This is a genomic window from Streptomyces sp. NPDC001732 (genome assembly GCF_053596315.1).
In genome coordinates this window covers 57672-113908 of the sequence record NZ_JBSFFY010000014.1, presented here as the reverse complement: position 1 = coordinate 113908, position 56237 = coordinate 57672, and the positions used below count along the sequence as shown (strand labels likewise).

Here is a 56237-nt window from a genome sequence, read left to right as displayed (position 1 = left end):
CAAGTTGTACGGGGCGATCTTCGGTGACAACACGGGGTGGGCCTGGGGCCTGTCCATCGTGTCCCTGGTGGTGTTGATCCGGATCTGCCTGATCCCGCTTTTCGTCAAGCAGATCAAGTCGACCCGCAACATGCAGGTGCTCCAGCCGAAGATGAAGGCGATCCAGGAGCGCTACAAGAGCGACAAGCAGCGTCAGTCCGAAGAGATGATGAAGCTGTACAAGGAGACGGGTACCAACCCACTCTCCTCGTGCCTTCCCATCCTGGCCCAGTCGCCGTTCTTCTTCGCCCTGTACCACGTGCTCTCGTCGATCGCCTCGAACAAGAAGATCGGCGTCATCGACCAGTCGCTGCTCGACAGCGCCCGTCAGGCCCACATCTTCGGTGCTCCGCTCGCTGCCAAGTTCATGGACAGCGAGGAGAAGGTCCAGGCTCTCGGTGCCTCGCTGACCGATGTCAGGGTCGTCACCGCGATCATGATCGTGCTGATGTCGGCCTCGCAGTTCTTCACCCAGCGCCAGCTGATGACGAAGAACGTCGACCTGACGGTCAAGACGCCGTACATGCAGCAGCAGAAGATGCTGATGTACATCTTCCCGGTGATCTTCGCCGTGATGGGCATCAACTTCCCCGTCGGTGTCCTCGTCTACTGGCTGACCACCAACGTCTGGACCATGGGTCAGCAGATGTACGTGATCAACCAGAACCCGACCCCGGGCAGCAAGGCGCAGGACCAGTACCTGGGACGTCTGCTGAAGAGCGTCACCGCGCACGGCGAGGTCCGCGGCAGGACCCGTCGCAACACCGTCAAGCGGATCGTGGCCAAGGGCCCGGACCGCAACGACATCGAGCGGAAGTTCATCACGGGGCTGGCGAAGCTGGGGCTCGCCGCCCAGGAGGACGGCACGGTCGCCAAGAGCGAGACGGCCGTCGCCGACGCCGAGGGCGCGACCGCTCAGCGTCGTCAGCAGCCCAAGCGCCAGACCAAGGCCCAGCGTCAGACCGGTGCCGCGGCGGCCAAGAGCGCCGATTCCACCGAGTCGGGCTCCAAGACCTCCCTGCAGAAGGGGAAGGCACCGCAGGACGAGAAGCCCACGTCCGGCTCCTCACGCCAAGCCAAGTCCGGGCAGCGCAAGGGTCCGCAGCGGCCCAAGCACCCGTCCAAGAAGTAAGAAGGAGTCCATCCGTGACGGAAGGCACCACCTCCACGGCCGCTGAGGGCAGCGACACCTTGACCCGCCTTGAGCAGGAGGGCGAGATCGCAGCGGACTACCTCGAAGGTCTGCTCGACATCGCCGATCTCGACGGCGACATCGACATGGATGTCGAGGCGGACCGGGCCGCGGTCTCGATCATCAGCGACTCGGCACGTGATCTGCAGAAGCTCGTGGGCCGCGACGGTGAGGTGCTGGAGGCGCTCCAGGAGCTGACGCGGCTCGCCGTGCACCGGGAGACCGGGGACCGCAGTCGGCTGATGCTGGACATCGCGGGCTTCCGGGCCAAGAAGCGGGCGGAGCTCGCCGAGCTGGGCGCCAAGGCCGCGGACGAGGTCAAGAGCACCGGCGAGCCGGTGAAGCTGGACCCGATGACGCCGTTCGAGCGCAAGGTCGTGCACGACGCGGTCGCGGCCGCCGGTCTGCGCAGCGAGTCCGAGGGCGAGGAGCCGCAGCGCTTCGTCGTTGTTCTCCCGGCCTGACCGGACACTTTGCTCCACCGGCCCCGTCTGTGCGCAGGCGGGGCCGATCTTTGTCAGCCTGATAGTCAGCCACCACAGTGCGGTAGTGCGGTATGGAAGGACGGTTCCCGTGACGGCGGAAGTAGAGCTTCCCGAGGCGCCCGAAGGGGCACGCGCGGTTTTCGGCGAGTTCTTCCCGGAGGCTGTTCGGTACGGGGAACTGCTGGCGGACGCCGGAGTGAAGCGGGGGCTGATCGGGCCGCGCGAGGTGCCCAGGCTGTGGGAGCGGCACCTGCTGAACTGCGCGGTGCTCTCCGAGGTCGTGCCCGAGGGAGTCACGGTCTGCGATGTGGGCTCGGGTGCGGGGCTTCCGGGCATCCCGTTGGCTCTGGTGCGGCCGGATCTCAAGATCACTCTGCTGGAACCCCTGCTTCGGCGGACGAATTTTCTCCAGGAAGTCGTCGAGCTGCTGGGTCTGGACCATGTGACGGTCGTGCGTGGCCGCGCCGAGGAGGTCCTGGGGACGCTTCAGCCGGTTCATGTCGTGACGGCCCGTGCGGTGGCCCCACTGGACCGGCTGGCCGGCTGGGGCGTTCCGCTGCTGCGTCCGTACGGCGAGATGCTGGCACTGAAGGGGGACACCGCCGAGGAGGAGATCGTCGGGGCACGTGCGGCCCTGAGCAAGCTCGGCGTGGAGGAGACCGAGGTGCTGCACGTCGGTGAGGGCATTGTCGACCCGATGTCCACGGTGGTGCGTGTGGTGGTCGGAGAGAGCCCGGGGGGTGTGAGGTTCGCCGCAAAGCGGGCCAAGGCCGCGCGGACGAGCCGCACGCGACGCCGTCGCTGACGGCTCCGATCGGCAGCTCCGGTTGTGCGGCGAGACCAGCCGCGATGGGTGATTCCTACCAATTAATGATGTTTCTCCAGGTGTGTGGCCATACGTGCCCATGCGGAGTGTCGTGCCCCTGCGGCTGGGCCGCAGGGGCATCGTGTTTCACGTGAAACGTCGCTCTCTGCTGCAGGAGATCATCAGGCGCGGTCGCGCGGCTGCCGCGCCACGGCATCGCAAGCCCGTGAGGGCTACGGAGTTGTCCACAGAAGAGGATTCATCCACAGAAGAACGGACCTCGCTGGTTCACGACCCCGAAAGCATGGCAGGCTCTGTTCATTGCGAGCCTGAAGTCGAGGAGAGTGAATCCTTGCGGTCCGACGCCAACTTCGCGGGACCGATGACCGATCCGGTCCCCGGTCCCCGAACCGAATCGGCGGGGGAGGGTGTTTCACGTGAAACACCACCGCCGATGGACGACACACCCATCGGTCGTGCGGCCCAGCTGGCGGTCGAGGCCCTTGGCCGCGCCGGCGAAGGCATGCCCCGGCCTGACCGTACGCGCGTCATGGTGGTGGCCAACCAGAAGGGTGGGGTGGGCAAGACGACCACGACGGTCAACCTTGCCGCCTCGCTCGCGCTTCACGGCGCGCGCGTTCTGGTGGTCGACCTCGACCCGCAGGGGAACGCCTCCACGGCTCTGGGTATCGATCACCACGCCGAAGTCCCCTCCATCTACGACGTCCTGGTGGACAGCAGGCCGCTCTCCGAAGTGGTCCAGCCCGTTCGGGACGTCGAAGGTCTCTTCTGTGCCCCCGCCACCATCGATCTCGCCGGTGCGGAGATCGAGCTGGTGTCGCTGGTGGCACGGGAGAGCCGATTGCAGCGTGCGCTCCAAGCCTACGAGCAGCCGCTGGACTACATCCTCATCGACTGTCCGCCCTCGCTCGGTCTGCTGACGGTCAACGCCCTGGTCGCCGGTGCCGAGGTACTGATCCCCATCCAGTGCGAGTACTACGCGCTCGAAGGACTGGGACAGCTACTGCGCAACGTGGACCTGGTGCGGGGACACCTCAACCCCGATCTTCATGTGTCGACGATCCTGCTCACCATGTACGACGGCAGGACCCGGCTCGCGTCACAGGTTGCGGAGGAGGTGCGCACCCACTTCGGCAAGGAGGTGCTGCGGACGAGCATTCCGCGATCGGTGAGGATCTCGGAGGCGCCGAGCTACGGGCAGACGGTGCTGACCTACGATCCGGGTTCCAGCGGGTCGCTGTCGTACCTCGAAGCAGCACGTGAGATTGCCCTGCGGGGTGTCGGGGTCCAGTACGAGGCCCAGCATGCCCACTCGGGCACTGGGAACAGCCAGCAGAGCATTTCGGAGGGTATTCAGTGAGCGAGCGTCGAAGAGGGTTGGGGCGTGGGCTGGGTGCTCTGATCCCCGCCGCTCCGCAGGAGAAGCAGATGCCGTCCGCGGGGATGGGCTCGGCCTCCTCCGGGGCGGGCCCCGTGATGACGACGGAACGAGGAGTGGCCGCCGCGAAGGTGGCCACCCTCGCGAGCACTCCGGCGGTGCCGGAGCCGAGCATGCCGGTCCTGGAGAACGATGTGGCCCCTGGGCCGGCAGCGGTATCCGGGGCGTATTTCGCCGAGGTGCCCCTCGACTCCATCACCCCGAACCCTCGTCAGCCCCGTGAGGTGTTCGACGAGGACGCGCTCGCGGAGTTGGTGACCTCCATCAAGGAGGTGGGCCTGCTCCAGCCCGTCGTGGTGCGGAAGGTGGGGCCGGAGCGCTTTGAGCTCATCATGGGTGAGCGGCGCTGGAGGGCTTGTCGCGAGGCGGGTCTGGAGCGGATCCCGGCCATCGTCCGGGCCACGGAGGACGAGAAGCTTCTCCTGGACGCGCTCCTGGAGAACCTTCACCGGGCTCAGCTGAACCCGCTGGAGGAGGCAGCCGCGTACGACCAGCTGCTCAAGGACTTCAAGTGCACGCATGACCAGCTGGCCGACCGGATCGGGCGCTCGCGGCCGCAGGTGTCGAACACGCTGCGCCTGCTGAGGCTGTCGGCTCCGGTGCAGCGGAGGGTCGCGGCCGGGGTGCTGTCGGCGGGGCACGCACGGGCGCTGCTGTCCGTGGAGGACTCGGAGGAGCAGGACAGGCTCGCTCACCGCATTGTGGCCGAGGGGCTGTCGGTGCGTGCGGTCGAGGAGATCGTGACCCTCATGGGCTCCAGTCCCACGAGCTCAGTCAAGCCCAAGGGCCCGCGGGCCGGCGGCCGGCTCTCGCCCGCGCTGTCCGATCTCGCCTCCCGGCTGTCGGACCGCTTCGAGACCAGGGTGAAGGTCGACCTCGGGCAGAAGAAGGGGAAGATCGTCGTCGAGTTCGCGTCGATGGAGGATCTCGACCGGATTCTCAGTAGCCTGGCGCCGGGCGAGGAGCGCGTGCTGGACCGGGCGCCCTCCGAGGAGTCCGAGAAGGGCGACGAGGACTGACCCCGACCCGACGGGATGGTGGGCGGGCTGTGCTCCGGGGGTTGCCGGAACACAGCCCGCCCTTTGCTTTCTCTCGGTGTCGGCTTCATCTCCGGGTGGATACGATGCGTTCTGGTGTGGCACATCCGGCTTGAGTCGTCTCGGTGGGGAGGGCCATGCGATCAGTGAGCCGCAGTCGATCGATGACGGTGGGACCGGGCCCGGGAGCCGACGGAAGCTTTGCCGGTGGCCCGCCTCTCGAACGGGGTGCACTGGCCGTCGTACGCGATGCGACGGGTGAAGGAAGCGAGGAACAGCCTTCATGGGGCGTCGGCTCGTACCACTCACACTGGACAACCTTTCCGATATCCCCAGACGCTGCCGGTCGTGTGTCTTCTGGGAGCTCGATCCGGTCAGTGGGGAAGCCGCGGTAAAGGCGGGAACGCCCGGCCTGGAGAAGGAGGCGTGGATCTCGGCCGTCCTCCTGGAGTGGGGGTCGTGCGGGCGCGTGGTCTACGTCGACGATGTGCCGGTGGGCTTCGTCCTCTACGCGCCACCGGCCTATGTGCCGCGGTCGACGGCGTTTCCCACCAGCCCGGTCTCCCCCGATGCCGTGCAGCTGATGACTTCCTGGATCGTGCCCGGCTATCAGGGGCAGGGGCTCGGCCGGGTCATGGTGCAGACCGTCGCCAAGGATCTGCTGCGTCGTGGTTTCAAGGCGATCGAGGCGTTCGGTGACGCCCGGTGGAAGGAGCCCGCCTGTGTGCTCCCCGCGGATCATCTGCTGGCGGTCGGCTTCAAGACCGTACGGCCGCATCCGGTTCACCCGCGGTTGAGGCTGGAGCTGCGGACGACGCTTTCCTGGAAGGAAGACGTCGAGATGGCGTTGGACCGGTTGTTGGGCGCGGTGCAGAAGGAGCCCGCTCTCAGGCCGCTGTGATCCATGTGCCGATGGAAAAGTGAAACGGGTCCGTCCCCGAGGGACGGACCCGTTTCACGTGAAACAGCGCGCTGCGGTCCTACGCGCCGATGAAGTCTTCGAGGTCACGGAGGATCGCGGCCTTCGGCTTGGCACCGACGATGGTCTTGGCGACCTCGCCGCCCCGGTAGACGTTCAGGGTCGGGATGGACATGACGCCGTACTTGGCGGCCGTGTCCGGGTTCTCGTCGATGTTGAGCTTGACGACCTCGATCTGGTCACCGTGCTCGGCGGCGATGGCCTCCAGGGAGGGGGCGATCTGACGGCACGGACCGCACCAGGCAGCCCAGAAGTCCACCAGTACGGGCTTCTCGCTCTTCAGGACGACCTCGTCGAAGGAGTCGTCGGTCACGTTCTTCAGGGCGCCGGCCACGGCGACCTCCTTAACTTCTTGGGGGTGTGGAGTGAGAGGCGTGGATCAGACGGCGGCCGCGGCGGCCTTCTCGTCGTCGGCGAGCGCGGCAAGGAAGCGCTCGGCGTCGAGAGCCGCCGAGCAGCCGGTGCCGGCAGCGGTGATGGCCTGCCGGTAGGTGTGGTCGACGACGTCACCGGCGCCGAAGACGCCAGTGAGGCTGGTGCGGGTCGAGGGGGCCTCGACCTTGAGGTAGCCCTCTTCGTCGAGGTCGAGCTGGCCCTTGAAGAGCTCGGTGCGCGGGTCGTGCCCCACCGCGATGAACAGGCCGGTCACCGCGAGCTCGGAGGTCTCGCCGGTCTTGGTGTTCCGAAGGGTCAGGCCGGACAGCTTCTGCTCGCCGTGGACCTCGGCGACCTCGCTGTCCCAGGCGAACTTGATCTTCGGGTCGGCGAAGGCGCGTTCCTGCATGGTCTTGGAGGCGCGCAGGGTGTCCCGGCGGTGGACGATGGTGACCGAGTTGGCGAAGCGGGAGAGGAAGGTCGCCTCCTCCATCGCGGTGTCGCCGCCGCCCACCACGGCGATGTCCTGGTCCTTGAAGAAGAACCCGTCGCAGGTGGCGCACCAGGAGACACCGCGTCCGGAGAGGGCGTCCTCGTTGGGCAGACCGAGCTTGCGGTGCTGGGAGCCGGTCGTCACGATGACGGCCTTGGCACGGTGGACCGTGCCTGCCGTGTCGGTGACCGTCTTGACGTCCCCGGTGAGATCCACGGAGACGACGTCGTCCGGAACGAGCTCGGCGCCGAAGCGCTCGGCCTGGGCACGCATGTTGTCCATGAGCTCGGGGCCCATGATCCCGTCCTGGAAGCCCGGGAAGTTCTCCACGTCGGTGGTGTTCATCAGCGCGCCGCCGGCGGTGACGGCGCCCTCGAACACCAGCGGCTTCAGCGAGGCACGTGCGGTGTAAAGGGCGGCCGTGTAGCCCGCGGGGCCGGAGCCGATGATGATCACGTTACGGACGTCGCTCACGGGTTTCTTCCTCGTCTCTGCAGACTGCCTACTGTCCACGCCTACTGGGGCCGGTGCACCGACTCTCACCCCACCCAACGGATCCTACGGGGGATGCATTCCCCGACGTGTCGGGGCGGCGCCCGGGGCGTTTCTCAGGGACGCGCGTAGGTGCGGGTCAGCAGGAGCTTCCCCTTGTCCGCGGAGTTCTGGACGCAGGTGGCATCGACGACGTACGCCTGCACACGGCTCGTGTCGGAAGGGTGCGGAAGGACGACGAGGAAGGCATCAGTGCCTTCGTAGGTCCCGGCTTCCGCGGCGAGGGCCGGCGTCCTGCGGCCGATGCCCTGCTCCACACAGGCCGGGACGGACACGGTGGGCGCTTGCAACGGAGCTTGAGGCGGCACGGTCGAATCGTTCTCGGGGGCCGACCGGGCTCCGGCGGACGGGGCCTGCCTCTCGGTGTGGAAACCGTCCGTGTCCGACGGCTTCGTGCCGGCGCCTTGGAGAAGGGTGCGCACCCGGCTTTCGAGCATGGAGTCCGAGAAGGCGCCCTCGCCGCTCCCCGTGGAGCCGGACCGGCGGTCCGCAGCTTTGACGCTCGCGGAATTGTGGGTCGGCTGGAGTCCCTGGAGCATGAAGACGCCCACCCCGATCACAGCTGCGCCGAGGGCGGCGCCGAGCACGACAGCGCGGCGGCGACGCCGGACCGGCTGTCGGCCGGGGCCTGTGGCCGCGTGCGGGCGACCCGCCGGGCGGATCGAAGGACTGCCTGGACCCGGGGCGGACTTCTGTGTCGGCAGAAGCTTCGTTTCACGTGAAACATGCGCCGAGTCGTGGGGCCTTCCGGATTCTGCGAGGGCTGCTTCGGCGGCGAGCGCGGCGTCGATGCGGTCCGCGACGTCGTCGGGCATGCGCTGGGGTGCGGGTACGGAGCCGAGCAGCGCCCGGATCTCCTTGAGGGCGGAATGGACCTCGGCGCAGGGTTCGCACCCCTCCACATGCCGGTGGACCTCTGCCGCACGCGGCGGCGGGAGCAGTCCCTCCGTGAGATCGGAGATCTCTGTGGGATCCGGATGCCGGGTCGTGTCGGCCGTTGATGTCATGCGTGTCCACCTCCGCCCTTCACTACTGCAGCGGGATCGCCTGTGCCGGTGTTACTCGGCCCCGATGCAGGTGGGACGGATGTGCGTCCCGTCCGGTTCCTTTCCGTTCCCGGCCCGCCGGTTTCCGCGTCCTCGTTGCGGAGGTGGGCGAGGAGCGGGGCCAGCCGGGCCCGCCCCCGTGCGCAGCGGCTCTTCACGGTGCCTGCCGGTACGTCGAGGATGCGTGCCGCCTCGGCCACGGGATAGCCCTGCATGTCCACGAGGACGAGCGCGGCCCGTTGCTCGGCGGGGAGGGTGGCGAGTGCAGCCAGGAGTTCGCGGTGGAGGTCCTGGCGTTCTGCCGGTGCCTCCGCGGACTCGTGGGGTTCGAGGAGTTGCTCGAACCGTTCGGTGTCGTTGACGGGGGCGGTTTTGCGGGTGGCTGCCTTGCGGACCCGGTCGAGACAGGCGTTGACGGTGATGCGGTGCAGCCAGGTGGTGACGGCGGACTGGCCGCGGAAGGTGTGGGCGGCCCGGAACGCGGAGACGAGGGCGTCCTGGACGGCGTCGGCGGCTTCCTCGCGGTCGCCCAGGGTGCGCAGTGCCACGGCCCACAGCCGGTCGCGGTGGCGTCGTACGAGCTCGCCGAAGGCCTCGGGGTCACCGGCCACGTGGCGAGCGAGGAGGTCTGAGTCGCTGAGTGGTTCTGACGGCTCGGCGGCCACCTCCCCCTCCCTCCCTTTCTCCATGTCGCGGTGCGTCTGTCTATCACGATTCGAGTGGGCAGGGCAGGGGGCGCAAGGAGACACCGTCCGACGAGGCGTCGGTCGTGCGGGAGGCCGGTGGGAAGCCCCACCGGCCTCTTCGTCAGCCCAGTACGGAGATCTCCGAGATTCCGCCCCGGTAACCGCCTGTTCCGTCCGCCGGGAGCTCGGTGACGTGGACCAGGACGTAGCGGGTCCGTACGGGCTTGTCCAAGGTCTGCTTCAGCTCGTTCCCCGTGGTTTCGAGCTTCGTGAGGCGCTGCGGGAAGTCCGGGAGCGAGGACGGGGCGGAGGCGTCGGCACCGGCCGCGAGCACCTCGATCTTCTGTCCGCTGCGGTACATGCCGATCTCGATGCCGGAGACGTCCTGGACGCTGCCCAGATCGATGACTATGCCGCTGCCGTCCCTGCGGGGGGCGAGGTTGCCGAAGTTCGCGTACCCCTGGTAGCGGGGGGTGACCCAGGAGGTGCTCGCATCGCCGTCGATGGTCTTCGGCACGTCCTCCTGCTTGATGCCCGAGCCGCTGGGCATGAACTCCGTCGCGCCGGTGATCCGCAGGGGCTTGAGCGGGGTCGGCACCTTTTCGTCGCCGTCCTTCGGGGTGGTCTGCGTGGTCTCGTCGGGCCCCGAGCCCTTGATGCGGTCGATGAGCGTCTCGGCGAGCTGCCAGCTGCCGAGGCCCAGCGCGGCGATGAGCAACGCGGACACGGCCCACTTGAGGACCTTGCCGGTACGGCTCTGGAGCGGAGCCGGCGGTACGGGGACCACGGGCTGGGTGGGGACGGTCCCGTTCGGTGGACGGCCGTAGGAGCCCTGCTGATAGGTCGTGCGCTGGTACTCGGGCGGCGCCGTGAAGGCGGGCTCCGGCGGACGGATGCGGGGCATCGCGGCAACGGCCTTGGCCAGCTCGTCCGGCGTGGTGCACGGCTGTTCCTGACGGGAGGCGGTGGCGCCGTCGTTGGCCAGCGCGCGCATGGCGATCTCGGAGAGGCCGCGGTGGACCCCGGCACGCACCTGGTCGGGGGCGATCAGGCCCACTCCCTTGGGAAGTCCCGTCAGGCCGTACGCGTCGTTCTCGTACGGCCAGCGCTGGGTCAGCGCGGCGTAGAGAAGGGCGCCGATCGCCTCGGTGTCCGCACGCTGCGGGCCCTCGGAGGTGATGCCCCGAAGAGCGGCGTTCACCGCGAGGCCGCGGATCCGGTACTGCCCGGTCGAGCTGCGCAGCACTGCACCGGGGGTGAGCCGCAGATGGGCGAGCCCTTCCCGGTGCGCGGCGGCCATGGCCTGGGACACCTGGCTGACGAGCTGGTAGGCGTCGTGCGCGTCCATCGGCCCCGAGGCCAGCAGAGAGGTGAGTTCGGTGGCGTCAGGGAGCCATTCGTGGACGACGTAGACGAGGTCGTCCTCCTCCACCGCGTCGAGCACCTGCACGAAGCGTGGGTCGCCGAGCAGGGCGGAGGAGCGGGCCGCGGCCAGTACGGAACGGGCGCGGGGGTGGTCGGCGGGGAGCAGATGGACGCCCACCGCGCGGCGCAACTTCTCGTCCACGGCCCGCCAGCTGCTGAATCCGTCCAGACGGGTGACGCATTCCTCAAGCCGGTAGCGTCTGGCAAGTTTGTGGCCACTGTGCAGATCAGGGGTCGGCAGGGGGGTCCTGGAGTCGATGTGCTCGCCGTCCGTCCCCTGTGACTCCGAGCTCGTCGTGTCCTGAGCTTCTGCCGTCCCGTCGGTCGTGGCCTCGTCCGCCTTGGCGGTCAGCGGCTCGTCACCGCTGTTGTCGGCCACGTCGACGGCAGCCGTGCTACGTTCCGCCACCGTCGTTCCTGCCTCCCCATCCGTTGCGCGATGCCAGCCAGCTCTGCACAGTCACGCCAATTGTGCCCACACTCCGGCGCTATGCACGACACGCAAGGGGCGGGGATGGTTGTGCGGCTGGTGAACGTCAGCGTCCGAGACGTCCTCGGACCATGCCGACCATGCCGTTGATCTCCTCGATCCGCATGCGCTTGGCGGCTACGAAGAAGACACCCAGCAGGACGGCCCCGCCGCAGATCAGCGCGACGAGCGAACCGAAGGCACCTTCGCCCAGCCCCAGGAGCACGGCGAAGCCCACGCCTCCGCCGAGCACCGCCGCCGGGACGGCGGCCATGCACAGCCGGGCGTAGGTGCGCACGACGTGGGCGCCGTCCAGGTCCCCGCCCAGACGGTTGCGCAGCCGCCGCCAGGCGATGCCCACGCCGACGGCGTAGGCGAGTCCGTACGAGGCGGCCATGCCGACCACTGCCCACTCGGCGGGCAGCACCACGTAGCAGAGGGCCGACGCGGCTGCGTTGACCGCGGCGACGATGACCGTGTTGTAGAAGGGGGTGCGGGTGTCCTCGTACGCGTAGAAGCCGCGCAGCACCACGTACTGCACGGAGTACGGGATCAGGCCGAGGCCGAAGGCCATGAGGATGAAGCCCATCGACCGGGCCGCCTCGACGCCCGCAGAGGAGTACAGGAGGGTGCACATCGGCAGGCCGAGGGCGAGGAACATGAAGGCCACCGGCACGATCGCGACGGCCGAGTTCCGCAGCCCCTGCGAGATGTCGTCCCGGACGGCGCCCGGGTCGTCGTCGTGGGCGGCGCGGGAGATTCGGGGCAGCAGGGCCGCCATGACCGACACGGTGATGATTGCCTGCGGCATGCCCCAGATGAGCTGGGCGTTGGAGTAGCCGAGGAAGCCGGCGCCGTCCTTGCCGGACAGCTTGCCCGCCGAGGTCGCGAGCTGGGTGACGACGATCACGCCCGCCTGGTTCGCCAGGACGAACAGGACGGTCCACTTGGCCAGCTTGACCGTCTTGCCGAGCCCGTGTCCCTTCCAGTCGAAGCGCGGACGGAAACGGAACCCCGCCTCGCGCAGGTACGGGACCATGGCCAGGGCCTGCACGATGAGACCGAGCAGCGTGCCGATGCCGAGGAGCCGGACCCCCTCCGGCGGAATCGTCTCGACACCCATCCGGGATTCGGCGGACGTGCCGTAGACCCAGATGAACATGCCGAACGTGAAGATCATGACGATGTTGTTGAGGACCGGGGTCCACATCATCGCGCCGAACTTGCCGCGGGCATTGAGGATCTGGCCCATCACGACGTGCACGCCCATGAAGAAGATGGTCGGCAGGCAGTACCGGGCGAAGGTCACAGCGACGCTGTTGGCTGCCGCGTCCTGGGCGATCGTCGGCGACATCATGTGGATCAGCAACGGAGCGGCGAAGACCGCGATCGCGACGATCACGCCGAGCGCGACCATCACGAGGGTCAGCAGCCGGTTGGCGTAGGCTTCGCCGCCGTCCTCGTCGTCCTTCATGGAGCGGACGAGCTGAGGCACGAAGACCGAGTTGAGGCCACCGCCCACGGTGAGGATGTAGATCATCGTGGGCAGGGTGTACGCGATGGTGAAGCTGTCGCCGAGCAGTGCCGCACCGAGCGCGGCGGTGATCACGAGGCTGCGGACGAACCCCGTCAGGCGGGAGACGAGGGTGCCGGCCGCCATCAGCGCGCTGGACTTCAGCAGTCCGGAGACCCGGCCGCCGGACTTCGGCGGAGCGGGTACCGGAGCTGGTTCGGGCTCCGCGGGGGCGGGCGCGGCACCGGACGGGCCCTGCTGGTCCCGGAAGAGGTGCGCGAAGGCGTCCGGCTGCTCCTCGTCCCGGGATGCCTGGCTGACGAGGTCGTCCACCCCGACGAACTGGGTGGTCGCAGGGTTGTCGCCGTACGGCAGGTGCCGCGACGGGCCGTCGGGCTCGGGCGGCGGGGTCTGTGCCCAGATGCGCGGGTCGGGCGGATACTGCGCCGCGGGCGGCTGCTGGTAGAGCGGCTGGGGCTGCTGGTAGGTGCCCGGCGGCGGTGGCGGGTGCGCGGCGCGGTCGTACAGGGCCTCGGACACCGGGTCCTGGACGGTCAGGTCCTGGGCGCGGTAGGGGTCGCGGTCGTAGGCGTCCTGGAGGTACGGATCGGGCGTCGGCGGAACCTGGCCGGGGCCCTGAGGCATCGGAGGCCCGCCGGAGGACCCGGCTCCGCCCGCACCCTGACCGCGGTCACCGTCGTACGGCGCGTTCATCGAAACCCCACCTCATCGTCCCGGGCCGACCGGCCACGACAGACATCGCTCAACGTTCCACTTTCTCACCCGGGGCCGAAGGCTCCCCGCTTTCCGGACCGGTGTCCGGCGTCGGGTCACTCGGCTGCTCGGGTTCGTCGCCGTCACCGTCGGCCGGGCCGTTCGCGTTGGCGCGCTTGCGCTGGGTGTACATCCTGATGCCCGCGAGGACCAGGAGCAGCAGTCCTCCGGCAATGACCAGCAGCACGGTCGGGGTGAGCTCGGAGACCTTCACGGTGAAGGTCATCTCCCCGCCGTACGGTGTGCCGTCCTCCGTGTAGAGCTGCGCCGTCATCCGTACCTGGCCGTTGATGTTGGCCGCGGCGTCGAACTTCACGGACTGGCTGTGGCCGGGGCCGATACGGATCGGCTGTTCCGCCACGGCTCCGCCGTCGTTCAGCTTGAGGCGGGTGGCGTTCTCCGACTTCAGCCGGAGGACCAGGTGGTCCACACCCTGCAGCAGCCGGTTCTGCACGGTCACCGGGATGGTGGCGCTGCGGCCGGACAGGGTGACGTCCGACTTCGAGATGAGCTGGACCTCGTTGATGAGGCCCTGCAGATAGGTGCGGACCGAGTCCCGGTACTGCTGGGCTTCGAGCGGCTGGCCTCGCCACGACGTCGACATGGAGCGGTTGAGCGCGTTGCCGAAAGGGGTCACGACCCGCTCGGTCTGGGTGAGGATGACCTGGAAGTTGTTCAGCGAGACCTGGGTGGACTTGATGTCCTGGAAGGCCTGGGTGGGCAGCTCCTGGCTGCGGAGCTTCTTCGGGTACCGGGAGGCTCTGGGGACGCTCGTCGTGGCGTTGGCGTCGGGCTTCGCCCCGGCTGCTTCCACGAGCCCGAGCGGCTGTGTCCAGCGCTCGCCGTCGAGTCCGTGCAGGGCGCGGGCCATCGACTGAGCCTGGGCGACCGTGGGCGTCCGCTGCGGCGCGACGACGATGCTCCGCTCCGTGTCCGTGTCCTGCTCGGCCAGCGCGAGGGTCAGCGCGAGGAACTTCTGCACGGCGAGGGTGGAGGACTCCGCCTTCGACATGTCGCCCTGGAAGGCGGTGGAGAGCCGGGCGTCGGAGACGACCGCGGTGGTGCCGCCGCCGATGGGCCGGGCCGCGGTCGGTGTGTAGGCCAGACCGCCCGTCTCCTGGAGGCTGTCGCTGCGGGCGATCACCTTGTGGGCGCCGGCCGAGGTGGCGACATCGACGATCGACGGGTCGATCGCGCCGTCGACGGGCCACGCGAAGTCGGTCGACGGTTTCACGTGGAGCACGGTCTGCACCGTCGTCGCCGCCGCCTCCGTGGCGGTCTGGAGGTGGCTGAGGGTGCCCGAGACGTTCTTGCCGCGGTGCGCGATGGATGCCAGATCGGGGTCGGCGAACGGCAGCGCGACGACCTTTCCGTCCGCCACGGCGGCTTCGAGGGAGGTGAGCCACTTCTTGGCGACGGCCTGGTTCTTCCCTGCGACGGTGGTGTCACCGGATCTGACGCGGTAGTCCCCCGCCATCGCGTCGGCACTGGCCAGCAGGTCCGGGTCGATCACCCAGGTCACCGGCAGTCGGCTGCCCAGCGAGACCAACTGTTCGAGGCGTCCGCCCGGAGCCAGTTCGGCGGCCAGGCTGTCGTCCGCGAAGACGGGGGTCCGCTGGTCATCGGTGTCCGTCTCGGCGGTGACGTGGGCCGACGCGATGAGCGGCCAGAGATAGGTGATCTTGGTCCTGGAGTCGCGCTCCTCCTCCTGCCAGGGCAGGAAGGTCCGCTCGATCCCCAGCACCTGGCCGTACGGGACGCGGGAGGTCTGCCCCGACAACGAGACGCCGAGCTGGTACACGCCGTCGTCGCCGAGCCCCAGCTTGCTGACCGGGACGGACAGCGTGAAGTCCTGGCTGATGCCGGAGGGGAGCTTCGCGAACTTCACCGTGTACTTGCCGCCGAGCGGAGCGGGCTCGCTGCCGGGCACGAAGCCGGTGCGCTTGGCGGCGGCGTCGATCGCCGTCCTGCTGGGAAGCTTCGAACTCACCCGCAGATCGACCGTGGCCTGGGTGATCGTCTCCTTGCCCCGGTTGGTCACGGTGCCGGAGACGGTCAGGGTGTCTCCCTTGACCGGAGCGCTCGGGGCCACGCCGTTCAGGGACACGTCGACCGTCCGGGAGCCGGTGGGGGCCTTGCCGGGCTCGCTCGCCCGCGCCGCGGGCGCGGCCGGACCGGCCAGCAGAGCCGCGACGAGAGGTGCTCCGGCCATCAGGGCCGCGGTGCGCCGCAACCACCGGCGGGCAGGAGAGGGACCGATCCCCTGGATGTCTGCCGGCTCGGCCACGCGCTTACCCGTCCCTCGTCGTCGTCAGCTGGTGTCGATGGTTGTCGGTTGCTGCGTCCACGCATGGTAACGATGTGCGCGGGTGCTCGTGGCCGGGGAGTGCGCTACATGATCGGGAAGAGCCTCGCGGAGTGTGACGAAACCAGGACGACCGGGCCGGTCCGGGCACGTACCCTTTTCTGTTGTGCCGAATGCCAATGAAGACAGCTCCCGTGCCCTGACCCAGGTGCAGCACCGCGCAGTCAGCGAACTGCTGCGGGTCTCCCCGGTCGCCGACGACCTCGCCCGCCGTTTCCGGGACGCGGGCTTCAGCCTCGCCCTGGTCGGCGGCTCGGTCCGGGACGCGCTCCTCGGACGGCTCGGGAACGACCTGGACTTCACGACCGACGCCCGCCCCGAGGCCGTGCTGAGGATCGTCCGGCCGTGGGCCGACTCGGTGTGGGAGGTCGGGATCGCCTTCGGCACGGTGGGCGCCCAGAAGGACGGATACCAGATCGAGGTCACCACATACAGGTCGGAGGCGTACGACAGGACCTCACGCAAGCCCGAGGTGTCCTACGGCGACTCCATCGAGGCCGACCTCGTCCGCCGCGACTTCACGGTCAACGCGATGGCTGTCGCGCTCCCGGAGAAGCACTTCATCGACCCCCACGGCGGTCTGGAGGACCTGGCGGAGCGCGTCCTGCGCACCCCCGGAACGCCCGAGGAGTCGTTCTCCGACGATCCGCTGCGCATGCTGCGCGCCGCCCGTTTCGCCGCCCAGCTGGACTTCGACGTAGCCCCGGACGTCGTCACCGCGATGACGGAGATGGCCGGGCGCATCGAGATCGTCTCTGCCGAGCGGGTCAGGGAGGAGCTCAACAAGCTCCTGCTCTCCGCCCACCCCCGCAAGGGGCTGGCGCTGCTCGTCGGCACGGGACTGGCACAGCAGGTGCTGCCGGAGCTCCCCGCGCTGCGTCTGGAGAGTGACGAGCATCACCGTCACAAGGATGTCTACGAGCACTCGCTGACCGTCCTGGAGCAGGCGATGGACCTGGAGAAGGAGGGCCCCGACCTGACTCTGCGCCTGGCCGCTCTCCTGCACGACATCGGCAAGCCGAAGACGCGACGCTTCGAGAAGGACGGCCGCGTCTCGTTCCACCACCACGAGGTGGTGGGCGCCAAGATGGTCAAGAAGCGGATGACGGCGCTCAAGTACTCCAACGACATGGTCAAGGACGTCTCGAAGCTGGTGGAGCTCCATCTGCGCTTCCACGGCTACGGCGACGGTGAATGGACCGACTCCGCGGTCCGGCGGTACGTGCGTGACGCCGGACCGCTGCTGGAACGGTTGCACAAGCTGACCCGCTCGGACTGCACCACGCGGAACAAGCGCAAGGCCGCCGCCCTCTCGCGGACCTACGACGGCCTCGAGGAGCGCATTGCCCAGTTGCAGGAACAGGAGGAGCTGGATGCCATCCGCCCCGACCTGGACGGCAACGAGATCATGAAGATTCTGGGCGTCGGCCCCGGGCCGGTGATCGGCAAGGCGTACGCGTTCCTGCTGGAGCTGCGACTGGAGCACGGGCCGATGGAGCGCGAGGCGGCGGTCGGGAAGCTCAAGGAGTGGTGGGCCGCGCAGGGCTGAGGACCCTGGGCCTCTTAGGGGCGGAGGAACGGTGTGTGTTCATGTTTCACGTGAAACATGACCACACACTTGGTTCCGTACTCCTGATCCCGTGATCCGGGTGCCGTCTGCCCGGCCCCGCGCTCCCGTTCGGTGAGGGCGCTGTTTCACGTGAAACATCACCCCGCCTTCTCCTGTCCCGGAGACCGGGGCGTCGCGCCGTCGGTGCGACTCCAGCGGAACATCATCACGGCGACGATCGCGTAGAGGACGGCCACCCCGATCACCACCGCGGGCGACCTCCCGTCGGGCGGCAGCACCACGGCGGCGACTGCGGCGGCTCCCACGAAGGCGACGTTGAAGAGCACGTCGTAGAGGGAGAAGATCCGGCCGCGGTAGGAGTCGTCCACCGAGGTCTGCACCACCGTGTCCGTCGCGATCTTCGCCCCCTGAGTGATCAGCCCGAGGACGAACGCTGCGGCCAGTATCGGAGCGGGGACGAACCACAGCCCCAGCGCGGGTTCGAGGACGGCGGCCACCGCCGCGCACACCGCTGTCCAGCCGAACCGCCCGAATCGGCCCACCGCCCAGGGCGTCAGCACCGCCGCCGCGAAGAACCCCGCACCGGAGACCCCCACCGCCAGCCCGAGAAGGGCCAGCCCCTCGGAATCGGTACCGGTCCAGGCGTACCGGCAGAGCATCAGCACCGTCACGGTCAGCGCTCCGTAGCAGAAGCGGATCACGGTCATGGCGGCCAAGGCCCGGCCGGCCGGCTTCCGCTCCGCCAGATGACGCAGACCGTCGACGAGCCCCCGTGCGGTGGCTGCCAGGGCCGCCCCCAGGCGGGCACGGTGGCCGTCCCGGTCCGGCCCGAGCAAGCTGACGGCGAGAGTCAGGGAGGCCAGCGCCGACGCGAGGTAGAGCAGCGCGCCCAGCAGTACCACCGCGGCGTCGGAGTCCGAGATCAGCAGCCGTACGACGAAGGCGAGGCCGCCACCGGCCGTAGCGGCGAGCGTACCGGCGGTCGGCGAGAGCGAGTTGGCCAGCACGAGCCGGTCTTTGTCGACCACGCGCGGCAGCGCCGCCGAGAGGCCGGCCAGCACGAAGCGGTTCACCGCGGTGACGCACAGGGCCGAGGCGTAGAAGAGCCATTCGGGTGCGGAGCCGAGGGCCAGGAGCGCAGTGCAGCAGGCGAGTGCGGCGCGCAGCAGGTTCCCGTACAGAAAGACCTGACGGCGTGACCAGCGGTCCAGCAGGACGCCGGTGAAGGGGCCGACGAGGGAGTAGGGCAGCAGCAGAACGGCCATTGCCGAGGCGATGGCACCGGCCGAAGCCTGTTTCTCCGGTGAGAAGACGACGTGTGCCGCCAGCGCTACCTGGTAGACACCGTCGGCAGACTGGGAGAGAAGCCGTACGGCGAGCAGACGACGGAAGTTCCGAAGGCGCAGAAGAACGCGCAGATCACCGACGACGGCCATGTGATCAAGAGTCACATACGCCGAGGGCCCCCGGGCGGATTGCCCGGGGGCCCTCGGCGATGCGGAGAGGCGGGAGCGTTGCCGCTCCTCACCGGGCCGCGCCGACGTACCGTGTCCGGTCGCGTCAGTTGGAGACCTCGCCCCGGATGAACTTCTCGACGTTCTCGCGGGCCTCGTCGTCGAAGTACTGGACCGGCGGGGACTTCATGAAGTACGAGGACGCGGAGAGAATCGGGCCACCGATGCCGCGGTCCTTGGCGATCTTCGCGGCGCGGAGGGCGTCGATGATGACACCGGCGGAGTTCGGGGAGTCCCAGACCTCGAGCTTGTACTCCAGGTTCAGCGGGACGTCACCGAAGGCGCGGCCCTCCAGACGCACGTAGGCCCACTTGCGGTCGTCCAGCCAGGCGACGTAGTCCGACGGGCCGATGTGGACGTTGTTCTCGCCGAGCTCACGGTCCCGGATCTGGGAGGTGACGGCCTGCGTCTTGGAGATCTTCTTGGACTCCAGGCGCTCGCGCTCGAGCATGTTCTTGAAGTCCATGTTGCCGCCGACGTTCAGCTGCATCGTGCGGTCCAGGATGACGCCCCGGTCCTCGAAGAGCTTCGCCATCACACGGTGCGTGATGGTGGCGCCGACCTGCGACTTGATGTCGTCACCGACGATCGGGACACCGGCCTCGGTGAACTTGTCCGCCCACTCCTTGGTGCCGGCAATGAAGACCGGGAGGGCGTTGACGAACGCGACCTTGGCGTCGATGGCGCACTGCGCGTAGAACTTCGCAGCGACCTCGGAGCCGACCGGCAGGTAGCAGACGAGGACGTCGACCTTGCGGTCCTTGAGGACCTGGACGATGTCGACCGGGGCCTCGGAGGACTCCTCGATCGTCTGGCGGTAGTACTTGCCGAGACCGTCGTGGGTGTGGCCGCGCTGGACGGTGACGCCGGAGGTCGGCACGTCGCAGAGCTTGATGGTGTTGTTCTCGCTGGCACCGATGGCGTCCGCGAGGTCGAGGCCGACCTTCTTCGCGTCGACGTCGAAGGCGGCGACGAACTCGACGTCCCGTACGTGGTAGTCGCCGAACTGGACGTGCATCAGACCGGGCACCTTGCCGGCCGGATCGGCGTCCTTGTAGTACTCGACGCCCTGGACCAGCGAGGCGGCGCAGTTGCCCACGCCGACGATGGCTACGCGAACCGAACCCATTCCGGTTGCTCCCTGTGTGTTTTGGATGTTCCCTATGAAGCCCCGCGGATCTGCGGGGGCCTCACTTTGCGGTGTCGTCGGACGGATCCGGCGGGGAGTCACCCCGGCGCCGGGGCAGGCCGCCCGTCTCTCCTGCTGTGTTCCGCCGAGCTTCGCTCCCGGGCGAGGACCGTCGCTGATCCCGTCCCGACCGCTCGCTCTCGATGAGCTCGTTCAGCCAGCGCACTTCGCGCTCCACGGACTCCATGCCGTGTCGCTGCAGTTCGAGCGTGTAGTCGTCGAGGCGCTCGCGCGTACGGGCCAAGGAGGCCCGCATCTTCTCCAGGCGCTCCTCCAGCCGACTGCGCCGGCCCTCCAGCACACGCATCCGCACTTCGTGCTCCGTCTGCCCGAAGAAGGCGAAGCGGGCCGCGAAGTGCTCGTCCTCCCAGGAGTCGGGACCGGTGTGCGAGAGCAGCTCCTCGAAGTGCTCCTTACCTTCCGCCGTCAGCCGGTAGACGATCTTCGCGCGGCGCCCGGCCAGTGAGGAGGCTGGAGCGACCGCACGGCCGGTGGTGGGCGGAAGGTCGGCGGGAGCGGTACCCGGTTCCTCGATCAACCAGCCGTGGGCGACCAGCGTCTTGAGGCAGGGGTAGAGAGTGCCGTAGCTGAAGGCGCGAAAGATTCCCAACGAGGTGTTGAGGCGTTTGCGCAGTTCGTACCCGTGCATCGGGGACTCGCGGAGCAGACCGAGGACGGCGAATTCGAGGATGCCGGAGCGTCTGCTCAACTTCGCCTCCTCCTTCTCCGAGTGCTCCTGGGGAACTTCCGAAGCGGTCCTCCGGAACCCTGTGCCGGGCTGATGTACCGAGCTGATGTATCGACTCGATACATCACGACGATAGATCGGTGGCAGCGTTGCGACAAGAGGGGTCATCGTGAACGGCGTCACATCGCGAATTCGTAGGCACCGACTTGCGTTGTTTGAGGTGAAGTTCGGCCCTAGGTGGGTTTTGACCGTGCGTAGTCTGTGCGGCATGCAGACCACCGGGAACCGCGTGACGCCTACGCGCGTCAGTCTTCGCGGACTAGCCGGACGCACTGCGGACGGGCTCGCCACAGGGCTGGTCCGTCATTCGGGGGGACCGGATCTCAACTGCCGCTTCCAGGCGCTCTCGCCTGCCCGAGGAGTAGTCGTTCGATGAGCGAGCACCGTCGCAAAACGCCGCAGCCACAGGGTGGCGGGCGTGCAGCGGCCAGACGAGCTGCCCAGCGTTCCTCAGGACGCCGCGCCGCTCCGTCACGTGGAGTAACTTCGGAATCACCTTCCGATTCGTACGGTGGACGTGCCGAGGCCAGACGCGCCGCCCAGCGGGGCGGCGGGAGCCGTGGAGGCGGTGGCGGCCGTCGCCGCGGCGGTGGCAACGGCGGGCCCGAGGGGCCGGGCCGGGGACAGGGCCGTGGTGCCCGGAGGCCGGGCAAGAAACGCTTCATCGACTACCCGCGCGCCGACAAGGACGGCCTCCGGCGCTGGGTTCCGTCGTGGAAGCTGGTCTCCGGCCTCTGCATCGGCTTCCTCGGTCTGCTCATGGGCTTCGCCGGCATCGCGTACGCGATGGTCGACAAGCCCAAGGTGAACGAGGCCGCGAAGGCGCAGAACAACGTCTACTACTGGGACGACGGCAAGCAGATGGTCGCCACGGGCGGTGAGGTCAACCGTCAGATCATCGGCTACGAGCAGATCCCCGAGGCGATGCGGAACGCCGTCATCTCGGCCGAGAACAAGTCCTTCGAGCACGACCGGGGCATCGACCCCATGGGCATCGCCCGCGCCCTGTTCAACATGGCGACCGGGGGTGAGACGCAGGGTGGTTCGACGATCACCCAGCAGTACGTGAAGAACTCGCGTCTGTCCCAGGAGCAGACCCTGAGCCGGAAGTTCCAGGAACTCTTCATCACGCTCAAGGTCAGCAACGACATGAAGAAGAACGAAATCATGGCGGGCTACCTCAACGTCTCGTACTACGGACGAGGTGCTTCGGGGCTCCAGGCGGCGGCCCGTACGTACTACGACAAGGACGCGGTCGATCTGGACCCGAGCGAGTGCGCGTTCCTGGCCACCCTGCTCAAGGGCGCGTCCTACTACGACCCGGCGGGCGCCCCCGAGGTCGACCCCAAGCAGGCGACCAAGGAGCTGAACACCGCGCGGGCCAAGAAGCGCTGGAAGTGGATCCTCGACGAAGAGGTGAAGGACGGCCGCCTCTCGAAGGCGGAACGCGCCAAGTACACCGAGTTCCCGATGCCCAAGCCGCCGCGGAAGAACGCCCAGCTGAGCGGTCAGATCGGTTACATGGTCGACCTCGCCAAGAAGTCCTTCCTCAACAACAACGACCAGGGCGTCACGGCGGACATGCTGGCCCAGGGCGGCTACGAGATCCACACCACCTTCAACAGGAAGAAGGTCAAGGATCTCGAAAAAGCGGTCAAGAAGGTCTACGACAGCAAGATAAAGCCGAAGCAGCGCCCCAAGACGGACACCCACGTCCAGTTCGGCGGCGGGTCGGTGAATCCCAGGACCGGGGCCATCGTGGCGATCTACGGCGGCCAGGACGCGACCAAGCACTTCACCAACAACGCCGATCCGACCGGTGCGCAGGTCGGTTCGACCTTCAAGCCGTTCGTGCTCGCGGCGGCGATGCAGTACGGCAAGCGCGACCCCTCGCTAGGTGAGGAGCAGGACGAGTCGCAGCGCACGAAGGTGTCGCCGCTCAGCATCTACAACGCCGACGACCTGCTGAAGATCAAGAAGTACAACGGCGAGATCTGGACCGACGAGAAGGGCAAGGAGTGGCTGCAGGCCAACGACGGCCATGAGTCGAGGGGCAACATCACCCTTCGCGAGGCCATGCAGTGGTCCGCCAACTCCCCGTACGTACAGCTCGGCATGGACGTCGGCACCGACAAGGTGAAGGACGTCGCCATGGCCGCAGGGCTCAGGGACGACGAGCAGATGGCGGATTCGCACGTGCCGTCGTTCTCCATCGGTACGTCCTCACCCAGCGCGATCCGCATGGCCGGCGCGTACGCGACCTTCGCGGCCAGCGGCAAACAGCGCGAGCCCTACTCGGTCTCCGAGGTGAAGCACGAGGGCAGGTTGATCTACCGGCACAAGGAAGTCGTCAAGAGCGCCTTCGACCCCGCGATCGCCGACAACGTCACCGACGTCCTGAAGAACGTCGTGGACAAGGGGACGGGTACCCCCGCGCAGATCCCCGGGCGGGACGTGGCGGGCAAGACGGGTACGACGGACGACAACAAGTCCGCCTGGTTCGTCGGTTACACGCCGCAGCTGTCCACGGCCATCAGCATGTACCGACTCGACGACGACGCGAACAACAAGAACCGCGGGTTCGAGAAGATGTACGGCACGGGTGGCGAGCGGACGATTCACGGTGCCTCGTTCCCGGCGCAGATCTGGCACGACTACATGGTCGGTGCGCTGGAGGGCGCGAAGGTCATTCCCTTCCCGGAGCCGGGACCGATCGGTGACAAGGTCTACGGCGGCGGCGCGCAGAGCCCGAAGCCGACGCCCACGAAGGAGGAAGTGACGCCCGAGCCGACCGAGACGGTCACCGAGAGGCCTCCGGCGAGCACGAGCCCGTCGCCGCCCGACCCCACCGGGACCTGCGGAACGTGGGACTGGGACTGCCAGCACAACAACGGCGGCACCAGCAACGGTGCGAACGGCGGTGACTCGGGCGGGACCGGCGGCCTCCCGTCCACGTCTCCCACACCATCGACCGGTGGCAGTGCCAACAACGGCGGCGGAAACGGCAACGGAAACGGGGGGAACGGCGGATTCTTCGGCGGACCGACCGGCTAGCGTCCGCCGGGTCCGCAGGGCCGACCGGCAGTGAGGGCCGCCGCACCCCGTGGTGCGGCGGCCCTCGTCGTTTCCACGGGCCCGTACGGCAGTATGAGCGGCATGCCGAGCACAGAAGACACGAGTGTGCACCAGCCGCAGGAACAGCCTGTCGTACGGCCCACGCACCAGGACGGGATCGCCGGGGTCGGCAGCGAACTGATCGGTGGACGGTCCGGGCGCCGGGCGAGACTCGGCGGCACGACGCTCACGCCCGTGGCCGTCGTCGCGCTGGTGGCCCTCGGGATGTTCGCGCTGGGCATGGTGCAGAAGCTGCCCTGCTACAACTGGGCCTGGTTCAGGGGCGCGGGCTCGCAGTACACCCACGCCTGCTACTCGGACATTCCGCACCTCTACGTGGCCCGCGGGTTCTCCGACGGCCTCGTGCCGTACTTCGACCGGCTGCCCGGCGACATGCAGTACCTGGAGTACCCCGTGCTGACGGGGGTGTTCATGCAGGTCGCGTCCTGGCTGACGCCGGGCGGGTCGATCCAGCACCGCGAGCAGCTGTACTGGATGGTCAACGCGGGCATGCTGATGATCTGTGCCGTGATCATCGCCGTCTGTGTCGCCCGTACACACCGGCGCCGCCCCTGGGACGCGCTGCTGGTCGCCCTCGCTCCGGCCTTCGCGCTCACCGCCACGATCAACTGGGACCTGCTGGCCATCGCACTGACGGCCGCGGGAATGCTCATGTGGTCCCGGGGCCGGGCCCTGGCGTTCGGGGTCCTCATCGGGCTCGCCACGGCCGCCAAGCTCTATCCCGTGTTTCTGCTGGGGCCGGTGTTCCTCCTGTGCTGGCGGGCGGGCAAATGGCGGGAGTTCGGCACGGCCACGCTCGGGGCGGCGGTGTCCTGGCTGGTGGTGAACCTGCCGGTGATGGCCTTCGCGCCCGAGGGGTGGAAGAAGTTCTACACGTTCAGCGAGGAACGGGGCATCGACTTCGGCTCCTTCTGGCTGATCATCACGCAGCGCACCGGCGAGAGCATCGAGACAACGACCGTCAACCAAATCTCCGAGCTGCTGATGGTCCTGCTGTGCGCGGGCATCGCCGCGCTGACCCTGATGGCGCCGCGCAGGCCGCGCTTCGCGCAGCTCGCCTTCCTCGTGGTCGCCGCGTTCATCCTCGTCAACAAGGTCTACTCGCCGCAGTACGTGCTGTGGCTGATCCCCCTGGCCGCCCTGGCCAGGCCGCGCTGGCGCGATTTCCTGATCTGGCAGGCGTGCGAGGTGATGTACTTCCTGGGGATCTGGATGTACCTCGCGTACACGACGAGCGGCGACAAGCACCAGGGCCTGCCCACGGAGGGGTACCAGCTGGCGATCGCCCTGCACCTGCTGGGCACGCTGTACCTCTGTGCCGTCGTCGTACGGGACGTCCTCGTGCCGGAGCGGGACGTCGTACGGCTCGACGGGTCGGACGATCCGTCCGGCGGGGTCCTCGACGGGGCCCCGGACGTGTTCGTACTGGGGCGGGCGGCCCGTCCGTCGCGGCACGCCCCTCCCGCCGTCGAAGGGCCGCGGGTGGAGTGGGGCGCGGCGCAGGGGCCGGCCGCCGACTGAGGCCGGACCGGCCCCGGGGGGTTCGTCCGCCCCCGGGGCCCGGCGCCCTCGCTAGCGGTCGACCAGGCGGTCGAACTGGGTGGTGGTGTGGCGCAGATGGGCCACCAGCTCGTCGCCGACCTTCGGCTCCTGCGCGTCCGAGGGGACGAACAGGATCGAGACCTGCATGTGCGGCGGCTCGGCGAACCAGCGCTGCTTGCCCGCCCAGACGAACGGCGACAGGTTGCGGTTGACGGTGGCCAGGCCCGCGCGGGCGACGCCCTTGGCCCGCGGCATCACACCGTGCAGGGCCTTCGGGGCCTCCAGGCCCACCCCGTGCGACGTGCCGCCGGCGACGACCACCAGCCAGCCGTCCGAGGCGGCCTTCTGCTGGCGGTAGCCGAAGCGGTCTCCCTTGGCGACGCGCGTGACGTCCAGGACGGAGCCCCGGTACTCCGTCGCCTCGTGGTCGCCGAGCCACAGCCGGGTACCGATGCGGGCGCGGAAACGGGTCTGCGGGAACTGCTGCTGGAGCCGGCCCAGCTCCTCGGCGCGCAGATGGCTGACGAACATGGTGTGCAGCGGCAGCCGGGCCGCGCGCAGCCGGTCCATCCAGGCGATGACCTCCTCGACCGCGTCCGAGCCGTCCGTGCGGTCCAGCGGGAGGTGCAGGGCGAAGCCTTCGAGCCGCACGTCCTCGATGGCGGCGTGCAGCTGCCCGAGCTCCTCCTCCTTGACACCGTGGCGCTTCATCGAGCTCATGCACTCGATGACGACCCGTGCGCCCACCAGGGCGTGCACACCGTCCACGGAGGAGACGGACCGGATGACGCGGTCGGGCAGCGGCACCGGCTCCTCGCCCCGGCGGAACGGGGTGAGGACCAGGAGGTCGCCGCTGAACCAGTCCTTGACGCGGGCGGCCTCGTAGGTGGTGCCGACGGCGAGCATGTCGGAGCCGAAGCGGATGGCCTCGTCGGCCAGCCGTTCGTGACCGAAGCCGTATCCGTTGCCCTTGCAGACCGGGACGAGGCCGGGGAACTGGTCGAGGACGGATTTCTGGTGCGCCCGCCAGCGCGCGGTGTCGACGTAGAGGGAGAGCGCCATGGCCGGTCCGGAACCTTTCTGGTGGCTGCGGTGTGCCAGCGGTGCGCGGAGCCTGCCCGGAGGGCCGCTCGCGGTAGCCGCTGGAGGGTCTGTCGGTGGAAGGGCTGTCGCGATGCCTATTGAAACGAACGAAACCGGTTTCGTCAGCGGGGCGACGGGGTCAGCGGCGGGACATGTAGATGTCGAGCGCCTTGTGGAGCAGCTTGTTGAGCGGGAAGTCCCACTCGCCGAGGTACTCGGCGGCCTGCCCGCCGGTGCCGACCTTGAACTGGATGAGGCCGAAGAGGTGGTCGGTCTCGTCCAGCGAGTCGGAGATGCCGCGCAGGTCGTAGACGGTGGCGCCCATGGCGTACGCGTCGCGCAGCATCCGCCACTGCATCGCGTTCGAGGGCCGGACCTCGCGCTTGTGGTTGGCGGACGCCCCGTAGGAGTACCAGACGTGTCCGCCGACGATCAGCATCGTCGCGGCGGCGACGTTCTCGCCCTCGTGGCGGGCGAAGTACAGCCGCATCCGGTTGGGGTCCTCGTTGTTGAGGGTCGTCCACATGCGCTGGAAGTAGGCCAGCGGACGCGGCCGGAACCGGTCGCGCTCCGCCGTGATCTCGTAGAGCCGCTGCCACTCGGCGAGCTCCCCGTAACCGCCCTGGACGACCTCGACGCCGGCCTTCTCGGCCTTCTTGATGTTGCGTCGCCACAGCTGGTTGAAGCCCTTGTGGACGTCTTCGAGCGACCGGTTCGCCAGCGGCACCTGGAAGACGTAACGGGGCTGTACGTCGCCGAATCCGGCGCCGCCGTCCTCGCCCTGCTGCCAGCCCATCTTCCGCAGCCTGTCCGCCACTTCGAAGGCCTGGGGCTCGATGTGGGTGGCCTTGACGTCGCGCAGCCGCTTCACTTCCGGGTCCTGGATGCCCGACTTGATGGCGGCCGCGTCCCAGCGGCGGATGACGACGGGCGGGCCCATCTTCACGGAGAAGGCGCCCTGCTGCTTGAGGTGCGCCAGCATCGGGCGGAGCCAGTCGTCCAGGTTCGGGGCGAACCAGTCGATGACCGGGCCCTCGGGCAGGTAGGCGAGGTACCGTTTGATCTTGGGCAGCTGCCGGTAGAGCACCAGGCCGGCGCCGACCAGCTGCCCCTCCTTGCTGAACCAGCCGAGGCTCTCCGAGCGCCACTCGGCCTTCACGTCCGCCCACGCCGGGACCTGCATGTGACTCGCCGCGGGCAGGCTCTGGATGTATGCCAGATGCTGCTCTCGGCTGATGGTCCTCAGGGTCAGGCTCATGCGGGGCGCTCCTCGGCAGGTGTGTCCCCATGGGTCAGGGGCTCCGGCTCTCGCGCCGAAGCCTACTGTGACCGGGCAGCGCGCCGTCCGGCCCTATGGGGCCTTTTCGCTCCGCCGCCGACGGGGCACGGGACGCCGGGACCCGCGCAGGGAGCGGTGCGGGGGCCCGGAGAGGGCCCCCGCACCGGCAGGTGTCGGGTTGTGGCTCCCGCGGCTGCCGTGACGGACCCGACCGCGTCCGTCACGGCCCGTCGCCCGTCAGCCCACCACGCCGCCGAAGAGGCCGCCGTGGGCCATGCCCAGGAAGAAGCCGATGGCGGAGGCGCCGATACCGATGATCAGCGGGAACCTCTCGCGCGTGGTCACCGAGATGTACTGGCCGTACGCACCCGTGAGGATGCCGATGAGTCCCGCCCACGAACTGATCAGATGCAGGTGGTGGAACATCGCCGTCACGAAGGCGAGCGCCCCCAGGACCAGGGTCACGACGACCAGGGTGTTCTGGAGGGGATGGGGTTTGCCGTCGGTGGCGAAGAGCGAGACGGCGGGGCGGGGTCGTACTGCCTGTGCCATGGAGCACCTCCTGGCCGAAAGGCGGCGCTTCGTGGCGCCGCTCACACCCGATGTGTCCAGATTGCGTCTCCTGACCACCGGATTTCAACCGGAAGCGGTTGTGCGGGTACTCTGTACGGTCTGCACCGGTGTCTGCCCAGGCCAGCACGTCGACTTCCTCGTGATCGAGGGCGCTGTCAGTGGCGGCTGTTCTGCTCGGAGACACTGTTGCTCACGCATCACGACCCTCCTGCCACGGAACGACCGTGGCCGCTGAGTCCAAAGGAGGTGGGTTCCACATGCGTCACTACGAGGTGATGGTCATCCTCGACCCCGATCTCGAGGAGCGCGCTGTCTCCCCGCTGATCGAGAACTTCCTCTCCGTCGTCCGTGAGGGCAACGGAAAGGTCGAGAAGGTCGACACCTGGGGCCGTCGTCGTCTCGCTTACGAGATCAAGAAGAAGCCCGAGGGCATCTACTCGGTCATCGACCTGCAGGCCGAGCCTGCGGTCGTCAAGGAGCTCGACCGCCAGATGAACCTGAACGAGTCGGTCCTCCGGACCAAGGTCCTCCGTCCCGAGATCCACTGAGCATCTAGCTCAGAGGTCATCGGGTTCGAGTAGCAAGCAGCCAGAAGCAATCCCCGCCGAGAGGTTCATCCATGGCAGGCGAGACCGTCATCACGGTCGTCGGCAATCTCGTCGACGACCCCGAGCTGCGCTTCACCCCGTCCGGTGCGGCGGTCGCGAAGTTCCGCGTCGCGTCCACTCCTCGCATCTTCGACCGGCAGACCAATGAGTGGAAGGACGGCGAAGGCCTGTTCCTCACCTGCTCGGTCTGGCGGCAGGCGGCGGAGAACGTCGCCGAGTCGCTCCAGCGAGGCATGCGCGTCGTCGTGCAGGGCCGGCTGAAGCAGCGGTCGTACGAGGACCGCGAGGGCGTCAAGCGCACGGTCTACGAGCTGGATGTCGAGGAAGTCGGCCCCAGCCTCAAGAACGCCACGGCCAAGGTCACCAAGACCACCGGTCGCGGTGGCCAGGGTGGATACGGCGGCCAGCAGGGCGGCGGCAACTGGGGCGGCGGTCCCGGTGGCGGTGGCCAGCAGGGTGGTGGCGGCGCTCCCGCCGACGACCCGTGGGCCACGGGCGCGCCGTCCGGCGGTCAGCAGGGCGGGGGCCAGCAGGGTGGCGGCTGGGGCGGAAGCTCCGGCGGCTCCGGCGGCGGCTACTCGGACGAGCCTCCCTTCTAGGGCAGCTCGTACCCCCACTTCTTGATCACACAGGAGAAACATCATGGCGAAGCCGCCTGTGCGCAAGCCTAAGAAGAAGGTCTGCGCGTTCTGCAAGGACAAGACCCAGTACGTGGACTACAAGGACACGAACATGCTGCGGAAGTTCATTTCCGACCGCGGCAAGATCCGTGCCCGCCGCGTGACCGGCAACTGCACGCAGCACCAGCGTGACGTCGCCACGGCCGTCAAGAACAGCCGTGAGATGGCGCTGCTGCCCTACACGTCCACCGCGCGATAAGGGAAGGGTGACCGAATCATGAAGATCATCCTCACCCACGAGGTCTCCGGCCTCGGTGCTGCGGGCGACGTCGTCGACGTCAAGGACGGGTACGCCCGTAACTACCTGGTTCCGCGTGGCTTCGCCATCCGCTGGACCAAGGGTGGCGAGAAGGACGTGGCGCAGATCCGCCGCGCCCGCAAGATCCACGAGATCGCCACGATCGAGCAGGCCAACGAGATCAAGGCCAAGCTCGAGGCCGTGAAGGTCCGTCTGGCTGTTCGCTCCGGCGACGCCGGCCGCCTCTTCGGCTCCGTGACCCCGGCCGACATCGCCTCGGCGATCAAGGACGCCGGTGGCCCCGACGTCGACAAGCGTCGCGTCGAGCTCGGCTCGCCGATCAAGACGCTCGGCGGACACCAGGTGTCCGTGCGTCTGCACCCCGAGGTCGCTGCGAACCTCGGCATCGAGGTCGTTGCCGCCTAAGGCATGGCTCCTCGGAGCAGATGAAGGGCCGCACCCCTCGGGGTGCGGCCCTTCAGCGTTTCCACTGTGCCGGCGCGGTGCCAGTGTTCCGCTCTCGCGGCAGCCAAGGGGCGCCGGGGCTCAGGGCTCGGGAGGGGTAAATGGGGTGCGGGGCGCGACCAGCCCATGAGGCCGTGTTTCACGTGAAACCGTCGTTTCACGTGAAACACGGACATGGAGCCGGGGTCAGCGGATGGCCCCGGTGACGAGCCACCGGCCCGAGCGGGCGCGCAGCCAGAGCGTCACGAGGCGGACGGTCATCATGAGGGTCATGGCCCACCACAGCGCCGTCAGACCGCCGCCGATCACCGGCACCAGCAGCGCGACCGGGGCGAAGACCGCAAGTGTGACGAGCATGGCCCAGGCCAGGTACGGCCCGTCCCCGGCCCCCATCAGTACTCCGTCCAGGACGAACACCACACCGGCGATCGGCTGGGACAGCGCCACCACGAGAAGCGCGGGGACCAGGGTGTCCTGTACGGACCGGTCGGCGGTGAACAGAGGCATGAACAGGGGGCGCGCAAGGACGATCAGGACCCCGAACACGACTCCGGAGGCGATGCCCCACTGCACCATCCGGCGGCACGCCTCGCGGGCGCCCTTGGCGTCGCCGGCTCCCAGATAGCGGCCGATGATGGCCTGCCCCGCGATGGCGATGGCGTCGAGAGCGAAGGCCATCAGGCTCCAGAGGGAGAGAATGATCTGGTGCGCGGCGATCTCGGTGTCGCCTAGGCGGGCGGCGACGGCCGTGGCGATCATCAGGACGGCGCGGAGCGACAGCGTGCGGACCAGCAGAGGAACGCCTGCCTGGGCGCTGGCCCTGATGCCCGCGGCGTCGGGACGCAGTGAGGCGCCGTGCTTCCGCGCCCCTCGCACCACCACGATCAGGTAGGCGACGGCCATCGAAACCTGGGCGATCACAGTGCCCCAGGCCGATCCGGCGATCCCGAGCCCGGCGCCGTAGACCAGTGCCGCGTTGAGCGCTCCGTTGGCGGCGAAGCCTCCGATGGCTACGTACAGCGGGGTCCTGGTGTCCTGGAGGCCACGGAGTACGCCGGTCGCGGCCATCACGACGAGCATGGCCGGGATGCCGAGGCTGGAGATCCTCAGATACGTGGTGGCGTAGGGCGCCGCCGTGTCGGAGGCGCCGAAGACGTCCACAAGCCAGGGGGCCGTCGGGAGCACGGCGGCGATGACGGCGATGCCCAGCAGCAGCGCCAGCCAGATGCCGTCCATACCCTGCCGGATGGCGGCGGCCGGATCACCCGCGCCGATCCGCCGTGCCACGGCCGCGGTGGTGGCGTACGCGAGGAAGACGAAGACGCTGACGGCGGTGGTCAGCAGGGCGGCGGCGACGGCCAGGCCGGCCAGTTGCGGGGTGCCGAGGTGGCCGACGATGGCGCTGTCGACCATCACGAAGAGCGGCTCGGCGACAAGCGCGCCGAAGGCGGGGACGGCGAGGGCGATGATCTCGCGGTCGTGCCGTCGACGACTGGACGGTGGTGATGCCGGGGCCTGGGTCATGAGGGTCAATCTAATCTTCCACAGGTAATGGATGCAATGCTCTAGTGATCCTTACTTTTGTTGAGGCTGGGCGTTCTCCTGTGTGCTGTTTGTCGTGATCTTGCGCTGACGCGTGAAGTTTTTCTCCCCCACAGTCGGTGGATGAGAAAAGCCCAGGTCAGCGTGGTGGTGGCGTAGGGGTTATGAGTTTGTCCACAGTGCTGTCCCCCGTTCCGTGCACAGGTTCTGCAGAGTTCTCCACAGCATCTGGTCGGTCGTCCACATGCCCTGTGGATAACCAGATTGGCTGACGGTGCGGAGCGGCCTACCGTGGTCCGGCGCCCGCACCCTGTTCCGGCCCTGGAACCACGCATAACTCGACGCGCCGGAACCGGAGTCGGGCGTCTTGTTTGTCGGTGCTGTGCCGTAAGAAAGAGTGGCGTGGCGAGGTCCGCTGAGCGGACGGGAGGAGGTGGCCCGGTGAGCATTCCCGAGCCTTTGGACGACCCCTGGGCCGACACCGGTCCCAGTGATCGTCTGCCCGCTTCCCGTCGGCGCCGCGGTGAGGGCAGGGACCGCGGCGAGCAGCACGACCGCGGGGCGCGGGGCGATGCCTGGGAGGACGGTTCCCCCGGTTTCGAGCGAGTGCCGCCCCAGGACCTCGACGCCGAGCAGTCGGTCCTCGGCGGCATGCTCCTGTCCAAGGACGCCATCGCCGATGTCGTGGAGATCATCAAGGGGCACGACTTCTACCGCCCCGCGCACGAGACCGTCTACCAGGCGATCCTCGACCTCTACGCCAAGGGCGAGCCGGCCGACCCGATCACGGTGGCGGCCGAGCTGGTCAAGCGCGGCGAGATCACCAAGGTGGGTGGGGCACCGTACCTCCACACCCTCGTCCAGTCCGTGCCGACCGCGGCCAACGCCTCGTACTACGCGGAGATCGTCCACGAGCGGGCGGTGCTGAGGCGGCTCGTCGAGGCCGGCACGAAGATCACGCAGATGGGATATGCGGCCGACGGCGATGTCGACGACATCGTGAACTCCGCGCAGGCCGAGATCTACGCCGTCACCGAACAGCGCACCAGCGAGGACTACCTGCCGCTCGGCGACATCATGGAGGGCGCGCTCGACGAGATCGAGGCGATCGGTTCCCGCAGTGGAGAGATGACCGGTGTGCCCACGGGTTTCACCGACCTCGATTCTCTCACCAACGGTCTGCACCCGGGCCAGATGATCGTCATCGCGGCCCGTCCGGCCATGGGAAAGTCCACGCTCGCCCTGGACTTCGCGCGGGCCGCGTCGATCAAGAACAACCTGCCGAGCGTCATCTTCTCCCTCGAAATGGGCCGCAACGAGATCGCCATGCGCCTGCTGTCCGCCGAGGCCCGGGTCGCCCTGCACCACATGCGGTCCGGCACGATGACGGACGAGGACTGGACGCGGCTGGCCCGTCGGATGCCGGAGGTGTCGACCGCGCCGCTCTACATCGACGACTCCCCCAACCTGTCGATGATGGAGATCCGGGCGAAGTGCCGTCGGCTCAAGCAGCGCAACGGCATCAAGCTTGTGATCATCGACTACCTCCAGCTGATGCAGGCCGGTGGCTCCAAGCGTTCCGAGAGCCGCCAGCAGGAAGTCTCGGACATGTCCCGAAACCTCAAGCTCCTGGCCAAGGAGCTGGAGGTCCCGGTGATCGCACTCTCGCAGCTGAACCGTGGCCCCGAGCAGCGCACCGACAAGAAGCCGATGGTGTCCGACCTGCGTGAGTCCGGCTCCATCGAGCAGGACGCCGACATGGTGATCCTGCTGCACCGCGAGGACGCGTACGAGAAGGAATCCCCGCGGGCCGGCGAGGCGGACATCATCGTCGGCAAGCACCGAAACGGTCCCACGGCCACCATCACCGTCGCCTTCCAGGGCCACTACTCCCGCTTCGTCGACATGGCACAGACCTGACGGGTGGGTGCAGGGTCTCGGGTTTCGTGGCCAAATCTCACGGGCGATGGCCAAGCGATGGCATGTCTGACACGAATCTGAGACTGGCAGGTCAAGCCGCCCGCTCGTATGGGTGATTGGGCTCTGATGCTGGTGCCCTGGTAGAAGCCCGCTGACACCGGGGGCTCACGGGGCATCGCTCGTGGGCTTGCGGGTGCGGGGTGGGGAGATCGCCGCGACGGTGAGGGGAAACACCCATCCAAGCCGTGAGACAGCGGGAATCTGCTCAGCGCCTCGTCTCGTACCTGGTCAGGATCACGCCGCAGGGAAGCGTCCGCGTCTCCACCAGGTTCAGGTTCACCCAGCTGTCCAGCGCGGTGAAGAACGGCGTGCCGCCGCCCACCAGGACCGGCGCGGTGGCCAGCACGTACTCGTCGATCAGCCCGGCCCGCATGGCCGCCCCGGCGAGCGTCGCGCCGCCGATGTCCATCGGGCCGCCGTCCTCGGCCTTGAGCCGGGTGATCTCGGCAACCGCGTCGCCGGTGACCAGGCGGGTGTTCCAGTCGACCTTGTCGATCGTCGAGGAGAACACCACCTTCGACATGTCCCGCCAGCGGCGCGCGAACTCGATCTCCGCCGGGGTGGCGTTGGGCTGCTGGTCACCGGTCGGCCAGTAGGAGCTCATCGTCTGCCACAGCTTGCGTCCGTACAGCGTCAGGTCGGTCGCCTGCAACTGGTCGGACCAGAACTGGAACAGCTCGTCGCTCGGCACGCTCCAGCCGATGTCGTCACCGGGCGCGGCGATGTAGCCGTCCAGGGTCAGGTTCATGCCGTAGATCAGTTTCCGCATGGCGCCAGCCTTCCGTGAGTCGGTCTCACGCGTACAGACCGGCGCGGTGCGGGAAACTCATCGGTGCGCGATCTGGGCTCGCCGGTAGCCCTCGTGCTCGGGGCTCAGCGTGGTGTACTCGGCCGACACGGGCAAGCCGCCTGATCTCGGCCTCGCCCTCGCGAGGAAATGCCACGGATTTGAGACTGATCACGGGTGACAAGGCCGTGAGACAGCCAAGAACGCCCAGGTCACGCAAGATCGACATGTGACGAGCGGCGAGACCCTGCAGTGGGCTCGTGGGCTCGTGGGCGCCGCGTCGTGTTCTCCGCTGCGTAGTCTCCTTGCGCCGGGGGAACTGTTCTGTGCGGCCCGATCGTCGGTTACAGGTGTGACTGAAGTGACGCCTGCTCTGACCGACGACCACAGCGAACTGATCTCCGACCTGTCCGGAATCGTCAGTGACTACCCCTATGTGGATCCGGAGACGACTCTTGCCGTTCTCGCCGACGACGCGGCGGACGCGCTCGGCCGCAGTGGTTCCCCGGAAGGCCGTCGGGAGCGGACCGGATACACGATCCTCCTGTACGCCACTTGCTGGTACGTCGCGGCGCGCGTCTTCAACAAGTCCCTGTTCGCGGCGTACACGGAGGCCCTGGAAGGGTTCCGGGCCACGATGGACCCGGCCACCTGTGCCTGCCCGGCCGACGGCCATCCCTCGGACCTGGACTCGGAGTACGGGGTCGGGGCCGGGGTGAGCCTGCTGACCGAGGCCGGCCGGGCCGTGTTCGCCGAGGACTACGGCCTCGAGGACGAGGAGCTGGCGGCGTTCGACTGCGAGAGGTTCCTCGCGGACCTCGCCGACCATGCCGCGGCCCACGTGCGCGAGGCGCACCAAAGCATCTTCGGCGGTGTCGACGTCTCCCATCTCGACGCGCAGTTCGTCCGGGACGACGGCGGCATCGACATCGTCGCCATGCAGGAGGAGATCAGCCGCTCCTGGGAGAACAACACGGGCCCGGTCGCATTGTGGTCTGCCCGTCGCCTGCTCTCCGGACAGGTGCGGGACGAGGAACGGCTCGGCCTGTTCCTGTGCATGTGGATGGGCATCGCCCAGACGTACGAGGGGCTGCCGCCCTCCTACGCCCGCGACCTGGCCGCCGCTCTCGCCACCGTCGACCTGGACGCCTCCTGCGACCACCCGAAGCATCCCTGGTCCACGGCCGACGGCTCCGCCCGGAGTCGGTACCGCGCGGTGGTCCACCTGCACGCACCGGAAGACCACCCGGACACTCCCGTACCTACCGAACTTTCGGCCCGGGAGCTGTGGGAATGTCCGGGGCAGTACGCCGAGTTGGCACGCAAGGCGCTGGAGGACATCAAGGGCTGGCGTGTCATGCGCGGTGGCGAGGACGAGGACTGGGAGGACTGAGCAGCCCTGTTCCTCGGGCCGGTGGCCGGTGGCCGGTGGCCGGTGGTCGGTGGTCGGTCGGGTCACGGTCCGGCCGGCCGCCGGGCGGCGTCGTACGTCAACGACACCGGCTCGTATGCCCCGTTGTACGCGGGTGACTGGGCGGATGCGTGACACCGGCCGCCGCAGGAGCGGCGGAGTGCCGCGAAATGAGGTCGCCACCGCTGGGTTCTCCAGGTAGTTCTTGACCATGACCTCCCTGACCGAACAGTTGCTTCCCGGTACGCGGCGCGCCCTGCTGCACCGCATCGCCACCGCGCAGTCGGAGGGCCGCGCGCCCTCGCTCGTCGCGGCGGTGCAGAGACAGGGGCAGATCGTCTGGAGCGGTTCTCGCAGCTGCGTCGACGACCACGCCCCCGACACCGACACTCAGTTCAGGATCGGCTCCATCACCAAGACCTTCACCGCGGTGCTGGTGCTGCGTCTGCGCGACGAGGGTCTGCTGAACCTGGACGACCCGCTGGAGAAGCACCTGCCGGGCACCGGCGTCGGCGATGTCACGGTCCATCAACTGCTGGGCCACAGCGCGGGGCTCGCGGCCGAATCCCCCGGGCCCTGGTGGGAGAGGACGCCCGGCACGCTGCGGCCCGAGCTGATCGATGTGCTCGGCGAACAGACGCGGATGCACACCCCGGGCCACCGCCACCACTACTCGAACCCCGGCTACACCCTGCTGGGTTCCCTGATCGAGAAGAAGCGCGGGAGGAGCTGGGAACAGGCGCTGCAACGGGAGATCCTGGAGCCGCTGGGCATGCGCCGTACGAGTTCCCAGCCCCAGTCACCGCACGCGGGAGGCTGGGCCGTGCACCCCTGGGCCGATGTCATGTTGCCCGAACCGGCGGAGGACCTCGGGCTGATGGCTCCGGCCGGCCAGCTCTGGTCGACGGTCGGCGATCTTCTGCGCTTCGCGGCCTTCCTGGCCGAGGGGGACGAGCGGGTGCTCCGTGCCGACTCCGTGGAGCAGATGCGCGAACCGTCCGCACCGGGCGAGTTCGGTGACGGGGAGATCGCTTACGGGCTGGGTCTTCAGGTGCTGCGGACGGGCAGTCGTACGCTCATCGGGCACACGGGCTCGCTGCCCGGCTTCCTGGCGGCCCTGTGGATCGACATCGAGGACGACGTGACGGCCGTCGCGCTCACCAACACGACGGCGGGCTTGATGGTCGGGGGCGTCGCCGCCGATCTCGTGGACATCGTGGCCGAGGCCGAGCCCCGCATCCCCGAGCCCTGGCGCCCGTTGCCCGAGGTGGACGCGGAGCTGCTCGCGCTGACCGGCCCCTGGTACTGGGGCCCCCGGGCAAACATCCTGCGCATGACCGCGGACGGCGGGGTGGAACTCCGGCCGATGCAGGGCGGGGGCCGCGGCGCCCGGTTCACCGCACGGCCCGACGGCACCTGGGTCGGCCTCGACGGCTACTACGCGGGGGAGACGCTGCGTGTGGTCCGGAACGAGGACGGCAGCGTGAACCATCTCGATCTCGGCTCGTTCGTCTTCACGCGGGAGCCGTACGACCCCGCAGCTGCCGTTCCTGGTGGTGTCGACGAGGGCGGGTGGCGGGGCCTCGAAGCCTGAGCGCCATGTTTCACGTGAAACACGGGCGGCCTGACCGGGCCGCCCGTACTCGCTCCAGCGAGGTACGCAGGCGCGGAGCGCTCCGTTTCCGCCCCGTCCAGCGGGACAACCGGGAGGCTTCCGCCACCGCCCCTGCGGAAGCCTCCTGCCCGGCGCCGGTCCGTTGCGCCCGGCCGGGGACCGGCCCGCACATCAGAGTGCGAGCTTGAAACCGACGTGGCTGGCGGTGAAACCGAGCCGCTCGTAGAAGCGATGGGCGTCGGTCCGGGTGGCGTCGGACGTCAGCTGGACCAACTGGCATTCCTGGCGCCGTGATTCCTCCACGGCCCATTCGATCAGCAGGGTGCCCAGGCCGCTGCCGCGCTCGTCGGCGTGGACGCGTACACCCTCGATGATCGAGCGGGTCGAGCCGCGACGGGAGAGCCCCGGGATCACGGTCAGCTGCAGCGTTCCGACGATCCGGTCCTGGCGCACGGCGACGACCAGGTGTTGGTTCGGGTCGTCCACCAGGCGTCGGAAAGCGGTGTGGTACGGGGCGAGGTCGTCCGGTGACTCCCGCTGGGCTCCCAACGGATCGTCGGCGAGCATGGCCACGATCGCCGGGATGTCCGTGAGGTTCGCAGGGCGTATTTCCAGGTCGCGCATGATCGGCAGACTACGCAGAACGCCTGGGCGGCGCCCATGGGTTCGGCCTGTACGTGCAGTCTGTCCCGGGGCCCGCCCGGCCCACTGGGCCGGGCGGGCCCCGGGACCTGTTCGGTTCACGCGGCCGGTGCGGGGGCCTTCAGTGCTTCGACGGCCTCGACCAGCGGGGCCAGCTCCGGGTCCCTGGCAGCTTCGTCGAGCGCGGCGCGCAGCGCACCGTCGTTGGTCGGCCGGGCCTCGGCGAGCAGGGCGAGGCCCGATTCGGTGACATCGGTGTAGATGCCGCGGCGATCGGTGTCGCAGAGGTACCGGGTCAGCAGCCCGCGGTCCTCGAGACGGGTGACCAGACGGGTCGTGGCGCTCTGGCTGAGCACGACGGCGTCCGCGACCTGCTTCATCTGGAGGTGTCCCCCGGGGCCGCTGTGCTGCCTGCTCAGGACGTCGAGCAGGGAGTACTCCCGCACGCTGAGGCCGTGCCCGGACTGCAATGCCCGTTCGATGCGGGCCTCGATCTTCCCGTGGAGCAGGGAGAGGGCGCACCAGCCCTGGGAGAGGGCGGTCGGTGCGGGGTCCTTCGCTGTCATGGGTCTCTCCTCCGGGGCGCAGCCGCTTGCGTCCAGGGTAGGCGACTCCCGCGATAGCCCGCGTTTGCGATTAATCGGCGTATGCAATTATTGTTGGAGCTCTTAAAGTGCTGATGCAATCTCCTGAGAGGTGACACCCATGCCGCTCGCGCTCCTCGCCCTCGCCATCGGGGCCTTCGGCATCGGGACCACCGAGTTCGTGATCATGGGGCTGCTCCCCGAGGTCGCCGCGGACTTCCAGGTCTCGATCCCCGCCGCGGGCTTCCTCGTGACGGGATACGCCCTCGGCGTCGTCCTCGGCGCCCCGCTGATGACGCTCCTCGGCACCCACGTCTCCCGCAAGCGCATGCTGATGCTGCTGATGGGACTGTTCGTCGTGGGCAATCTCGTCTCCGCCGCCCCGGCCTTCGGCGTGATGCTCGCGGGCAGGGTGATCGCCTCGCTTGCCCACGGCGCCTTCTTCGGCATCGGATCGGTCGTCGCGGCCGACCTGGTCGCCCCTCAGAAGAAGGCCGGTGCGATCGCCATGATGTTCACCGGGCTCACCGTCGCCAACGTCGTCGGGGTGCCACTGGGTACCCACATCGGCCAGGCCGCCGGCTGGCGGACCACCTTTCTCGTCGTCGCCGCGCTCGGCGTCGTCGGTCTCCTCGGCGTGGCCGGACTCGTGCCCGAGCAGCCCCGGCCCGAGGGCGTCCGGATCCGCCACGAGCTGGCCGCGTTCCGCAACGTCCAGGTCCTGCTCGCCATGGCGATGACCGTGCTGGGCTTCGGCGGGGTCTTCGCCGCGATCACCTACATCACCCCGATGATGACCGGCGTCGCCGGGTACTCCGCCTCCTCCGTCACCTGGCTGCTGGTCCTCTTCGGGCTGGGCATGGTGGGCGGCAACCTGCTCGGCGGAAAGTTCGCCGACCGCCGTCCGATGTCGATGCTGTACGTGTCGCTGGGTGCCCTCGCCGTGGTTCTGGCGCTGTTCACCCTGACCGCCCACGACAAGATCGCGGCGGCCGTGACCATCGTGCTCATCGGGGCCCTGGGCTTCGCCACCGTGCCGCCGCTGCAGAAGCGGGTGCTCGACCAGGCGGCCGGCGCCCCGACTCTGGCCTCCGCGGTCAACATCGGTGCCTTCAACCTCGGCAACGCACTGTCGGCGTGGCTCGGCGGTCTCGTCATCGCAGCCGGTTTCGGTTACACGGCGCCCAACTGGGTCGGTGCGGCCCTGGCGGCCTCCGCGCTGGTCCTCGCGCTCGTCTCAGGCGCTCTGGAACGCCGCACGGCCACTCACAGCCGCGTCGTCACCGGAGGGATCCCCGAGCCGGTCGTGACCGCTGCGCCCCGGCGCTGATCCCGCGGTCGGCCGTCAGCCCGTCGCCACGGTCAGCGGAGCGTAGCGACGGGTCCAGTCGCCGGGCAGGCCCGGGGCCCCGCGAACCATCAGCGTGGTCGCGGGGCCGGACCGCAGACCGCACGCCCCGAACCAGTCGAGCAGCTCCGAATGCCGCGCGTCGACGTCCACGCGCAGGGACCGGTCCGTCGTCTCCGCGAGGGAGGTGACGAGTTCCCGGGCCGTGGCGGTGTCGCGGGCGATCAGCGGGCCGACCACCTGGGTCCCGGCGCTCGGCCAGGCCGCGGCGTAACCGATGAGCTCTCCGCCGTCCTCGGCGACCCGGATGTGGTCGGCGTAGGCGGGCAGCCGGGTGAGGACATGGGTCCGGTCGGTGCCGAAGACCTCCGCGTCCAGCCGGACCATGGCACGCAGGTCCTCCGCCGCGGCAGGGCGGACGGAGGCGGTGGAGGGCCTGCCCCCGGTCGGCCGGAAGCGTCCGGTGACCCGCTCGGTGCGACCCACGGCCGTGAACCCGAGCTGTTCGTAGAGCGGTCGTCCCGCGGACGTCGCGTAGAGGCTGAGTGGTGTGTCCCCGGCCTCGGCCATCACATGGTTCATCAGGCGCCGGGCGATGCCCTGTCGCGCGTGCCGTTCTGCGACGAGCAGCATGCCGACGGCGGCCAGCCGCGGGCCGTAGGAGGTCACCACGCAGGTGGCCATCAAACCCTTGCCCTCGGGGTCGTCCATGCCGTAGCCGGTTCCCGCGGCCAGGAGGAGACCCCATCTGTGCTCGTCACGGGACCAGCCGCGGTCCTCGCAGAGATCGGCGCAGGCGACCAGGTCACCCCGGGTGAGGCGCCGGACGGGCGATTCGGCGAGCGGGCGGGGAAGCGAGCTGGGCATGGAGGTCAGGCTGTCCGACGCGGTGTTCGCACGTCCACTGCTTTACCGGCTCCGGCAGTCGGGCGCGGGCGTCGGCCGCGTCGGGTCGGCCCCCAGGGCTTCAGTACCGATATCGCGGTGATGAACAGGTACGTCGCCGTCGCCACCGAGGGAGCGACCACCAGGTCGATGTCGACGGTGCCGCGTGCCGCCGCCTCGTCGATGCCGGGGCGCAACGAGAACACGGACAGTGCCGTGGTGATCAGGGTGAGCCAGAACTTCGTCCAGACCCATCGGTGTCTGGCCAGCCCCCAGGGGGTGCCGAGCGCCAGGACGAGGCCGCTGAGCAGGGAGAGCAGAGCGACCGGCATGACCAGCCAGTCCCCGAAAATCTTCATGGCGAGGGTGGCGGCCCGTGCGGTGGCGGGGTCCTCGGTGAGGAAGGCAGTGATGCCGAGCGTGAGCAGGCCGACGGTCAGTCCCAGCCAGCTCACGGATATCGAGACGTGCGCCACCAGGAGGCCGCGGCGGACGGGGCGTTTGAGTGGTTTCACGTGAAACACGGTGCCCGTGCGGAGACGATCGGACGTCCCACAGCGGGAGTAACCGCGCGTACTGGCCTCGGCGTACAGCGCGCTCCTTCGCTGCGGGCTTCCCCTCGGGACGGGCCGCCGTACCGCCCGGCCGGGGAGCGGTCGGCGGAACCGGAACGGTCCGGGGGCTCGTGATGGATTCCACAGGCCGGTCGCGGGGCAGGGAGCGTGACGGAAGACCGTTTCGATCAACCGGACTTCCTGCTATTCCGTCCGGCCCGTGTTCGAGGCAGGGCATGCTGGACCGAGGGATGTGGCAGCGGCCGTCAGGGGACTGCCGACGGGTCCCGACCGCGCTCATGGACAGGGGCTGCGGACCGTTGTGGGTACGTAAGGCGACCAGAAGACGTTCGAGGCGAGGCACAGGATGGATGCTCCGGCCACCGGGTGGACCGAAGACGCGACACACAGATCTGCCGACGCGACTCTGATCCATCGGACTCTGACCGAGATCTCACCCGTGGCCGACCAGGTGACCTCGTACTTCTACGCACTGCTCTTCGTCCGGCGCCCCGAGCTGCGCGAGCTGTTCCCGGTCGCGATGGACTCCCAGCGCGACCGGCTCCTGCGCGCGATCCTCGCCGCGGCCGACCGGCTGGACGACCCCGGCGCCCTGGCCGAGTACCTCGGTGAACTGGGCCGGGGGCACCGGAAGTACGGCACGCTGTCCGGGCACTACCCGGCGGTGGGGGAGGCGCTTCTGGGTGCACTGAGCCGCTATGCAACCACCACATGGGGTGGAGAGGCGGAAGCGGCGTGGGTGCGCGCCTACACCACGATGTCGCAGATCATGATCGACGCGGCAGCCGAGGACGAGCAGTGGGCCCCCGCCTGGTGGCACGCGGAGATCGTCTCCCACGAGCTGAGAACCCGTGACATAGCAGTGCTCACGCTCCGCCCCGACCACGTCTACCCCTTCCTCGCCGGTCAGTACACGGCCATGGAGACTCCGTGGTGGCCCCGGACCTGGCGGCACTACTCCTTCGCCTCGGCGCCCCGCCCCGACGGGCTGCTCACCTTCCACGTCAAGGCGGTCCCGGCCGGCTGGGTCTCCAGTGCCCTGGTGCACCGGGCCCGGCCGGGGGACGTCGTGCGCCTCGGCCCGCCCACCGGCAGGATGACGGTCGACCACTCCACCCATCACGGTCTGCTCTGCCTGGGCGGGGGCACGGGCATAGCTCCCATCAAGGCACTCGTGGAGGAGGTCGCGGAGCGGGGCGACCGGCGTCCGGTGGAGGTGTTCTACGGGGCACGCAGCGATCGCGACCTGTACGAGATCGACACGCTGATGCGGTTGGAGCGGACCTATCCCTGGCTGGCGGTGCGGCCGGTGGTCGCCTCCGGGCCGGGGGAGGGCGGAGTCCTGCAGGGACTGCTCCCCGAGGCCGTGCGCGCGTGCGGCCCGTGGCACGAGTACGACGCCTATCTCTCCGGTCCGCCCGGCATGATCCGCAGCAGCATGGACGTGCTGAGAGGGGACGGCATACCGGCCGAGCGCATCCGCCACGACTACCTGGAGGAACTGACGGGGACCGGCCACAGCTGACCCGGCCACGACAGCCCCGGGCCCGCCGCGAAGGCACAGCCCCGGGCCCGGCCACGACGGCGCCGTCACGGCCCCCGCTGCGAAGGCACCGCCCCGACAGCCTCGTCAGCCCGACCCATCCCATCGGGCCGCCCCGTCCCGCGCAGGCGCCCCACGCGGGCGGCCCGTGCCCGAGGCCGTCGCAGGTCAGCCCAGGTCGGGCGCGTGCATCGCCCGTACACCCTCGATGTTGCCGTCCAGGTAGTGCCGCAGCGACAGCGGCACGAGGTGGACGGCGGCGATTCCCATGCGGCTGAACGGCACCCGCACGACGTCGTACTCCCCGCAGGGGTCGTCGATCTCGGGACCGTGGCGCCGGGACAGGTCCATCGACTCCAGTCGGCAGACGAAGAAGTGCTGGACCTTCACGCCCTTCACTCCACCGCCCTCGATGTGCTCCACGGTGTCGACGAAACAGGGCACCACATCGGTGATCTTGGCGCCGAGCTCCTCGTCCACCTCGCGGTGCAGGGCGTCGACGACGGTGGCGTCCTCGGGCTCGACCCCGCCGCCCGGCGTGAGCCAGTACGGATCCACCCCGGGCTTGGTGCGTTTGATGAGGATCAGGTCGTTGCCGTCGAGCAGGATGGCGCGTGCGGTGCGCTTGACCACAGGACGTTCGGTCATGGCAAGAGAGTGGCCCGCTGAACCGGTTCTGAAACACCCGTCCGGTCCTGGGCCGGTGTGCGCTCACCAGGCGGCGGCAGCGCGCAGCAGCCACTCGTGCGCCCGCGCGATGTGCGGCAGCGCGAGGGTGCCGGTACGCACCGCCAGGAAGTAGGTGCGCAGCGGAGGCACGGGGGGATCCAGAAGGGCCACGACCTCTCCCCGGTCCAGCGCCCTCTCGCACAGGTAGCGCGGCAGCACGGCGAGGCCGGCGCCCGCCGCCGCGCACTCCAGGACGGCCCGCAGATCCGGCACGATGACGGTTCCGGACACGGCGGGCGGGCTCTCGAAGACGGCGGTCCAGTAGCGGGAGACGAGTGGCAGGCTCTCGTGGACCTCCACGACCGGCAGCTGGTCCAGCACCACCGCCCCCTTGTGCCGCAGGGTCCCCGGAGGGAGGTGCCCGGCCCAGCGCGGCGCGGCGACCAGCACGTGCTCCTCGTCGCAGAGCGGGGTCGCGGTGAGCAGTCCGCCGCGCGGCCGGGCCGTCGCGATGGCCAGGTCGTGGTGCCCGGCCGCCAGGCCCTCCAGCGTCTCCTCGGCGTCGGCGAAGAAGGAACTGCGCAGCGCCAGTCCCTGGGCGACGAGCGGGGTGAGCGCGGGCAGGGCGCGTACCGAGGTGAATTCGGGCGGCCCGGCCAGGTGCAGGGTCCGTACGCCCGACTCCTCGTCGAGCTCCGCCTCGGCGATCTCGACCAGCGCGTCCAGATGCGGGGCCGCCCGGTGCGCGAGTTCGTCGCCGATGGTCGTCGGGGTCACCCCGCGGGCCCTGCGCAGGAAGAGCGGGCGGCCCAGCTGCCGTTCCAGGGTGCGGATCTGCGAGGTGACCGCGGGCTGGGAGAGGCCGAGCAGGGCGGCGGCTCTGGTGAAGGAACCGGCCCGGTGCACTGTGACGAACGTGCGCAGCAGGGCCAGGTCCATGTCCGGTCCCTTCCACCTTCGCGATGCTTCGGACCCGTACAACTATAAATATGTCGATAGGTCGCTGTCGCCACGGTGATTGGACACTGACGGGGGGTCAACTAGCCTGGCTTGGGCGGTTCTTCGCAGGGAGAACCGGAGGCGGTCCGAGCCACGAGGGGGGAGGCTCGGACCGCCGTACCACCGGTCGGATCAGCTGCCGGCCGCGGCCTCGTCCAGTGCCCGTTCCACGTCGGCCACCAGGTCCTCCGGGTTCTCGGCGCCGACCGAGAAGCGGACGAATCCTTCCGGCACGGCGTCGCCGCCCCAGCGCCCCCGGCGCTCGGCGGTGGACCGCACGCCACCGAAGCTCGTCGCGTCGTCGACCAGCCGCAGCTCGGTCAGAAAGCGCTCGGCGTGCTCGCGGTCGGGCAGGACGAACGACACCACCTGGCCGAAGCGCCGCATCTGCCGGACGGCCTTCGGGTACGAGGGGTCGGAGGGCAGTCCGGGGTACCGCAGCCCGGTCACTTCCGGCCGCCGCCCCAGCGCCTCGGCCAGGGTCAGGGCGGTGGCGCACTGCCGGTCGATCCGCAGTTCCAGCGTGGCCAGCGAACGGTGCGCGAGCCAGGCCTCCATCGGTCCCGGAATCGCGCCGACGATCTTGCGCCAGCGCCGCACCCCCGCCGCCAGCTCCGGATCGCGGCAGGTCACATGGCCGAGCAGGACGTCCCCGTGACCGGTCATGCCCTTGGTGTCACTGGCCACCGAGAAGTCGGCCCCCAGCTCCAGCGGACGCTGGCCGAGCGGTGTGGCGAGCGTGTTGTCGACGGCCACCAGGGCGCCGGCCGTGTGCGCCGCATCGACGAGCCGGCGCACGTCGCAGACGTCGAGCCCCGGATTGGACGGGGTCTCGAGCCACAGCAGCTTCGCCCCTTCGAGCACCGCCAGCTGTGCGTCGCCGCCGGTCGGCGCGGTCCGCACCTCGACGCCGTACGCCTCCAGCTGCTCCCGCACCAGCGGCAGGATCTGGTAGCCGTCGTCGGGCAGCACGACCACGTCACCGGTGCGGGCCCGGGACAGCAGTACGGCCGAGATCGCCGCCACCCCGGAGGCGAGGACCACGGTCTCGACGGCCTCCCCCGGTGCCTCCAGCTCACTGATGGCGCGTTCCAGATGGGTCCAGGTCGGGTTGGTGTCCCGGCCGTAGGTGTAGGGACCGGTCGGCTCACCGGCGAGGTGGAAATGCGCGGCGAACACCGGGCCGGGCAGGGTGGGCTCGAACTGCTCCGGTTCGGGCAGCCCGGCCCGTACCGCCCGGGTTCCGTCGCCCAAGGCGCTCATGGTCGCTCCTCACTGCTCTGGGGTGTGCCACCGGTTCTGCGCGCACCGTCCCGGTGACTGCCGGAACGGCGCGCGTGCTTTGTCCGGTCGTCGGTCAGTCGTTGTCGGGCAGGATCGCGTTCAGCGCCCACGAGACGATCGAGACGATCAGTCCGCCGAGCACCGCGGTCCAGAAGCCCTCGACATGGAAACTCAGGTCGAACAGACCGGCCAGCCAGGAGGTCAGCAGCAGCATGGCCGCGTTGACCAGCAGGGTGATCAGTCCGAGCGTGAGGATGAAGAGCGGCAGGGTCAGCAGTTGTACGACCGGCTTGACCAGGAAGTTCACCAGGCCGAAGAGCAGGGCGACCAGAATCAGCGTGAGCGCCTTGCGGCCGGTGCTGCCGCCGGTCAGCGTGATGTCCTGGAGCAGCCAGACGGCCACGGCCAGGGCACCCGCGTTGGCGAGCGTCTTGACTAGGAAATTCTTCATGTGTCTGATCGTGGCAGACACGATCGGTGGCGAACACCGGCAGTACAGAGGCAAGGGCGGACTGGCGATGAAGGCATTCAGACTGGACGAACTGGAAGCGGAGCGGGCCGCCAATGACGGCGCGTACCTGCAGTTCGTGAAGGAACGGAACATGTCCGTCGGCCTGTACGCACTGAACGCCGGTGAGCTCGATCCGCAGCAGCCGCACAACCAGGACGAGGTCTACTTCGTGGTCAGCGGACGCGCCTCGATCACGGTCGGCATGGAAACCACACAGGTGGGCAGAGGAAGCGTGGTGTACGTGCCCGCAGGGGTCGCCCACAAGTTCCACCACATCACCGAGGACCTGCGGGTGATGGTGGTCTTCTCCCCGCCGGAGAGCTGATCCCCGCCGTCCGGGAGCCGACCCTGCGGCCTTGGAACCCCTCCCCGGCGTTTGGGGAGCGGGGGTCCGGTCTCAGGGATCCCTAGGGGGTCGATCAGGGGACTTCAAGGGCCGCGGAGCCGCCGCCGGCCCTTTCCACGCCTCTAGCATCGAAGGCAGGAACTCACAGAGACGAGGTAAGGACGATGGCCGTACGGGAGATATTCGCCGGGATGCCCTGGTGGGTGAAGTGGATCGCGGTGCCGGTCCTCGCGATCGTCGTGTTCGGCGGTCTGATCGCCAGTGTGGTCGGATTCGTGATCGGTCTGCTCTTCAAGGTCCTGGTGTTCGTGATCCTGGTCGGCGGACTCGTTTTCGTCGTACGCAAGTTCATGTCGTCTTCCTCCTCGCGCGGTGACTGGTAGGAAGATCGGGAGCCGGTCGGGAGTTAGCCCGGCTGAGCTAAGCGACAGGACGAAACAACGCCCGGTGCGGACCCGGCCGATACAGTGACAATTCGCTGCCACTGTCTGGGTATCAACCGACCGGCACCGCATTGACCAGCGGTTTGTACGGCTCTCGCTCTCCGGCCCCAGTCATGCGGCAGTCCGTGGGGGCGGCCCCCACAGGCGGGCTGACCGCCCGTCACCATGCCTGGGGGTGACCGTTGACCACGGCATCGAGTGCTGCTGCCCCGACGTTGATCGGTTCGGTTCAGCGAGCGCTGAGACTACTGGAGGCCGTGGGCGCCCACCGGGACGGGGCGCCCGCGAAACAGCTGGCCAGGGAAGCGGGGCTTCCTCTTCCCACTGCCTACCATCTGCTGCGCACTCTGACGCACGAGGGTTATCTGCGCCGGGAGAAGGGGTTGTTCCTCCTCGGGGCCGCCACCGAACGCCTGGCCTGCGAAGGGGTGCTGCGACACCGCCGCAGCAGAATGGCCGATTCATTGAGCCGTTGGCGTGATGTCATCGGCGCACCGGTGTACTGCGCCGTCTACCGCGAGGGTGAGATCGAACTCATCGCGGTCGCCGATGCCCCGGACACCCCCGCCGTCACGGAATGGGCCTCCTTCCGGGAGACCGGGCACGCTCACGCGATCGGCCAGTGTCTGTTGAGTCAGCTCGACGAGAAGGCCCGCGAGGATCACCTCGATCGTCACCCTGTGCGTCCGTTGACCCGCTATTCGGTGCGGGATCGGGCGGCACTTCTCGAGCGATTGCAGTCGCTGGAACGGATGGAACCTGTCATCGAACGGCAGGAGTACGCGCTGGGCACGGTCTGCGCGGCCATCCCGATCGCAGCCGGATTTACCGCTGCTGCGATGGCCATTTCGGTACCTCTGGAGCAGGAGAGTCGGTTGCTCCCCGCAGTCGAACAACTACGTGGCGAAGTGTCCAACCTCTTGCGTTCGTTCGTGTTCTCTATCAGTATCTGAAAAATCACTCCTTGTGATCTGCTATCGCGTGCACCACGATGGCGTCAATAGGGCCATGGGGGATCATTCCTGGCCAGATTCATCTACTGCGGGGTTGAACGATGCGCGAGTCGGTTCAAGCTGAGGTCATGATGAGCTTCCTCGTTTCGGAGGAACTCTCTTTCCGGATCCCGGTGGAGCTCCGGTACGAGGTCTGCGATCCGTATGCGATCCGCATGACCTTCCACCTGCCCGGCGATGCCCCCGTCACCTGGGCATTCGGCCGTGAGCTGTTGCTCGACGGCCTCAACAGTCCCAGTGGGGACGGTGATGTGCACATCGGGCCGACGGAGCCCGAGGGGCTGTCCGACGTGCACATCCGGCTCCAGGTCGGCGAGGACCGGGCCCTCTTCAGGGCCGGTACCGCACCGCTCGTGGCTTTTCTCGACCGGACCGACAAGCTCGTGCCGCTTGGGCAGGAGTGCACGCTCGGTGACTTCGAGGGCAACCTGGAGGAGGCACTGGGCCGGATTCTCGCCGAGGAACAGAACGCCGGCTGAAGGGGCCGGTGTCCCGGCCGGTCACTGGTCGAACACCACACCTGCCGAATGGGTGAATTGCTCACCCGACGGAGACGTTCAGGCCTTCGTCCTGCGGCGACGGCCCTTCCCGGCCCGTACGGGTGCCGAAGCTCCGGCTTCCGCGCCGAGCCCTGTGCGGTCCGCGGAGACGACCAGCGCTGCGAGCACCGTCGTCACCGGCACCGAGGCGACCAGTCCGATCGAACCGACCAGGGTTCGTACGATCTCCTCCGCCACCAGCTCGCTGTTGGCCACCGTCCCCATGCTGCTCTGCGCGATGGAGAAGAGCAGCAGCAACGGCAGTGCGGCGCCGGCATAGGCGAGCACGAGCGTGTTGACGACCGAGGCGATGTGGTCGCGCCCGATCCTGATCCCTGCCCGGTAGAGGCCGCGCACGCCCATCGTCGGGTTCGCCTGGTGCAGTTCCCAGACCGCGGACGTCTGGGTGACGGTCACATCGTCGAGCACCCCGAGCGAACCGATGATGACACCGGCCAGCAGTAGGCCGCTCATGTCGATGTGCGGGTACAGGCCGTGGATGAGACCGGTGTTGTCGTCGGTGTTGCCGCTCAGGCTCGCCCAGCCGATGAAGAGCGATCCGAGCAGTCCGATCAGCAGCAGCGAGATCAGCGTGCCGATCACCGCGACCGAGGTGCGGGCGGTCGGGCCGTGGCACATGTAGAGCGCGATCAGCATGATCGCGCTGGCTCCCACCACCGCGACGAGCAGCGGATTGGAGCCCTGGAGGACGGCCGGGAGGATGAACAGGGTCAGCACGGCGAACGACACCACGAGCGCCACCAGCGCCAGCACCCCGCGCATGCGGCCCACCGCCACCACGACCAGGGCGAAGATTCCGGCCAGCAGGGTCATCGGGAACTTCCGGGCCACGTCCGTCACCGAGTACTGCAGCTCGCGGGGAGCGTCGGGTGCGTACGACACGATCACGCCCTGGCCCTCACGCAGCTGACGCGGAGCGTCGGGCTGCACGATCTCGACGAACGTCCGGCCCTTGTCGTGACCGGACGTCACCTCGACGGTGGCCTTCTTGCACAGCCCCCTGGCGTTGTCCGTCGGCGGGGCGGCCTCCTGGCCGACGGGCACCTGCACCGCGTTCACGTCCTTGCAGTTCACCTTGTCGACTCTCACCACCTTCGCCTGCTGGGTCTGCCGGTCGAACCCCACACCGGTCCGCTCGTGCGGGGGCGCGCCGCCCGGCCAGAGTGCCACCAGCCCGACGACGACGGCGGTGGCGAACGGGATCAGGACGGCCGCGATGACCTTGCGCAGATGTCTGGAGCCGGGTGCCGCGGGACCATGACTGTGCGAGTGGCCGTGCTGGTGGCCCTGGGGTTCGGTGTCGATACGGGGGGACGTCACCGGCAGATCATCGCAAGAAGGGACGGGCCCTCTGTTCATCCCGCCGGACGGGACGCTAGCGTGGAGGGACCTTTGCACACGCGGGAGCTCGGAGCACCGGGCTGAGAGGGCACTGACATCCGTACATCCGTACGGAGAGGGCTGTGTCGACCGCCGAACCTGTTACCGGGTAATGCCGGCGTAGGGAGTAGGTCTCATGACCACATCGGACGCACGCACGCCTGCCTCCAGTCGGAGCGACGAGGCCGGGAAGTCCATCGGCTGGCACAAGGGATACGTCCAGGGTTCGCGCCCGGACCTCCGGGTGCCGGTTCGCCAGGTGCACCTCACCAACGGCAAGGACGTGACGCTGTACGACACGTCGGGGCCGTACACCGATCCCGCCGTCGAGACCGATGTCCGTCGCGGGCTCGCGCCGCTGCGGGAGAGCTGGATCATCGCCCGCGGCGACATCGTGGAGTACCCGGGCCGTCCCGTCCGTCCCGAGGACGACGGACTCAGGCACACCTCGCCGCGCGGTGGGCTGCGCAACCTCGACGCGGTCTTCCCCGGCCGCCCCCGGCTGCCCCGCCGGAGCCGGGACGGGCGGCCCGTGACCCAGCTCGCGTACGCCCGGCGGGGCGAGATCACCCCGGAGATGGAGTACGTGGCGCTCCGGGAGAACGTCGCGCCCGAGGTGGTGCGCGAGGAGATCGCGGCCGGCCGGGCCGTACTGCCGGCCAACGTCAACCACCCCGAGACCGAGCCGATGATCATCGGGAAGCGGTTCCTGGTGAAGGTCAATGCCAACATCGGCAACTCCGCGGTGACGTCCTCCATCGAGGAGGAGGTGGAGAAGATGACGTGGGCGACGCGCTGGGGCGCCGATACCGTCATGGATCTGTCCACCGGCCGCAACATTCACACCACCCGTGAGTGGGTTCTGCGTAATTCACCCGTTCCGATCGGCACCGTCCCGCTCTACCAGGCGCTCGAAAAGGTCGACGGCCGGGCGGAGGAACTGAGCTGGGAGATCTACAAGGACACCGTCGTCGAACAGGCCGAACAGGGCGTCGACTACATGACGGTCCACGCCGGCGTGCGCCTGCCGTACGTGCCGTTGACCGCCCGCCGCAGGACCGGCATCGTCTCGCGCGGCGGCTCGATCATGGCGGCGTGGTGCCTCGCGCACCACAAGGAGTCGTTCCTGTACGAGCACTTCGAGGAGCTCTGCGAGATCCTCGCGGCCTACGACGTGACGTACTCGCTGGGCGACGGGCTGCGACCCGGCTCGATCGCCGACGCCAACGACGAGGCGCAGTTCGCCGAACTGCGGACGCTCGGCGAACTCAACGCGGTCGCCAAGCGGTTCGGCGTCCAGACCATGATCGAGGGTCCGGGCCACGTCCCGATGCACAGGATCAAGGAGAACATCGACCTCCAGCAGGAGATCTGCGAGGAGGCGCCGTTCTACACGCTCGGCCCGCTGACCACCGATGTCGCGCCGGCGTACGACCACATCACCTCGGGCATCGGCGCGGCGATGATCGCCTGGTGGGGCACGGCGATGCTCTGCTACGTCACGCCGAAGGAACACCTGGGCCTGCCCGACCGGGACGACGTGAAGACCGGCGTCATCACCTACAAGATCGCGGCCCACGCGGCGGACCTCGCCAAGGGGCACCCGGGGGCGCAGGAATGGGACGACGCGCTCTCCGACGCCCGGTTCGAGTTCCGCTGGGAGGACCAGTTCAATCTGGCCCTCGACCCGGACACCGCGCGGAAGTACCACGACGAGACGCTGCCGGCCGAGCCGGCGAAGACGGCGCACTTCTGCTCGATGTGCGGACCGAAGTTCTGTTCGATGAAGATCTCCCAGGACATCCGGCGCGAGCACGGCGGTTCGCGGGAGGAGATCGAGGCGGGCATGGCGGAGAAGTCCAGGGAGTTCGCGGCCTCGGGCAACCGGGTCTATCTGCCGATCGCGGACTGAGTCCCCGTTCCGGATCGCGCGCTGATCACCCACGGCACCCGGCTGTGGGTGCTCAGCGCGAGGCGGGCGCAGCCGATGCCGGTCCGGGAGGGCGCGCCACTCCGAAGGGGTTGTCGATCACATAGCGCCAGTATCCGTCGGATCCACGACGAGCGACGTCCGTCGCGGTGCCCTCGATGCGTACATCGCCGCCGTGCGCGGCGGTCCCGGCGATGACGAAGTCGACGATCAGCAGTGCCAGGTCGCCCACGACGTACGTGTGACGTGGCGACACCTCGATCGGGACGCGCAGGCGGAGGAAGTCTTCGTTGGCGCGGAACCGCTCCGCTCCGGTGGCCAGGTGGCCGGGCGTCGGCACGAAGCCGGCGTCGAGCTCGTAGAGCTGGTCCAGAACCGCCGGATCGAAGGTGTTGAAGGCACGGGCGAAAACGAGCGGATGGTCGGCGGACTCGCGGGCCAGGTGCAGGCTGGGAGGATGGGTCATGTGGCAAGCGAACAACCCGACGGCGTACGTCACCAAACGGAAACCCACGTCTGGGACGCGGAGTTGGTACCCGGGCAGTTGGGCCGCACCCATCGGCCCGAGGCCGAATGCCCGGTGGAAGTGGCCCTCACGGCGGTTTCGGGCCGATGGACCACCCTGTTGCTGCGCGAGTTGATGGGAAGTCCTCGCGGCTTCACGGAACTGCGGACACTGTTTCCCGAGCTGTCGCCCAAAGTGCTCAGCGAGCGGCTCCACGCCCTCCAGGAGAGAGGGCTCGTGACAGTGGAGCGGCGGCGTGGCTTTCCCGTGCGGACGCGGTACGACCTGACGGAAGCGGGCAGGGCCGTGCGGCCGTTGCTGGTGGAGCTGTACGCGACCGGGGAGAGACTGCTGAGTCCGACCCGGGCCGGTTTCCGGGACGAGCAGTCCCCGGGGGACCGCACTTGTCGATGAAGATGCCCGGGACCGCTGGGGCGAACCCGGCGGCTCGCAGGAGGAGACCGGGGCGGGCCGCTCCGGTCGGCGCATGGGAGCCGGTCAGTCCGGTTCGTTTTCGGGGCCGCCGAAGTCGGGGCTGGTGAAGTCCGGACTGGTGAACGTCGGGCGGGGGCCCGCCGCCGGGCCGCCGTCCGGGCTGGAGAATTCCGGCCTGCTGTAGCCGACCTTCGGGATGCGGTTCGCCGAGCGGACCGGGGTGCGCGAGGCGGGGCCGGCGGTGGGGTCGTCGAGCGCGTCCCGCAGGAACGGCAGTATGCCGCGCTCCAGCAGGGCGTGGCGCCATGCCTCCCTGGCTCGCGCCACCTCTTCCGGAAGCTCTTCCTCCGCCTCCTCGACGGGATGCGGCGCCGATCCGTTGCGCAGCGCGGTGACGAGCAGTCCGACGACGGCGGCCAGGATCGCGGCGGCCATGACCGCCGCGAAGAACCAGCCCGCCGAGACCATGGTCGAGGCAAAGGCGGGCGGCCGGTCGAGCAGCCGCAGCAGATAGCCGACCAGCAGGAATATGAACGCGGCGGTGCCTGCGAGCACCGGCGCCAGGACCGTGATGACGGCACCTATGCCCGCGCCCGACTGGCGCTGCCGGTTCGTGCCGGGGGCCGGGCCCGATTCCTCGTCCTCGTTCTCGCCCTCGGCCGGTCTGCGCAGTTCCTCGCGGGCCTGCACGTAGTGCTGGTACTCGGTGGCGGCCGTCGCGGTGATCAGCGCCGTGGCGTCCAGCGCCATGGTGCGCAGCTGCACGGCGTTGAGCCGTTCGCCGACCGCGGCCAGATCCGGTCGTTCATGGGCATGACGCAGTGCGTCGTCGAGGATCCGCTCGTACTCGGGGCGGTCCTCGGCCAGCAGGTGCGGAGCGCTGTTCATGTGCATCCCCCGATGCTCCGTAGGGCCTGATCACCCGCGTTCGAGCTGGGCGGTCGGGCGGAAACGGAGGAGAGCCTGCTACTGATACGCCGATGGTAGAGCGCCCACGGCACGGGGTGACAGGGGGTTTCCGGAAATAGGCCCAGCAGTCGGCGCGGTCAGGTCGAGGATGCCTCTTCCCGAAAGAGCGTCAGTCATGCAGCGGCAGCTGGACGACCAGTAGCTTTCCGGCCATGGTCACACCGCCGTCCATGGCGATGGCGAGCCCGTCCGCGTACACGTGCGGGCCCTCGACCACCGGGCCGGAACCGTCCTCGCCGTCCTCCGAACCGACTTCCCCGAGAAGGTACGGAATGGGGCTGTGGCCATGGACGATGCGCTGACCGCCGTAGGCCGCCATCAGCTCCCGGACGGCCTGCGGACCCGCTTCGTCGCGGAAGGCGAACCGCTTGGTGAACTTCCGGAAGAGGTCCCAGCACTCGTCGGCGTCGTTGCGCGTGAGAATGGCGTGCACGGTGTCGTTGACGTCCTCGATGGTGGTGCCGTATTCGAGGTACGCCGTCGTGTCGGAGTGCATCAGCAGATGCCCGTCCTCCTCGACGATCGCGTCGAGCCGGGACATCCACTGGAGGTGGACGTCCTGGAGCCGCTCCATGTCGTTCTTCTGACCGCCGTTGAGCAGCCAGGCGGCCTGGAAGGTGGCGGTGCCCGCGCCGGAGTTGACCGGGGTGTCGTTGAACCGCTTGGCGCCGAGGAGCAGCAGTTCGTGATTGCCCATCAGGGCCTTGCAGTAGCCGCCGGCGGCGGCGGCCTCGGCCGACAGCCGCATCACGAGGTCGATGACGCCGATGCCGTCGGGGCCCCGGTCGGTGAAGTCGCCGAGGAACCAGAGCCGGGCGTTGCCCGCGGACCACTTGCCGTCGGCGTCGATGAGGCCCTGCTCGGCGAGGGCGGCGCGGAGCTCGTCCAGGTAGCCGTGGACGTCGCCGACGACGTACAGCGGTCCGCGCCCCTGCTCCGGGGCGGGGCGCGGGTCGGGGACGGTCGGCACCTGGAGGGTGTCGCCGCGGTTGATCACGGGCAGGTCGCGCGCGGTGGGCGTGTACCCCTCCGGCGGCTCGTCGCCGGGCACGGCGTTGCCCGGGTGCGGTGACGACGGCGGTACCGGGTTCTGGGCATAGGGCGGTACGCGGAAGTCGCGCAACGTCGCAGTCCGCACCACGGGTTCCTGACCGGCCCCCTGTGTCATCGACCCCTCCACCACCGTCGCGCCGCCGTACACCTGACGGGCCCTGCTGGTCGGGGCGGTCCGCGGTGTCGTGCGCCCATCATAGGAATGCGGATCGTGCTGTGTGACGCACCAGGGGTGGTGAATCCGGACGCACATCGGGTTCACCAGTCGATTGGTCCGAAATCACCCGATCAATCCCCGGCCGGGGAGCGGGGTGCACTGACCGTGGTGCGCGGCGGACGGCGCTGCGAGGACGTCCGCACGATGAGTTCCGTCGGTATGACCTGCTCCACGGGTCCGTCGTGATCGACGCCCTCGATGGCGTCGATCAGGAGCTGGACGACCGCCGTGCCGATCCTGCGCGGCTTGAGCGAGAGCGTGGTGATGGGCGGCTCGGTCGTCGCGTACACGGTCGACTCGCTGCAGCAGACCAGCAGCAGGTCCTCGGGGACCCGCAGGCCGTAGCGCCGGGCCGCCGCCAGCAGATCGGTGCCGTTGGGGTCGAAGAGACCGTAGACGGCGTCGGGGCGGTCGGGGCGGGCGAGCAGGCGGTCGGCGGCCACCGCGCCCGCGCACGGGTCGTGGGCGGGGTAGGACTCGTACACCGGGTCCTGGCCCACGCGCTCGCACCAGTGGAGGTACGCGGTGGTGGAGAGCCGGGTGTAGGTGTCGGTGGTGGTGCCGGTGAGCAGGCCGATGCGGCGGGCCCCGGCGGCGGCCAGGTGGTCGAGCAGGTCGAGCACGGCGGCCCCGTGGTCGTTGTCGACCCAGGCGGTGACCGGGAGCGTGCCGGCCGGCCGGCCGTCCGAGACG

Annotated in this window: 52 protein-coding genes (2 of these 52 cut by a window edge); 24 read left to right on the top strand and 28 right to left on the bottom strand. The window is 68.9% G+C overall.

The genetic code is table 11. The features are described from left to right. The 6 genes from yidC to ACWCXX_RS16895 all read left to right on the top strand — a co-directional run. Positions 1–1171: the 3' portion of a membrane protein insertase YidC gene (gene yidC / locus ACWCXX_RS16920; RefSeq protein WP_451127834.1), read on the top strand. Its footprint begins 68 nt before the window's first position; 1171 of the gene's 1239 nt are visible here — the last part of the coding sequence; its start codon lies beyond the left edge, outside the window; the stop codon is at positions 1169–1171. Positions 1172–1185: 14 nt separating this feature from the next. Further along, positions 1186–1695 (top strand): Jag family protein, encoded by a 510-nt coding sequence (locus tag ACWCXX_RS16915; protein ID WP_114245516.1) that lies wholly within the window; start codon positions 1186–1188, stop codon positions 1693–1695. Positions 1696–1804: 109 nt separating this feature from the next. After that, positions 1805–2521, top strand: coding sequence for a 16S rRNA (guanine(527)-N(7))-methyltransferase RsmG (gene rsmG, locus ACWCXX_RS16910; protein WP_451127831.1), 717 nt, complete (start codon positions 1805–1807; stop codon positions 2519–2521). A 304-nt stretch (positions 2522–2825) separates the two neighbouring features. After that, positions 2826–3902, top strand: a complete 1077-nt coding sequence (locus ACWCXX_RS16905) for a ParA family protein (protein WP_451127905.1) — start codon at positions 2826–2828, stop codon at positions 3900–3902. Beyond that, positions 3899–4999, top strand: coding sequence for a ParB/RepB/Spo0J family partition protein (locus ACWCXX_RS16900; protein WP_451127829.1), 1101 nt, complete (start codon positions 3899–3901; stop codon positions 4997–4999). Before ACWCXX_RS16905 ends, ACWCXX_RS16900 begins: the two co-directional genes overlap by 4 nt. A 301-nt stretch (positions 5000–5300) precedes the next feature. Further along, positions 5301–5918 carry a GNAT family N-acetyltransferase gene (locus tag ACWCXX_RS16895; RefSeq protein ID WP_451127827.1) on the top strand — a complete coding sequence of 206 codons (618 nt, stop codon included), beginning with the start codon at positions 5301–5303 and terminating at the stop codon, positions 5916–5918. A gap of 79 nt (positions 5919–5997) precedes the next feature. Here ACWCXX_RS16895 and trxA read toward each other — a convergent pair whose 3' ends face one another. The 7 genes from trxA to ACWCXX_RS16860 form a co-directional block, all read right to left on the bottom strand. Beyond that, entirely contained in the window at positions 5998–6330 is a 333-nt protein-coding gene (trxA, locus tag ACWCXX_RS16890; protein WP_451127825.1) for a thioredoxin, read from the bottom strand. A 45-nt stretch (positions 6331–6375) separates the two neighbouring features. Further along, entirely contained in the window at positions 6376–7338 is a 963-nt protein-coding gene (trxB, locus tag ACWCXX_RS16885; protein WP_451127823.1) for a thioredoxin-disulfide reductase, read from the bottom strand. A 134-nt stretch (positions 7339–7472) separates the two neighbouring features. Then, entirely contained in the window at positions 7473–8423 is a 951-nt protein-coding gene (locus ACWCXX_RS16880) for an anti-sigma factor family protein (protein ID WP_451127821.1), read from the bottom strand. Then, the gene (gene sigM, locus ACWCXX_RS16875) at positions 8420–9151 is read right to left on the bottom strand and encodes an RNA polymerase sigma factor SigM (RefSeq protein ID WP_451127819.1); all 732 of its coding nucleotides are present in this window, start codon (positions 9149–9151) and stop codon (positions 8420–8422) included. The genes ACWCXX_RS16880 and sigM overlap by 4 nt, the downstream gene beginning before the upstream one ends. Positions 9152–9269: 118 nt before the next feature. After that, positions 9270–10982 (bottom strand): protein kinase family protein, encoded by a 1713-nt coding sequence (locus ACWCXX_RS16870; RefSeq protein WP_451127817.1) that lies wholly within the window; start codon positions 10980–10982, stop codon positions 9270–9272. Positions 10983–11109: 127 nt separating this feature from the next. Beyond that, positions 11110–13269: a murein biosynthesis integral membrane protein MurJ gene (murJ, locus tag ACWCXX_RS16865; protein WP_451127815.1), complete on the bottom strand. Its 2160-nt coding sequence runs from the start codon at positions 13267–13269 to the stop codon at positions 11110–11112. Positions 13270–13318: 49 nt separating this feature from the next. Further along, complete coding sequence (locus ACWCXX_RS16860) at positions 13319–15616, bottom strand: DUF6049 family protein (RefSeq protein ID WP_451127813.1); 2298 nt, start codon at positions 15614–15616, stop codon at positions 13319–13321. A 184-nt stretch (positions 15617–15800) separates the two neighbouring features. Here ACWCXX_RS16860 and ACWCXX_RS16855 point away from each other — a divergent pair, with 184 nt between their 5' ends. Next, on the top strand, positions 15801–17243 hold the full coding sequence (locus ACWCXX_RS16855) for a CCA tRNA nucleotidyltransferase (protein WP_451127811.1): 1443 nt from the start codon (positions 15801–15803) through the stop codon (positions 17241–17243). A gap of 158 nt (positions 17244–17401) precedes the next feature. Here ACWCXX_RS16855 and ACWCXX_RS16850 read toward each other — a convergent pair whose 3' ends face one another. From ACWCXX_RS16850 to ACWCXX_RS16840, 3 genes are all read right to left on the bottom strand, one after another. Then, positions 17402–18700: an MFS transporter gene (locus ACWCXX_RS16850; RefSeq protein ID WP_451127809.1), complete on the bottom strand. Its 1299-nt coding sequence runs from the start codon at positions 18698–18700 to the stop codon at positions 17402–17404. 124 nt (positions 18701–18824) lie between these two features. Then, the gene (locus tag ACWCXX_RS16845) at positions 18825–19907 is read right to left on the bottom strand and encodes an inositol-3-phosphate synthase (RefSeq protein ID WP_389102199.1); all 1083 of its coding nucleotides are present in this window, start codon (positions 19905–19907) and stop codon (positions 18825–18827) included. Between the two features lie 61 nt (positions 19908–19968). Beyond that, positions 19969–20676, bottom strand: a complete 708-nt coding sequence (locus ACWCXX_RS16840; protein ID WP_451127807.1) for a helix-turn-helix transcriptional regulator — start codon at positions 20674–20676, stop codon at positions 19969–19971. 411 nt (positions 20677–21087) lie between these two features. Between ACWCXX_RS16840 and ACWCXX_RS16835 the strand changes: the two genes are divergently transcribed. Then, entirely contained in the window at positions 21088–23769 is a 2682-nt protein-coding gene (locus ACWCXX_RS16835) for a transglycosylase domain-containing protein (RefSeq protein ID WP_451127805.1), read from the top strand. A gap of 102 nt (positions 23770–23871) precedes the next feature. Continuing rightward, complete coding sequence (locus ACWCXX_RS16830) at positions 23872–25371, top strand: glycosyltransferase family 87 protein (RefSeq protein WP_451127803.1); 1500 nt, start codon at positions 23872–23874, stop codon at positions 25369–25371. A gap of 51 nt (positions 25372–25422) precedes the next feature. On the opposite strand, the gene ACWCXX_RS16825 is transcribed toward ACWCXX_RS16830, so the two are convergent. The 3 genes from ACWCXX_RS16825 to ACWCXX_RS16815 form a co-directional block, all read right to left on the bottom strand. Continuing rightward, a complete protein-coding gene (locus tag ACWCXX_RS16825; RefSeq protein ID WP_451127801.1) occupies positions 25423–26454 on the bottom strand; it encodes an alanine racemase in 1032 nt (343 codons plus the stop codon). 160 nt (positions 26455–26614) lie between these two features. Further along, positions 26615–27733, bottom strand: coding sequence for a lipid II:glycine glycyltransferase FemX (locus ACWCXX_RS16820; protein ID WP_451127799.1), 1119 nt, complete (start codon positions 27731–27733; stop codon positions 26615–26617). A gap of 258 nt (positions 27734–27991) precedes the next feature. Next, the gene (locus ACWCXX_RS16815) at positions 27992–28306 is read right to left on the bottom strand and encodes a hypothetical protein (protein WP_451127797.1); all 315 of its coding nucleotides are present in this window, start codon (positions 28304–28306) and stop codon (positions 27992–27994) included. A 278-nt stretch (positions 28307–28584) separates the two neighbouring features. Between ACWCXX_RS16815 and rpsF the strand changes: the two genes are divergently transcribed. From rpsF to rplI, 4 genes are all read left to right on the top strand, one after another. Further along, positions 28585–28875, top strand: coding sequence for a 30S ribosomal protein S6 (gene rpsF, locus ACWCXX_RS16810; protein WP_015609864.1), 291 nt, complete (start codon positions 28585–28587; stop codon positions 28873–28875). Positions 28876–28946: 71 nt separating this feature from the next. Then, complete coding sequence (locus ACWCXX_RS16805) at positions 28947–29534, top strand: single-stranded DNA-binding protein (protein ID WP_451127795.1); 588 nt, start codon at positions 28947–28949, stop codon at positions 29532–29534. Positions 29535–29577: 43 nt separating this feature from the next. Then, complete coding sequence (rpsR, locus tag ACWCXX_RS16800; protein ID WP_003967857.1) at positions 29578–29814, top strand: 30S ribosomal protein S18; 237 nt, start codon at positions 29578–29580, stop codon at positions 29812–29814. 18 nt (positions 29815–29832) lie between these two features. Further along, the gene (rplI, locus tag ACWCXX_RS16795; protein WP_148836976.1) at positions 29833–30279 is read left to right on the top strand and encodes a 50S ribosomal protein L9; all 447 of its coding nucleotides are present in this window, start codon (positions 29833–29835) and stop codon (positions 30277–30279) included. Positions 30280–30504: 225 nt separating this feature from the next. On the opposite strand, the gene ACWCXX_RS16790 is transcribed toward rplI, so the two are convergent. Then, positions 30505–31842, bottom strand: coding sequence for an MATE family efflux transporter (locus ACWCXX_RS16790; protein ID WP_451127793.1), 1338 nt, complete (start codon positions 31840–31842; stop codon positions 30505–30507). A 459-nt stretch (positions 31843–32301) separates the two neighbouring features. On the opposite strand from ACWCXX_RS16790, the gene dnaB reads away from it, so the two are divergent. After that, positions 32302–33780: a replicative DNA helicase gene (dnaB, locus tag ACWCXX_RS16785; RefSeq protein WP_451127791.1), complete on the top strand. Its 1479-nt coding sequence runs from the start codon at positions 32302–32304 to the stop codon at positions 33778–33780. 265 nt (positions 33781–34045) lie between these two features. On the opposite strand, the gene ACWCXX_RS16780 is transcribed toward dnaB, so the two are convergent. Beyond that, positions 34046–34609, bottom strand: coding sequence for a dihydrofolate reductase family protein (locus ACWCXX_RS16780; RefSeq protein WP_003995434.1), 564 nt, complete (start codon positions 34607–34609; stop codon positions 34046–34048). 379 nt (positions 34610–34988) lie between these two features. Here ACWCXX_RS16780 and ACWCXX_RS16775 point away from each other — a divergent pair, with 379 nt between their 5' ends. Together ACWCXX_RS16775 and ACWCXX_RS16770 are read left to right on the top strand one after the other, a co-directional pair. Then, positions 34989–36020: a hypothetical protein gene (locus ACWCXX_RS16775; RefSeq protein ID WP_451127789.1), complete on the top strand. Its 1032-nt coding sequence runs from the start codon at positions 34989–34991 to the stop codon at positions 36018–36020. 229 nt (positions 36021–36249) lie between these two features. Beyond that, on the top strand, positions 36250–37632 hold the full coding sequence (locus ACWCXX_RS16770; protein WP_451127787.1) for a serine hydrolase domain-containing protein: 1383 nt from the start codon (positions 36250–36252) through the stop codon (positions 37630–37632). A gap of 192 nt (positions 37633–37824) precedes the next feature. On the opposite strand, the gene ACWCXX_RS16765 is transcribed toward ACWCXX_RS16770, so the two are convergent. Both ACWCXX_RS16765 and ACWCXX_RS16760 read right to left on the bottom strand, forming a co-directional pair. Next, positions 37825–38277, bottom strand: a complete 453-nt coding sequence (locus ACWCXX_RS16765) for an N-acetyltransferase family protein (RefSeq protein WP_451127785.1) — start codon at positions 38275–38277, stop codon at positions 37825–37827. A gap of 116 nt (positions 38278–38393) precedes the next feature. Then, complete coding sequence (locus tag ACWCXX_RS16760) at positions 38394–38861, bottom strand: MarR family winged helix-turn-helix transcriptional regulator (RefSeq protein WP_451127783.1); 468 nt, start codon at positions 38859–38861, stop codon at positions 38394–38396. A 139-nt stretch (positions 38862–39000) separates the two neighbouring features. On the opposite strand from ACWCXX_RS16760, the gene ACWCXX_RS16755 reads away from it, so the two are divergent. Then, on the top strand, positions 39001–40209 hold the full coding sequence (locus tag ACWCXX_RS16755) for an MFS transporter (protein WP_451127781.1): 1209 nt from the start codon (positions 39001–39003) through the stop codon (positions 40207–40209). 15 nt (positions 40210–40224) lie between these two features. Here ACWCXX_RS16755 and ACWCXX_RS16750 read toward each other — a convergent pair whose 3' ends face one another. Together ACWCXX_RS16750 and ACWCXX_RS16745 are read right to left on the bottom strand one after the other, a co-directional pair. Beyond that, positions 40225–41094, bottom strand: coding sequence for a GNAT family N-acetyltransferase (locus tag ACWCXX_RS16750; protein ID WP_451127779.1), 870 nt, complete (start codon positions 41092–41094; stop codon positions 40225–40227). Positions 41095–41099: 5 nt separating this feature from the next. Beyond that, entirely contained in the window at positions 41100–41627 is a 528-nt protein-coding gene (locus ACWCXX_RS16745) for a DUF2269 domain-containing protein (protein WP_451127777.1), read from the bottom strand. A 499-nt stretch (positions 41628–42126) separates the two neighbouring features. On the opposite strand from ACWCXX_RS16745, the gene ACWCXX_RS16740 reads away from it, so the two are divergent. After that, positions 42127–43212 carry an FAD-binding oxidoreductase gene (locus ACWCXX_RS16740; protein WP_451127775.1) on the top strand — a complete coding sequence of 362 codons (1086 nt, stop codon included), beginning with the start codon at positions 42127–42129 and terminating at the stop codon, positions 43210–43212. A gap of 186 nt (positions 43213–43398) precedes the next feature. Here ACWCXX_RS16740 and ACWCXX_RS16735 read toward each other — a convergent pair whose 3' ends face one another. From ACWCXX_RS16735 to ACWCXX_RS16720, 4 genes are all read right to left on the bottom strand, one after another. Beyond that, on the bottom strand, positions 43399–43878 hold the full coding sequence (locus ACWCXX_RS16735; RefSeq protein WP_283852813.1) for an NUDIX domain-containing protein: 480 nt from the start codon (positions 43876–43878) through the stop codon (positions 43399–43401). 63 nt (positions 43879–43941) lie between these two features. After that, entirely contained in the window at positions 43942–44838 is an 897-nt protein-coding gene (locus ACWCXX_RS16730; protein ID WP_451127773.1) for a LysR family transcriptional regulator, read from the bottom strand. A gap of 192 nt (positions 44839–45030) precedes the next feature. Beyond that, on the bottom strand, positions 45031–46161 hold the full coding sequence (locus ACWCXX_RS16725) for a cystathionine gamma-lyase (protein WP_451127771.1): 1131 nt from the start codon (positions 46159–46161) through the stop codon (positions 45031–45033). 94 nt (positions 46162–46255) lie between these two features. Further along, a complete protein-coding gene (locus ACWCXX_RS16720; protein WP_451127769.1) occupies positions 46256–46633 on the bottom strand; it encodes a phage holin family protein in 378 nt (125 codons plus the stop codon). A gap of 67 nt (positions 46634–46700) precedes the next feature. On the opposite strand from ACWCXX_RS16720, the gene ACWCXX_RS16715 reads away from it, so the two are divergent. From ACWCXX_RS16715 to ACWCXX_RS16700, 4 genes are all read left to right on the top strand, one after another. Further along, positions 46701–47018, top strand: a complete 318-nt coding sequence (locus ACWCXX_RS16715) for a cupin domain-containing protein (protein WP_451127903.1) — start codon at positions 46701–46703, stop codon at positions 47016–47018. Positions 47019–47203: 185 nt separating this feature from the next. Further along, positions 47204–47422, top strand: coding sequence for a DUF5326 family protein (locus ACWCXX_RS16710; RefSeq protein WP_451127767.1), 219 nt, complete (start codon positions 47204–47206; stop codon positions 47420–47422). Positions 47423–47664: 242 nt separating this feature from the next. Continuing rightward, complete coding sequence (locus tag ACWCXX_RS16705) at positions 47665–48435, top strand: IclR family transcriptional regulator (RefSeq protein WP_451127765.1); 771 nt, start codon at positions 47665–47667, stop codon at positions 48433–48435. Between the two features lie 101 nt (positions 48436–48536). Further along, the gene (locus ACWCXX_RS16700) at positions 48537–48974 is read left to right on the top strand and encodes an SsgA family sporulation/cell division regulator (RefSeq protein WP_266747352.1); all 438 of its coding nucleotides are present in this window, start codon (positions 48537–48539) and stop codon (positions 48972–48974) included. Positions 48975–49052: 78 nt separating this feature from the next. Here the strand turns inward: ACWCXX_RS16700 and ACWCXX_RS16695 are convergent, their stop codons facing one another. After that, the gene (locus ACWCXX_RS16695; protein WP_451127763.1) at positions 49053–50375 is read right to left on the bottom strand and encodes a YibE/F family protein; all 1323 of its coding nucleotides are present in this window, start codon (positions 50373–50375) and stop codon (positions 49053–49055) included. Between the two features lie 196 nt (positions 50376–50571). Between ACWCXX_RS16695 and thiC the strand changes: the two genes are divergently transcribed. Next, positions 50572–52347: a phosphomethylpyrimidine synthase ThiC gene (thiC, locus tag ACWCXX_RS16690; RefSeq protein ID WP_451127761.1), complete on the top strand. Its 1776-nt coding sequence runs from the start codon at positions 50572–50574 to the stop codon at positions 52345–52347. Positions 52348–52399: 52 nt separating this feature from the next. On the opposite strand, the gene ACWCXX_RS16685 is transcribed toward thiC, so the two are convergent. Further along, a complete protein-coding gene (locus ACWCXX_RS16685; protein ID WP_451127759.1) occupies positions 52400–52831 on the bottom strand; it encodes a YybH family protein in 432 nt (143 codons plus the stop codon). On the opposite strand from ACWCXX_RS16685, the gene ACWCXX_RS16680 reads away from it, so the two are divergent. Then, positions 52823–53284 carry a winged helix-turn-helix transcriptional regulator gene (locus ACWCXX_RS16680; protein ID WP_451127757.1) on the top strand — a complete coding sequence of 154 codons (462 nt, stop codon included), beginning with the start codon at positions 52823–52825 and terminating at the stop codon, positions 53282–53284. The genes ACWCXX_RS16685 and ACWCXX_RS16680 overlap by 9 nt on opposite strands. Positions 53285–53368: 84 nt before the next feature. On the opposite strand, the gene ACWCXX_RS16675 is transcribed toward ACWCXX_RS16680, so the two are convergent. From ACWCXX_RS16675 to ACWCXX_RS16665, 3 genes are all read right to left on the bottom strand, one after another. Then, a complete protein-coding gene (locus ACWCXX_RS16675; protein WP_451127755.1) occupies positions 53369–54199 on the bottom strand; it encodes a hypothetical protein in 831 nt (276 codons plus the stop codon). Between the two features lie 184 nt (positions 54200–54383). Beyond that, positions 54384–55442 carry a metallophosphoesterase gene (locus ACWCXX_RS16670; RefSeq protein ID WP_451127753.1) on the bottom strand — a complete coding sequence of 353 codons (1059 nt, stop codon included), beginning with the start codon at positions 55440–55442 and terminating at the stop codon, positions 54384–54386. A gap of 173 nt (positions 55443–55615) precedes the next feature. Then, a protein-coding gene (locus ACWCXX_RS16665) for a LacI family DNA-binding transcriptional regulator (protein WP_283852825.1) crosses the window boundary here: on the bottom strand, positions 55616–56237 show its 3' portion. It continues 494 nt past the right edge of the window; only the last 622 of its 1116 coding nucleotides appear in the window; the start codon falls outside the window, past its right edge — the gene reads right to left on this strand; the stop codon is at positions 55616–55618.

Bases quoted from the DNA above. Each gene is read 5' to 3' on its own strand.
- ACWCXX_RS16895 (WP_451127827.1), top strand. From the start codon at position 5,301: ATGGGGCGTCGGCTCGTACCACTCACACTGGACAACCTTTCCGATATC.
- rpsF (WP_015609864.1), top strand. From the start codon at position 28,585: ATGCGTCACTACGAGGTGATGGTCATCCTCGACCCCGATCTCGAGGAG.
- sigM (WP_451127819.1), bottom strand. From the start codon at position 9,151: ATGGAGAAAGGGAGGGAGGGGGAGGTGGCCGCCGAGCCGTCAGAACCA.
- ACWCXX_RS16750 (WP_451127779.1), bottom strand. From the start codon at position 41,094: ATGCCCAGCTCGCTTCCCCGCCCGCTCGCCGAATCGCCCGTCCGGCGC.
- ACWCXX_RS16700 (WP_266747352.1), top strand. From the start codon at position 48,537: ATGCGCGAGTCGGTTCAAGCTGAGGTCATGATGAGCTTCCTCGTTTCG.
- ACWCXX_RS16680 (WP_451127757.1), top strand. From the start codon at position 52,823: ATGGGTCATGTGGCAAGCGAACAACCCGACGGCGTACGTCACCAAACG.
- rplI (WP_148836976.1), top strand. From the start codon at position 29,833: ATGAAGATCATCCTCACCCACGAGGTCTCCGGCCTCGGTGCTGCGGGC.
- ACWCXX_RS16725 (WP_451127771.1), bottom strand. From the start codon at position 46,161: ATGAGCGCCTTGGGCGACGGAACCCGGGCGGTACGGGCCGGGCTGCCC.
- ACWCXX_RS16845 (WP_389102199.1), bottom strand. From the start codon at position 19,907: ATGGGTTCGGTTCGCGTAGCCATCGTCGGCGTGGGCAACTGCGCCGCC.
- ACWCXX_RS16830 (WP_451127803.1), top strand. From the start codon at position 23,872: ATGCCGAGCACAGAAGACACGAGTGTGCACCAGCCGCAGGAACAGCCT.
- ACWCXX_RS16720 (WP_451127769.1), bottom strand. From the start codon at position 46,633: ATGAAGAATTTCCTAGTCAAGACGCTCGCCAACGCGGGTGCCCTGGCC.
- ACWCXX_RS16880 (WP_451127821.1), bottom strand. From the start codon at position 8,423: ATGACATCAACGGCCGACACGACCCGGCATCCGGATCCCACAGAGATC.
- ACWCXX_RS16685 (WP_451127759.1), bottom strand. From the start codon at position 52,831: ATGACCCATCCTCCCAGCCTGCACCTGGCCCGCGAGTCCGCCGACCAT.
- ACWCXX_RS16850 (WP_451127809.1), bottom strand. From the start codon at position 18,700: ATGGCCGTCGTCGGTGATCTGCGCGTTCTTCTGCGCCTTCGGAACTTC.
- ACWCXX_RS16735 (WP_283852813.1), bottom strand. From the start codon at position 43,878: ATGACCGAACGTCCTGTGGTCAAGCGCACCGCACGCGCCATCCTGCTC.
- rpsR (WP_003967857.1), top strand. From the start codon at position 29,578: ATGGCGAAGCCGCCTGTGCGCAAGCCTAAGAAGAAGGTCTGCGCGTTC.
- ACWCXX_RS16805 (WP_451127795.1), top strand. From the start codon at position 28,947: ATGGCAGGCGAGACCGTCATCACGGTCGTCGGCAATCTCGTCGACGAC.
- ACWCXX_RS16675 (WP_451127755.1), bottom strand. From the start codon at position 54,199: ATGCACATGAACAGCGCTCCGCACCTGCTGGCCGAGGACCGCCCCGAG.
- ACWCXX_RS16670 (WP_451127753.1), bottom strand. From the start codon at position 55,442: ATGACACAGGGGGCCGGTCAGGAACCCGTGGTGCGGACTGCGACGTTG.
- thiC (WP_451127761.1), top strand. From the start codon at position 50,572: ATGACCACATCGGACGCACGCACGCCTGCCTCCAGTCGGAGCGACGAG.
- ACWCXX_RS16710 (WP_451127767.1), top strand. From the start codon at position 47,204: ATGGCCGTACGGGAGATATTCGCCGGGATGCCCTGGTGGGTGAAGTGG.
- ACWCXX_RS16760 (WP_451127783.1), bottom strand. From the start codon at position 38,861: ATGACAGCGAAGGACCCCGCACCGACCGCCCTCTCCCAGGGCTGGTGC.
- ACWCXX_RS16715 (WP_451127903.1), top strand. From the start codon at position 46,701: ATGAAGGCATTCAGACTGGACGAACTGGAAGCGGAGCGGGCCGCCAAT.
- ACWCXX_RS16770 (WP_451127787.1), top strand. From the start codon at position 36,250: ATGACCTCCCTGACCGAACAGTTGCTTCCCGGTACGCGGCGCGCCCTG.
- ACWCXX_RS16730 (WP_451127773.1), bottom strand. From the start codon at position 44,838: ATGGACCTGGCCCTGCTGCGCACGTTCGTCACAGTGCACCGGGCCGGT.
- ACWCXX_RS16905 (WP_451127905.1), top strand. From the start codon at position 2,826: ATGGCAGGCTCTGTTCATTGCGAGCCTGAAGTCGAGGAGAGTGAATCC.
- ACWCXX_RS16780 (WP_003995434.1), bottom strand. From the start codon at position 34,609: ATGCGGAAACTGATCTACGGCATGAACCTGACCCTGGACGGCTACATC.
- ACWCXX_RS16755 (WP_451127781.1), top strand. From the start codon at position 39,001: ATGCCGCTCGCGCTCCTCGCCCTCGCCATCGGGGCCTTCGGCATCGGG.
- ACWCXX_RS16820 (WP_451127799.1), bottom strand. From the start codon at position 27,733: ATGAGCCTGACCCTGAGGACCATCAGCCGAGAGCAGCATCTGGCATAC.
- ACWCXX_RS16815 (WP_451127797.1), bottom strand. From the start codon at position 28,306: ATGGCACAGGCAGTACGACCCCGCCCCGCCGTCTCGCTCTTCGCCACC.
- murJ (WP_451127815.1), bottom strand. From the start codon at position 13,269: ATGAACGCGCCGTACGACGGTGACCGCGGTCAGGGTGCGGGCGGAGCC.
- ACWCXX_RS16765 (WP_451127785.1), bottom strand. From the start codon at position 38,277: ATGCGCGACCTGGAAATACGCCCTGCGAACCTCACGGACATCCCGGCG.
- ACWCXX_RS16790 (WP_451127793.1), bottom strand. From the start codon at position 31,842: ATGACCCAGGCCCCGGCATCACCACCGTCCAGTCGTCGACGGCACGAC.
- ACWCXX_RS16825 (WP_451127801.1), bottom strand. From the start codon at position 26,454: ATGGCGCTCTCCCTCTACGTCGACACCGCGCGCTGGCGGGCGCACCAG.
- ACWCXX_RS16835 (WP_451127805.1), top strand. From the start codon at position 21,088: ATGAGCGAGCACCGTCGCAAAACGCCGCAGCCACAGGGTGGCGGGCGT.